Raw genomic sequence first — 56,055 nt, forward strand, 5'->3', positions numbered from 1 at the left:
GGTGGTGCCAGAGATCTTGCGGGACGACCGGATTCTGCCGCCGTCGGGCCGAGCGGCCTCTCAGGCGTCGGCCGGGCGCCCGGAACAGGCAGCGAGGGTCCGGCCCACGTCCCGAATGGCGTGCACCGCGGCCCGCTCGGTGCTCGGGCCCAGCGCCGTGTCCCAATGCGCCACCACCGCGTACGCCAGCCGGCGCCTGCCGATGATGACACCGGCGTCGGCACGGACCCCGGTGTCGGTGCCGGTCTTGTTGGCCACCAGGAGCCCGTCGCGCAGCGGCTCGGGAAAGCCCGGGTCGTACGGGTCGTGGTCGACCAGCGCGGGCACCAGACCGTGATCCGTGTTGGAACGCATCCAGCGCAGCAGCCGGGCCGAGGACGCCGGGCTGCTCATGGTGCCGCGCACCGCGTGTGTGACCAGCCGCGCCAGGTCGTGTGCGGTGCCGGTGGCGAAGACGGGCGGCACGTCCGGGCCACGGACGTCGCGGACCCTGTCGTGCAGCGTGAGGTGATCGAGCCCGAGCTCCCGCGCGAGCCGGGCCGTGGACTCGCGCCCCACGAGACGCAACAGCGCGTTGGTCGCGGTGTTGTCGCTCACCGAGGCGGTCAGCCAGGCCAGGTCCTCGACGGTCCAGCCGCGCCCGCTCAGCCGGCGCAGCAGCCCGGTCCCTTCCGCCAGGTCCTCGTCCAGCACCTCCACGACGTGGCCGGCGGGCAGCTCCCCGGTGTCCAGCCGGCGCGCGACCTCGGCGAGCAGCAGCAGCTTCGAGGCGGACGCCACCGGCAGCACGGTGCGCTCGTCCACCCCCACCGCGCCGCCGCCGTCGATGTCGACGGCGGCGACGGCCAGGGTGAGCGGCAGCGCGGCCGAACGCCGCGCCGCCGCGGCCACTTGGGCCAGACTCATCGGATTCTCACCACTTCTCCCGCCCGCGCCGAGGTCGGGCAGCCATCTCTGGCCGCGACCCGCCCCGACACCACGACGATATCGATGCCCTCGGGAGCCAGCAGGGGGCGGTCGAAGTCGGCGGTGTCGCGCACCGACGCAGGGTCGAGCACGACCAGATCGGCGAGGGCGCCGTCGCGGACCGTGCCGCGGCCGGTGAGTCCGAAGCGCCCGGCAGGCAGTCCGGTCATCTTGTGCACCGCGCTCTCCAGCGGCAGCAGTTGCTCGTCGCGGCTGTATCGCCCGAGCACCCGGGCGAAACTCCCCGCCCAGCGCGGATGCGGGCGACCTGGTTTGGGAACGCCGTCCGAACCGATCATCGACAACGGGCTGGCGATGACCCGGCGGACATCGTCCTCCCGCATGGAATGACTGATGATGGTCACTTCGCCCTGCTCGGCCAGCAGCAGATCGCACGCCTGGTCGACGGGATCGACGCCGCGCTCGGCCGCGAGGTCGGCGATGCTGCGCCCCTCGGCCTCGGGGTGCGTCTGTGCGGCGGCCACCGAGATGAGGTCCCAGCCGCCGTTTCCCACCGTGTTCTCCCACCCTTCGACGCCCCGAGCGATGTCGGTTCTGATCCGGTCGCGCGTCTCGGCCAGACGCAGCCGTTCCAGCAGGGCGCCGACGCCGCCCTCGCTCGCCCACGGGGGCAGCATGGCATGCAGGACGGTGCTTCCCGCCGTGTACGGATACACGTCGCACAGCACGTCCACGCCTTCGGCGCGGGCCCGTTCCAGACGGGGCAGGGTACGCAGTGTGGCGCCCCAGGCGCGCCGGCCCGCGGTCTTGTGGTGGGAGATCTGCAAGGAGGCACCGGAGCGCACCGCGATATCCAGGGCCTCCTCCAGGGCGGACTCCACCTGTGACATCTCGTCGCGCAAGTGAGTGACGTAGGGCTTGCCGTGACGGGCGGCGACCCTGGCCAGCGCGACGATCTCCTCGGTGTCGGCATAGGTACCGGGAGGGTAGATCAGCCCGGTGGACAGACCGGCAGCCCCCTGGGACAGCGCCCGGTCGAGCAGGGCGCACATGGTGTCCAGCTCGTCGGGCCGGGGCGGCCGGGCCTCGAAGCCCATCACTCCGGCGCGCAGTGTGCCATGGCCGACCAGCGAGGCGATATGGGTGCGGCGCAGGGCGGGGTCCTGCCCGGCGGCGAACGCGTCGAAGTCCTCGGCGGGCCGCACCGGTCCGAGCCCGAACGTCACCCTGAGATGCTCGGCGAGGTCCGGCAGCCGCCGGGGGAGCGAGGGGAACAGGCTGGTCCCGCAGTTGCCGGAGATCTCCGTGGTGACGCCCTGGAGCAGCGGAGCGAGACGGAGGTCATCGATCGGCGCCGTGGCACCGCCGGCCCCGTGGGGCGCCGCGAGGGCGTCGGAGTGCGTGTGCACGTCGATGAAGCCGGGGGCGACGACCCGCCCGGTCACATCCAGGGTCTCGGCGGCCGAGGCGGGAGCGCCGGAGGGGAGTACGGCGATCCGTCCGTCCACCACCGCGATGTCCGCCTCCCGGGCGGGTGCGCCGGTTCCGTCCACGAGCGTGCCGCCGCGCAGCAGCAGGTCGAGGGGGCGGCCCATCACAGCACCGTCGACAGGAAGGCCCGCGTGCGGTCGTGCCGCGGGGCGGTGAACAGCAGATCCGGGCTCCCGGCCTCGACGACGGCGCCGCGGTCCATGAACAGGACCCGATCGGCGACCTCGCGGGCGAAGCCCATCTCGTGGGTGACCACGACCATCGTCATCCCGCTGCGGGCCAGATCGCGCATGACGCCGAGCACCTCGCCGACGAGTTCGGGATCGAGGGCGGAGGTGGGTTCGTCGAAGAGCATGAGGGCAGGCTCCATGGCCAGTGCACGGGCGATCGCCACGCGCTGCTGCTGCCCGCCGGACAACTGCTCCGGGTAGTGGTCCGCCCGGTCCGCGAGACCGACCTCGGCCAGCAGCTCGCGTGCCTGCTTCTCTGCCTGCGCACGGGGCCGGCCCTTGACGGCGACCGGACCCTCCATCACGTTCTGCACCGCTGTGCGGTGCGGGAACAGGTGGAACCGCTGGAACACCATGCCGATCCGCTCGCGTTGCCGCCGGACGTCCCGGGCGCGTCGCTCGCGCAGCACCCGGCCGGACGGGCCGTGCTGTTCGTAGCCGACCAGCTCGCCGTCCATCCACACCCGCCCCGCGTCGATCCGCTCAAGGTGGTTGAAGCAGCGCAGCAGTGTGGATTTCCCGGACCCGGAGGGGCCGATGACACAGAGCACCTCACCGCTGCGGACGTCGAGGTCGATGCCCTTCAGCACCTCGGTGTCACCGAACCTCTTACGGACCCCGCGGGCCCTGAGGATCACGTCGTTCATGCCGCTGCTCCCTTCTTGGCGCGTCCGGGCAGGAGATTGGCCAGGACCCTGCTCCGTAGCACGGGAGCGGCTCCGGGGCTGTAGCGGCGCTCGACGGCGTGCTGGCCGATGGTGGCGATCGTGGTGAGCACGAGGTACCAGAGCGAGGCCACCAGGAGCAGCGCGACCACTTCGAAGTTGGCGAGGTAGAGGTGCTGGGACACGGTCATCAGATCGGCTCCGGCGATGACCGAGACCAGCGAGGTCGTCTTGAGCATGGAGATGAACTGGTTGCCGAACGGCGGAATGATGACGCGCATCGCCTGCGGAAGGATGACCCGGGACAGGATCTGACGGTTCGACATCCCGATGGAGGCGCCTGCTTCGCGCTGGCCGGGATCCACGCTCTGAATGCCGGCCCGCACGATCTCGGCCGTGTAGGCGCCCTCGTTGATGGAGAGACCGAGGAGCGCGGCCACGAAACCGGTGATCACCTGGTTGGACTGCCAGCTGATGAGCTTGGGGCCGTCGAACGGGATTCCGATGCTGATCACCGGGAACAGCAGGGCCAGGTTGAACCAGAAGATGAGCTGGACCAGCAGCGGGGTGCCCCGGAAGAACCAGGTGTAGGCACCGGCGGTGAGCCGCAGCACCGGGCTGTCGGACAACTGCATCACCGCGACGACGATTCCGATCGCGATGCCGAGGACCATCGAGACGAGGGTGAGCTGAACGGTCACCCAGAGGCCTTCGAGGATCACGCCGTCGAACTGGTACTTGGCGACGATGTCCCAGTGAAGATTGGGGTTGACGATGACGGTGTAGGCGAGCCACACCGCGAACAGCGTGGCGGCGAGGACCGCGAGCCAGCGACCGGGGCGAGGGCGTCCGGTCACCTGGAGGGAGAGGTCGTCCTCCTGCGGCGCTTCGTCGGCGAGGATGACATCCGGCTCCCCTCCGGGAACCGGGCCGGGTATTTTCTGGTGGTTCATGTCGGTTCTCACTGCCCGTCGTTGACGGTCGCCTCGGATACGGCGCTGTCGCCGACTCCCCAGGTTTCGAGGATCTTCCGGTAGCCGCCGTTGTCGATGAGTTCCTGCAGGGCCTTGCGGACGGCGTCACGCAGTCCGCCCTGGCTCTTCGCGGACGCGATGCCCCAGGGGGCGGTGCCGTACTGCTCCGGCAGGACTTCGTACGCACTGCTCTTCTTCGTGAACATCTTGGCGACGGGATAGTCGACGATGGTCGCGACCGCGCGTCCGCTGTCCAGTTGCAGCAGCCCGGTCGGTGCGTCCTCGCTCTGCGAGATCCGCATCTTCTCCTGGCACTTGGCGTTCTGTTCCTCGCCGATGTGGAGGTTGGAGCTGCCCTTGGCGAGGACCACGGTCTTTCCGCAGAGGTCCGCGAGCGACTTGATGCCCTGCGGGTTGCCCTGCTTCGTCATGATGACTCCGCCGGTGCGGAAGTAGTCGACGAAGTCGACCGCCTGGCGCCGCTGGGCACTGTCGGTCATGGACGACATGACCAGGTCGAACCGTCCGGACTCCAGCCCGGGGATCAGTCCGTCGAAGGCGGCATTGGTGAGTTCGAGCTTCAGCCCGAGCCGCTCGGCAAGGGCCTTGGCCAGATCGGGGTCGACGCCGGTGAGCCGGGTGGTGCCGGACTCGTACATCTCCATCGGCGGATAGCCGACCGCGGTGGCCACCCGGAGCACGCCCTTCTGCCGGTACTGATCCGGCAGCAGCTCGGCCGCGGTCCGGCCGGAGGCGGCCCGGGACTCGGCTCCGGACGGGGCGTCGCCCTGACCGGAACGCCCACAGGCGGTGGCCATGAGGGCCACCACGGCCAAGGCTGCCAGACAGCGCAGAGAACGGGGACGATTCATTGGATTTCTCCCTCACGGGTGGCGGTGCGCCGATGCTGGCAGTCGCACTCCCGTGAATGGAAGATGATGAAGCCATTCACGCCTGACCATCGAAATCTGTACGGGTCCGAGCTGTGTCCGTTGTTGTGCCCGACGGTCCTGGACCGAGGGAGCCGCGGTGACGAGCAGGAACGGATGGGCACCGGCCCTGACGGGGTGCCCCCTGGTCGAGTTCTTGGGAAGGACAGCGCTCCAAGGGTGGGGGTCGGCCGCCGTCGTGTCGGTGCTGCCGTGTACCCGGGTGGCCCCGGTGAGGGCGGCGATCCCTGGGTGTTCACCTCGCGGGACTGGCTCGACTCCGGTGATCCGGTGACCGCGGGTCACGAGCACGAAGCGGAACGGCGTCACCGGATGGGGTCTCCGACCACCTGGCGCGGACCAGCGCGTATCCAGCGCATGAGGAAGCGCCGGCCTTCGACTACGACGGAGCGAGCCTTCTTCGCTCCAGCCGGCCCGGCTGGTGGGACCGCTTCTTCGGCTCCATGTGATCGCTGCGCGCGTGCCACCGATGTCGAGTCGGAATCGCGTGCCGTTCCGGCTCGGCTTCCGGGGCGCTGCCGCCCGTCCGGGCCACGGGCGCGCCGTCAACCCGGGAAGGGGGCGACCGCCTGGCCACCGGCCAGCTCATCGAGCCGTGCGGCCGCTTCGGCGTCGAGGAAGAAGAGCGTCATGGCCTGGCCATTGTGGCGGACATGAAAGCGCCGGTCCCCGTGTTCCAGCTCGTCGATGAGGTAGCCGACCACCATCAGGTCGGCCCAGTCGTCCCTGACTTCGATGGGCCAGTCGACCCGTCTGCCATCGGCCGTGTACTCGATCCACGCCTCCTCCGAGCCGAGGTCGACGTGGTCCCGCAGGCCGGACAGGGCGTCCGGCAGGCCCGCGATTCGGCACAGCTGCCGGGCGATCGTCACGTACGAACCCCGGCCGCGGACGCATTCGGTGTCGAAGTGCCACGCCCGGTCGCAGAACCATCGCTCCCAAGGCTCGTCCTCGACCGCGCAGCCCAGAGCGAACAGCACCAGGTCGAACGGCTTGCGCTCGTAGGCCTCCCGCGGCCACGAGTACAGCAGCTCGTCGACGGTCCGGCCGACCGCGAGCGGCAGTCCCAGCTCAGCCAGTCTGTCCAACTGATCTTCAAGACGCATGCCCGGGATCGTAACCGCCGCTTCGGACATCCCTCGGGCGCGGTGAGGCCGGCCGGGCACCTGGGGTGCCGCACCTCTTGGTCCTGCACGCGCGGCACGGCCCCGGTGATGCCCGGGGCCTCGCGAACATTCAGCGCGCGGGCACGCACGTGCACCGGCCGACTCGCGCCGAGTTCCGCTCCGGCGACCCGGTCTCCGACACGGCGGCCCGACCCCGCCGGTCGGCTGACCGGCACGAACCCGCAGGTCGCATCTTCAACCCGACGCGACCAGCGCCAGCGCCTCGTTCAGGTGGTGCTCGGCGACGCCCAGCATGAACTCCCGGTCGGGGAAATCACCGTCGAGCAGGCGCAGTGGGCCGGCTGTCAGCGACAGGTGCTGGGTGAGCCTGTAGAGCGCGAGGCGGTCCGCGTCGAGGCCGTCCACCGTCAACTGCCGGTACTGGCTGTTGGTATGGCGGAGGCGTAGGAACACATGCTCCCACTCGACGTCGAAGTACAGCAGGTTCTCGATGTCGATCACGACGGGATGGCCGTCCCGGTCGACCATGACATGGTCCAGGCCCAGCTCGCCGTGGACGACGGAGTACTCGGCGCGCGGCCGCACCGCGGCGGTCAGCTGACGCAGCCGCTCCTCCAACTGATCGCGGGCGTCGGCGATCCTGTGATCGCGCGCGGCCGCCTCGGCCAGGCAGCGCAGCGCGAAGACGAGCGCTGCCTGCTCGCACGAGGCCGACCGCGATGTGCCGCCCGCGTCGATCAGGGCGACCTTGCCGAAGGCCGGCGCCCGGTGGCCGCGCATCATTGCCAGGCCCTCGACGAGGCGCGTCATGACCGGCTCCGCGGCGCGCGGGTCGCGGTTGCGCAGGTCCATCAGTTTCTCGCCGGGCACGTCCTCGACGATCGCGAGGTCGGCCGGGCAGTGGGTGCGGTCACGGTCGGTCAGGTGGATCTCAAGGACCCGAAGGCCCAGCGCCTCCAGCCGCGTGTGCGCGGCCTCGAACAGGTCGAGCCCGATGCCGGGCGAGAACGGGTCGGCGAGGTCGCCGTCGTGCTCGGTGGCCGGCCAGTAGTTCTCGGAGTCCTCCCACAGATAGGCGATCGCCGTCGTGGCGTCGTCCATCGTCAGCCGGTACACGCCCTTCGTCGTGCCGCCGGAGAGGCGCTCGACCGCCTCCAGCCGGCGCCCCCCGCCCAACGCGGCCCGTGCCGCACCCGCCAGTTGATCTCGCGTCACTTTCTTGGGTGCCACGCCCACGACCGCCTTCCGCCTCAATGACTGGGGCACCCTACGCGAGCCGGCGTTCAGCGTCGAACGAGTTTGCGCCGGTGGCCACGACAGGGGCGGAGGCCGTGGGGGCTACGAGGCCCGGAGCAAGGTACGCAGCTCGGCGGTGTCGATGATGTGGGCCCGGGAGGGGAAAACACGATGGAGCAGGACGTTGTGGACTTCGGCGTCCGGGTCGGCGACGCCGTCGGACAGGACGTAGAGCTGGTAGTCGCGGTCGGCCGCGTCGATGACCGTGGACAGGACGACACCGCTCGTACTGACGCCGGAGACGACCAGAGTGGTGATGCCACGCTCGCGCAGCTGCTGATCGAGGTCGGTGGTGGACATCGCCCCATAGCGGATCTTGCGCACGACGATGTCGCCGTCCTGGGGAGCAAGGCGCTCGTCGATGGCTGCGGCAGGATCCTCGTGGTGCATGACGCGGTGTTGGGCCAGCGGGGCGAACGACTTGTTGGAGGCCGGGATCGCGTCCCAGTCGGCCTCGGTGAAGCCGAGGCGTACGTGGGCGATGGTGCCGCCCTCGGCACGAACGTCGGCGACGGCCCCTTCCACGCGACCGAGCAGGGCTTCGCGGTCCTCGCCTTCGGGCAGAGCGGCCAGGATCGCGGGCTGGTAGTCCATGAGGAGAAGGGCGGTGTGCTCGGGATCGAGTGCGGGGGCAGTGTTCACGGGAGTGTTCTCCTTGATGGTGGTGTGCCGGGTCGACGCGGACGCGCACCGGCGGACCGCCTGCGGCCTGCGGGCCTCGGCGGTGAGTCGAGCGGCGGGGTGTCATGAGTGGCTGCGGGACGGCTCCGGCTCGTGCTGCGATGTCTGGCCGTGTCGGGGAAGCAGGAGCGGGGTGGCCAGGATGAGCAGTCCCGCGACCGTGAGAGCGGTGCGTGGGCCGGTGACGTCGGCGAGCAGCCCGCCGAGCGCGGTGAAGACGGCGATGGACGCCTGCTGGCCGATCGACCAGGCCGTCAGGGTGCGCGCGACGAGATGCTTGGGCGTGCGTTCGAGCCGGTACGTGGCGAGCACGGGGGTGTAGAGGCTCATGTTGATGATGATCGCCAGCTCGACGGCTATCACGGTGACGAGGCCGACGACCCCGGGACGGACGAAGGCCAGGCCGATCAGCCAGACGGCACGCAGGGTGCCGACGGTCCGGAAGACCCATTGCCGGCCGTACCGGGCCACGACACGGCGGGCCAGCCGGGAGCCGATGAGTCCGCCGACGCAGGGGGCGGCGAAGGCGAGGCCGTACTGCCAGGGCGGGAATCCGAGCTGGCGGAGCAGGAGCACGGCCAGCAGCGGTTCGGTGGCCATGATCAGGCCGGCGACGACCATCTGGTTGAGGTAGAGCGCCCGTAGTCCGGCATCGCCCATGATGTGTCGCCAGCCGTCAAGCACCGCGCCCGCCCGGACCGGGCTCTTGCCGGTCGGTTGCGGTGGTTCCTCCCGGCCGCGGATCGCGGTGATGCCGAGCGCGGAGAACAGGTAGCTGAGTGCGTCGGCCACCACGGTGGTGACCGGCCCGAACAGGCCGATCGCCGCCCCGCCCAGCGGTGGTCCGACCGCGATGGAGCTCCAATTGGTCGACTCGAAACGGGCGTTGGCGACGAGCAGGTCCTCCGGCCGGACGAGGGCCTTGAGGTAGGCGCCACTGGCCGCGTTGAACGCGATCTTGGCCGCGGCGACCACGACCGAGATCACGAGGAGCTGGACGAAACCGAGCAGGCCGAAGGCATAGGCGATCGGGATCGTCGCCATGACCGCGAACCGGGTCAGGTCCATCGTGATCATGACCGGGCGCTTGCGCCGGAACTCCACCCACGGCGCGAGTGGCACCGCGATCAGCGCGCCCATCGCGGGCCCCACCGCAGACAGCGCGGACACCTCGGCGGGGCCGGCATGCAACACCAGCACCGCGATCAGTGGCAATGCCCCGAACCCCAGCCCGGACCCGTACGCGCTCACCGCGTATGCCGCCCACAGCCAGCCGAACTGCCGACCCAATCGTGTTCTGTCCACCATGCTCGGTCCGCTCCCCTCGACGTTCCATCCGAACAAACCAGCGTTGACCGATGAGAGCTAAGCGGGCAGGGCAACAGCAGGTCAAACAACCGCCCTGCCTGTTTTTCACAACTGTCTGTTGTTAACTAAAGTGGCTTGGCATGGATCTCGAAGCTGTACGCACCTTCGTCGCCGTCGCGGAAGCGGGCCAGTTCCAGAAGGCCGCCGACGACCTGTCGATCACCCAGCAAGCTGTCTCCAAGCGCATTGCCGCGCTGGAGCGCGATCTCGGCGTGCGGCTGTTCACCCGCACGCCGCGGCGCGGCTCCGAGCCCACCATCGACGGGCAGGCGTTCCTGCCCCACGCACGCGAGCTGCTGCGCGTCGCGGAGCGTGCGGGCGCGTCCGTGAGCCCCGGTCGCCGTCCGCTGCGCGTCGATGTGATCGCCTCGCGCAGCGCGCAGTCGGGTCTGATGCGCGGCTTCCACCGCGCACACCCCGAGATCGACCTCGACGTGATGATGCTGTTCGACATCGAGACGGCCGTCTCCGCCATCCGCTCCGGTGCGATCGACGCGTCCTTCCGCGCCGTCGTCGCGCCCGGCCGGCCCCTTCCCGAGGACATCGCGTCCGTCCGGGTGGTCGACGAGCCGCTCCAGCTCCTCACCGGCTCCGCCCACGCGCTGGCGGGCGCCCGGTCGGTGACCGTCGCGCAGCTCGTCGGGCACCGGATCTGGATGCCCGGCATCGTCCCCGGTACCGAGTGGGGTGCCTACTACGACGACCTCGTCGCCGAGTTCGGCCTCACTATCGAGGCGACCGGCCCCAACTTCGGCTCCGACGCGCTTCTCGACACCATCGCCGACACCCCGGCCCTGGCCACCTTCATGGGCAAGCACACCCGTCTCATCTGGCCCGCCGGCCACGGCCTGCGGCTCATCCCGGTGACCGACCCGATGCCCGTCTACCCGCACTCGCTCCTCTGGCACCGCGACAACCCCCACCCGGCGCTGGCCACCCTCCGCGCGCACCTGGCCGCCGCAACAGCCGGCCACGGTGCTGCGGGGACCTGGGTGCCGCGCTGGGTGATTCCACACTGAACAATGCGGCCGAGGCCGCCCGCTCGTGTTCCGACGCCGGCTCAGGTGTCGCTGTCCGAGCTCCGTTCGGGTTTGGTGTGGAGGATCTCGCGGGCCTGGTCGGCGGCGCGGGCGATGCTCTCGGAGACGAAGTCGACGAAGCGGGCGATGTTCTCCAGGCGGGCGGCGGCCGGGGTGCCGGAGCCGAGGACGCCGACGCCCTGTCGGGCGACCTCACCGAGCTGGGCGGTGGCGCGGGCGCCGGCGATCGTGGACTGGTACATGACGTCGTCGTCGACAACATAGCGTTCGCGGCGTCGTTCGTCGCGTTCCCGGCGGATGAGGCCCTGGCTTTCGAGGAACGTGACAGCTTTCGAGACGGACGCCGGGCTGACCTGGAGGCGTCCGGCCAGTTCGGAGGCGGTGAGGCTGCCGGCGTCGGTGGTGTAGAGACCGGCCAGCACCCGGGCCGTCATCTTGGGAAGCCCCGACTGCATGAAGACGGTGGTGAACGTCTCCTCGTACTCGCGTACGGCTTCGGCATCGCGTCCGTGGGCCTGCGGAGGGGTGCCGGGGTCCCGGGGCGCGGCCTTCCTGCGGCGGTGGGCGCGGTGTTCGGTGGCACGGTGGGCGAGGTCGGCGCGATAGGCGGTGGGGCCTCCGTTGCGCATGACTTCGCGGGTGACGGTCGAGGTCGGACGGTCGAGGCGCCTGGCGATCTCCGCGTAGGGGAGGCTGTCGGCCAGCCCCAGCGCGATCTGCTGGCGTTCCTGCTGGGTGAGTCTGCCTCCCGGCATCGTGGTCTCCTTCGTGGTCCGTGGAGTCTCCAGAGTAGCGTTCACCGTCGATCCATTGCAACGCGTGGAGTGAGGGTCGTTGCATTGAATCTCTGAATCATTGCAATGAATTCGCTGTGCTGAACTGCGATGATCGGTTTTATCTGCAACGACTTGATTGCCTGATCTGGAAATGCAACGTAGCTTTTCTGTCGTCAGAAACGACAAGCCGAAGGAAGCCATGATGCTGAAGTTCGACACCCCCACCCCGGTGACCGCCGTCCTCGACATCCCCGCCGGCCGTATCTGTTTCATCGCCGCCGACCGGGCCGACACCGCGGTCGAGGTCCTCCCCGCGAATGCCTCCAGGAGCCGCGATGTGAAGGCGGCGGAGCAGACCGAGGTCGTGTACGGCGACGGCATCCTGCGGATCAAGGGCCCGGAGCCGAAGAGTCAGATCCTCGGCCCTTGCGGATCCATCGAGGTGACGGTCCAGCTGCCCGCCGGCTCCCGGATCGAGGTGAAGGCGGCCCTCGCCGAGTTCCGGGGTGTCGGACGGCTCGGTGACGTCTTCTTCGAGGGTGCGCAGGGTGCGGTCAGGCTCGACGAGACCGGACGTGCCCGCCTCACCCTCCAGTCCGGGGACGTCTCGGTCGGCCGCCTGGGCGGCCCTGCCGAGATCAGCACCCAGAAGGGCGACCTCCGCATCACCGAGGCCGTGCGTGGCACGGTCGCACTGCGCACCGAGTACGGCGGGATCTCGGTCGGTGCCGCCCGCGGAGTCTCCGCCTCGCTGGACGCGGACACCTCCTACGGCCGGATCCACAACGCGCTCAAGAACACCGACGGCACCGCCGGCCTGAACATCCACGCGACCACCGCCCACGGCGACATCACCGCCCGCAGCCTGTAGGAGGGGTGCGCCCCGGGCGTGACGATCCCGTCCGGTCGGCGATCGCGTCCCTTCAGTTGAATCGCGAAACAGACCCGAGGGGGGTACACCACCGTGTCCGGCGCTCTTGCCGACCAGGACCGCCCGGAGCCGCAGATGGCCATCGAGGAGATGGTCGAGTCCGGCTGCACCGGGGTGACGATGCGCGTGACGGGGCCTCGCGAGCACCCGTGACACCGGTGATCACGAGGAGCTACGGGGGCGGGCCGCCCCCGCCCGTATCCGCAGCACCCCGAGCACGCGGGCGGGCCGCCGGGTGTGTCTCTGCCGGTCAGCTGCGGCGGCCCGCACCGGTGGCTGTCGCAATCCGCGGCCTCGGAGCCAGGGCCGCGTTCAGTGCCGGGGTGAGGATCCGGCGGATCTCGGACGGGGTGAGGGCGGCGGGGGTGGGGAGCGGGTTGAGGTAGCGGGTGTAGATGAGGCCGCCGAGGACCGTCACCACGGCCGTGGCGCGTGCGGTCGCGTCCCGGCCGCCGAGAAATTCAACAAGCCGGGCCAGCAGTTCATGTTCCAGGTACTCGCGGATCACTTCGGCGGCCTCGTCGCCCCGGGCGGTGAGCTGTCGGAAGTCGGCGTCCTCCCACAGGCCGGTCACCGCGTCGATCAGGCGGTCGGGGAGGGTGGCCGGATCGCCGCCGAGGACATCGTCCACCGCCAGCGCATTGGCGCACTGGAACTGCATCACGTCCGCGAACAGGCCCTTCTTCGAGCCGAAGTGGTACGCGATCAGCGCCGGGTCGACGCCGGCCGCCCCGGCCACCGCGCGCAGAGTGGTACGCCGGTAGCCGCGCTCCAGGAACAGTGCACGGGCCGCCGAGACGATCGACTCGCGGGTCGGCGGCTTGCCGCGTGGGCGGCCTCGGGTGCGGGCGGGGGCAGGGGCGGCGTTATTCATCAGCGTTGAGCCTGCGTTCGGTGACCGGGACAGTCAAGGGCGTTCCGCGAACCACACGAGGGGATGACCCGACATCATGCGAATCTCAGTCCTCGGCGCCAACGGACCGACCGACCGGCCGCCGCCTCACCGGCCTGGCCGTGAGCAAGCTGCGAGAACCGGGGGAGCGGCGGTACATCCGTACGGCCATGGGCGTCAACACCACGGTCGTGAGCCACACCTCGCCGAGTCGACCCGGTACGAGGGCGTGAAGGAGCAGTGAGCCACCCCGTATCCCAGCTCTCTCCCACCGGAAGGGCGTTCCTCACCCGCCCCTGCACGGCAACTCTCACCACCCTGCGCCCCGACGGCTCCCCGCACGTCACCCCCGTCCGATTCACTTTCGACCCGGCCACCGGCCTGGCCCGGGTGACCACCCGGGCGGGAGCGCGCAAAGCCCGGAACGCGGCGGCGGGCAGCCCGTCGGCCCGTGTCGCGCTCTGCCAGGCGGACGGTTTCCGCTGGCTCACCCTCGAAGGCCGGGCCACCGTGACCGACAACCCCGCATGCCTGGCCGAGGCGATCCGCCGCTACACCGCCCGCTACCACGCGGCCCCGCCCGCCCCGCCGGACCTGGCCGTCATCGAGATCGCCGTCGACCGCGTCCTGACCCTCAACCTCTGAATCCCCGTACGGAAAGCGAAGAGACACCACGATGCCCACCCTCCCCGTCCTCGACTCCACCCTCCACTACCGTGAGTCCGGCGACCCCGACGGCCTGCCGTTCGTTTTCCTGCACGGCAACCCCACCTCCTCGCACCTGTGGCGAAACGTCCTGCCAGGGGTGGCCGCGCCCGGCCGGCGTCTGCTCGCCCCCGACCTCATCGGCATGGGCGACTCCGGCAAGCCCGATCTCGCCTACTCCTTCGACGACCACGCCCGCTACCTCGACGCCTGGTTCGACGCCCTCGGCCTTGCCGAGGCCGTCCTCGTCGGCCACGACTGGGGCGGCGCACTCGCCTTCGACCGCGCCGCCCGTCTCCCGGACCGCGTGCGCGGCCTCGCCTTCACCGAGACGATCATCAAGCCGCTGGTCGGCGACGAATTCCCGGCGGCGGGCCGGGAGCTGTTCGCCCTGCTGCGTACCCCCGGGGTGGGGGAGGAGATGATCCTGGAGAAGTCACTGTTCGTCGAGGGACTCCCGGGCACGCTCGCCACACCGCTCGACCCCGCAGACCTGGCGGCCTACCGCCGCCCCTTCCCGACCCCGCACAGTCGCCGCCCGGTACTGGCGTGGACGCGGATGATGCCTCTGGACGGCGAACCCGCCGACGTCGTGGCCCGCGTCGAACACTACGACGCCTGGCTGGCCGCGAGCCCCGAAGTCCCCAAGCTGCTCGCCGCGTTCGAGCCGGGCCCGGGCGCGATGACCGGCCGGGGGACGGTGGCCTGGTGCGAGGAGAACATCGCGGGCCTGGAGGTCTCCCGCCACGGCCTGGCCGGCCACCACTCCCCGGAGGACCGCCCCGAGGAGCTCGCCGCGGCGATCAACGCCTGGGCGGACCGCCATGGACTGGCCCGCGAATAGCGGCCCTTACCCCTCTCGCTGTGCACCGGCACGGCGCACCCATGTGTCCGGCCGGCCGGCAGGGCGGTCACCGCAGGACGAAGCCGGTGCCCAGGTCGTCTCCGGGATCGAGCTCGAAGCGGTGCTCACCGGTCCGGTACGCCCTCCCCGTGACCTCCGCAACGACGGCGGGGTAGGTGCCGACGGACAGCTCCGTGACGATCCGCGCGTGGAAGCGGGTGCCGACGATCGAATCGTGGACGAGTGTCTGGCCCGGCTTCAGGCGACCGGTCGCCGCGAGCACGGCGACGCGGGAACAGGTGCCGGAGCCGCATGGGGAACGATCGACCTGGCCGTCGGCGAAGACGGTGACGTTGCGCTGGTGCGGGTTGCCGTTCTCGTCCATGCCGAGGTCGTCGTACAGGATGGTGCCGTAGATGCCGCTGAGGCGGTCGTCGACGGGGTGCCGGGCATGCTCGCTCTCGTTCAGCGCCCATTTGACCTCGCGTCCGATCGCGATGAGGCCGGAGTAGTGCTCGGGGGTGACGGCCAGTCCCGCGCCGGCGGCGTCCAGGTGTGCGTAGATGGCGCCGCCGTAGGCGACATCGACGACGACGTCCCCGTAGGACGTGGCGACGGTGACGCCTTCGGCGAGCCGGTAGCCGGGAACGTTGACGAAGTCGACCCCGGTGATCTGTTCGCCGGAGGTGTGCACGCGCAGGCTGACCCGGCCGGAGGGAACGTCGATGACGACCGTGGTGATGCCGGAGGGGTCGCGGGCGACGCGTCCGGTCTGCAGGGCCCAGGCGGCGAGCGCGATGGAACCGTGGCCGCAGGCTGTTGAGAAGCCGTCCTTGTGCCAGAACAGCACCCCGAAGTGAGCGCCCTCGTCATCGGGTGGGGTGATGAACCCGCCGTACATGTCGGCGTGTCCGCGGGGCTCGAAGCACAGCAGCTTGCGCAGGTTGTCCACGTCGGGATCGCCGATGGCGAACATACGACGTTCGGCGACTGTGGCCCCTTCGATGGCGACCGGCGGCTCGGGGACGATGCGGAACGGTTCACCGCCGGTGTGGTAGTCGGTGGTGACTACCTGATGGATGGTCATGAGGTCCTCCACGGAGCTGGTGAGGGCAGGGCGTGAGGCCGCCGGAACCGAATCGGTGCCGACGCACTCCGCCGGTTCGGGATCACGTGGGTCGGGAGCCGAGGCGAGCACGGCGGAGAGGACCCGGGGAACCCGGTGCCGGAGAGCGCCTCTTCGAGTTCGGCGTCACAACCCTCCCCTCGGCGGCGACGGAGGCATTCCGGCGCTGCTCGTGCACCCTCTCTGCCGCCGTTCGGCGGCGGCTCCCGGACGGTATCCCGTACTGCGTACGCCAGGTGCCCAGGAGTGTCACTGGCGTAGATCGGCCACAACAGTCATGACCGGAGTCGTCGGCAATGACCCTTTCCCGACCTGATGGTGCGACAGGCCGAGGTGAACGAAGGAGGCTGCACGCGGCGGCGGAGCTCCAGGGGAACGTCAGGGCTGTCATGGCCTGGTGGCTCGCAGCCCCGGCATGAGTTCGGCCAAGGCAGGGGCAGGCAGGGACAGCGGCCGGCCCAGAGCTCATCGCCAGGGCTGTGTGTCAGGCAGGGTCGACCAGGCGGAAGCCGATCCTGCGGACGGTCTGGATCGGGTCCGGGGGACCGAGCCGACGGCGAAGTCGGCCGATCAGCGCGTCGACCGGGTCGGGTTCCGGCTGGTGCCGTTCGGCGGCGCAGTACTCGGCCAGCCGGTCGCGGGTGACCAGTGCGCCGCCGGCCAGCATCAGGGCCCGAAGGACCGCGGCCTCCGGAACGGTCAAGGGCAGTGGTACCCCGGCGTTGGTGAACACATCGTCGTGTCGGCTCCACTCCAGGGCGCCGAAGCATATCCGGGACTTCTGGGCCGGAACCACGGGTGCGCGGCAGAGGCCGCGCATCCGGGCGGCCAGTTCGTCGGTGCTGAAGGGCTTGACCAGATAGTCGTCCGCGCCCTGCTCGATGAGGGCCGCACGTTCGGCGCGCGAATCGAGCGCGGTGAGCATCAGGACCGGGCGGGTCCAGCCGGCCCGGCGGTGGGCGGCGACCAGACGCAGGACGTCTCCGTCGGGCTGCGCCCGGTCGGCAACGAGGCCGTGACACTCGATGCCGCCCAACTTGAGGTCGGCGTCGGTGAGGTCGGCAGCCACCTCGACATCGAAGCCGATCCCGTTCAGGCACTCGGCGATCACTGCCGCAAGCTGTGAGTCGTGCTGCACGACGAGTATGCGCATGCCGTCCGATACTAGGGCTTGCCCGGTCGGCCTGGTCCTACGCCGAGCGCGGCGCGATCCAGCCGAAGTGGTCCCGGGCGCCGGCGCGCGTTCGTTGCTCGGCAGTCACGCCGGCCGCCCCGGCTTCGCCATGCCGGCCCTGGACGACAGCGTCTGGCTCATCGCCGACACGTATGAATCGGGTGCAGGCGTGTACGCGGTACGTGACCCCGCCCTTTCGCCAGGGGTCCTGCGGGATTTGGAGTGGCTCGCCAGGGACGACATCCACAAGGACCGGGAGTTCCGACGTGAAGTGACCGCCTGGCTGGAGCGCAGGCAACAGTCCTGGACAGCGGGTCCGGACGTCGTCGAGCGGAGGAGCCCGCATCGCCGTCCTATTGAACTCGGAGAACGACGCCGAGGTCCTCGACAGGAACGAAGTCCCGGTGCCCCGAGCTCGACAGAGGGCGGCGAGGGCGTTCGCTAACGGGACGCGGTGGCATCGACCCAGTCGTCGACGGTGAGGACATCCGCCCATTGCGGGAACAGGCTCTCGGTGAGGAACCGGTGAACCTCGGCGTCGGTGTCCAGGCAGGCGTCGGCGAGGACGGTGAGGCCGAAGTCCAGGTCGTTGGCCTGGCACAGGGTGTGCAGCACCACGGCGCTGGTGGCGATGCCGGTGAGGACGAGGCTGTCGATGCCCTGCGCCCTGAGCACCACGTCGAGGTCACTGCCCGAGAACGCGCTCGCCCGTCTCTTGGTGACCACCACCTCGCCCGGCCGGGGCGCGACATCGGGATGGATTTCGGTGCCGGGGTCGCCCTCGACATGAAGCCCTGCTCGTGCGACGGCGGTGAGTGCCCTGTTACGCGGCCCGACTTCCGGAAAGCCCGGGCGCAATGCGATGACCACGTAGATGACGGGAATGTCTGCCGCGCGGGCACCATCGATCGCCCTGCGCAGGCGCGGCAGGTATCCGGAGCCGTCGTCGGCGATGTCCACGACGGCTCGCTGGACGTCCATCACGAGAAGGGCGCTGCTCATACGGTCTCCAGGAACGACATCGGTTCGGGCCTGTAGGGGCCGAGTTCGTCATGCTCGGGTGGTGCGCGGCCGCCGGTACCGTGGCAGTGTGCCCGCCGGGGACGAGTTTCGCCAGCCCGGCCCGTCAGGGCGATGCGGTCCCGTGCGTCCGGGGCGCCGTTGATCGCGCACGCGGGGGATGGCGACCCCGGGCGCGCGTTTTCAGGTGGCCCTGACCGGTTCCCGCTGGTCCGCTTCACCGGGGTGCGGGTCGGCGGATCCGGCCGACCGGTGTGGTGCCAGTTCCTGTGCGGGGCAAGGGACTTCGCCGCTTCCCTCGATGCCGTCCGGGTCCCCACTCCACCCGGAGGCCATCGACTTCGAGCGGGAGGAGATGGGCTGCCGCGACGGGCCGGCGGCCGCGGTCACCTGATCCGGGCGGAACCGGCAGTCGCGTCCGTCGAGCCGGACCATCCCGAGTACCTCGGTGCCACCCACGGCATGCTGGGCGGTGCCGCGGTGGGCCCCTGCGTCGCGGACGCCGTCCGGAACACCTCGGTACGCGGATGCAGGTACCCCCCCCGAGCAGGTCGTGGCCGTCGTCCGCCGAATCATCCGGTCAGGAGGTGAGAATGGAGATGCCGTCTCCCAGCAGTTTCAGCCCGAGAACGAAGAACAGGACTGCCATGACGGCGACATTGTGCTGGGCCGCCCAGTCCTTCCAACTGCCGAGCGTCGCTTTCGCTCGCTCCCCTCCGAGCAGGAAGACCCCCAGGGGGGCCAGCAGGCCGAGGGTGGCGATCAGCACGAAGACGGCCAGCGATGCGATCTGCTGCCCGACCGGCAGTCCTGCTGAGCCGATCGTGGCGCCCGCGGCGATGGTCAGCGGGGCGTTCTTGGCGTTGAGCGCGGCCAGGGCCGTTCCGAGCCCGAAGACTTTGACCGGCGTGAGGCGGTCGATCGCGCCCATCCACTTCGGCAGCCGGGCCTGCGAGGGATCCGTGGGGCGCCGGTGCCACTGCCGGGCGCCGAAGAGGACGAGGAGCACGCCCAGAGCAAGCTTGAGAGCTCCTACCCAGACGGCCGGATGGCTGTGGGCGGAGGTGCCCGCGGGGGAGGCGATCGCCAGCATCACCGCGCCCAGTGCCGACAGCCCCAGGATCCAGCCGACGGAGAAGAGCAGTCCGTTGAGACGTCCCCGAGGCGTGGCCAGGACAAGGATGATCGCGATGATCGGGAGCGGGCTGATCGCGACGCCGGCCGCGAAACCCAGCACGTCACCGAGAACCGTGCCCATGATCGCCTCCAGGTGGGGTCAGGGGGGTGACCGAGTCGCGCAAGGCCTGGCGGGAGCGCATGACCCGACCGTCCGCACACGCAGCCACGGAGTTGTCGTGGACGCCTCCGAGACGTGGTGCAAGGCCCCGGAACCGGGCCGCCACCGCTCCGGAGAGTGGCCTTCGGCGGTCGGTCCCGTCCGCAGCGCGGCCCCATGCTCCGGACCCCTGAGTGTTTCGCCGCTCATTCCCGCTCACGGGGCAGCCGGAACGGCGCCGCGGGGTACTCGGCCGGCTCCGTGGCTGCCCCTTCCCGGCCGAGCGGAAGGAGTTGCTGCAGAACGCGACGACGGATTCCTCAGGTCCCCATTCCATGTTCCTGCGCCCATGCGGATCTGTCCTCAGGAGCTTGTCGAAGCGCGAGGCCCTTGGCCTGCTCGTTTCCACGGTGGTGTCCCAACGGGCTCGACAGCAGGCCGATGCCCGGGAACGCCCTCCCTGCACCGTGACGGACGGCGGGCGAGGCGCACCCCGGACGGTATGTGCAGGCACGGACCGTAGTCGGTCGGTATCAGGCGATGCCGGACCGATGGGGCCGGACCTGCGGTGCCGGAGCCCCGCAACCTACCGCCCCCGGGAATTCCCCTCGCCCCGGGCCCCGGGTGCGAGGCGACGCGTGTGCGGTCAGGATGAAGAGGTGAGGGCGACGGCGCCCCATGCCCGGCGCCTGGTGCCCCTCGCACCGACCCGTGGGCAGGAGAATCTCCGATGACTGCGACGACGGGTGCAGCCCAGTCGGCTCAGCCCGGGCGCCCGGGCAGGAAAGACGGGGTCTGCAGTGAGTTCACCGTCTTCACCAGGATCAAGGCGGGTCACGCCGATGCGCTGCGTGAGGACCTTGCCGCGCTCGCCGGGGCGACGGCTGACGAGGAAGCCCGTGCGGCACTGCACCAGATCGGCACCCTGCACGACGCACGGCACGTGATCTTCGACAACGACACCCGGTTCATGTTCGCCAGCGTCTTCGACGGCTCCTGGGACACCTACATCGACGACTTCGCCAAGACCGTGGTCGGGGCACGCTTCGACAAGGTCTTCTCGCACACCGAAGGGTTCCCCGGAGTATCCGATCCCGGGGTGAAGGACTGGTTCGTCTCCCAGCAGGAGCCCGCAGGAGTCTTCGTCAGCTCGTACCCCGACCTGACCGTTCAGCAGATCTGGAAGGACCAGCGCGTGGACGAGGCGTTCCAGGAGGTACTGGACACCCCCGAGTTCCGTGCGGCGCTGGACAACCCGGCGAACGCCGAGTTGCTGGCCACGCCGGCCTTCCAGAAGCTGATGGAGGAAGCCGCGGCCTAGGCCGCGGCCGGCGGATCGGGGCCGGACCGGCCCCGGAACCCGGGCACAGCCGACCCCTGTGGCCGGCACATCACCGTTGGACCCGCGTCGACGCCCGTCGGTCGGCCGCTGTGGAGCTGTTCGGACAGAGACGATGCGGAGGCAGAAGTAAACATGAACACGGCGGACAGCAGCAGCGCAGTCGGCGTGGGCGTCGAGATCGACGATGTCCAGAGCGGGGCACTGCGCCCACGGCCGGTTCCGTACGAGGGAAAGTTCATCTTCCTGCGCGTCGACGACCGCCACGCCGGACGCGCCCTGCTGCGGCGGCTGCTCCCGTCGACCTCGGGCGGCCTGCCCGGCGTGGACCGGAACCAGGATGCCTGGGTGGCTGTGGCGTTCACTTACCAGGGACTGAGAGCCCTGGGGGTGCCGCAGGACTCGCTGGACAGCTTTCCGCAGGCGTTCCGTGAGGGCATGGCCGCCCGGGCGGAGCTGATCGGTGACGTGGGCGAGAGCGCTCCGGCCCACTGGGAGGCACCGTTCGGAACGGGCGACGTCCACATTGCCCTGAGCGCCCTGTCCTCCGATGCCGCACACCTGGACAAGGAACTGGAACGGGCCCGCGTCGCCTACCAGGGCACCCCCGGTGTCCAGGTGATCTGGCAGCAGGACGTCCACCAGCTCCCGACGGGACGTACCACCTTCGGATTCCGCGACGGCATCAGCCACCCGAATATCGAAGGCGTGGGGCTGCCCGGCTCCAATCCGCAGGAAGCCCCCATCAAGGCCGGTGAGTTCATCCTCGGCTACCCCGATGAGACCGGCAGTCTGCCGCCCATGCCCAGCCCTGAGGCGCTGGGGCGCAACGGAACCTACGCTGCCGTACGCAAGATCCACACCAACGTGGCGGCCTGGCGCCGGTACCTGCGCGCGAACACCTCCAGCGCCCAGGAGGAGGCGCTTCTGGCGGCAAAGATGGTCGGACGCTGGCCCAGTGGAGCGCCGCTGACCCTGGCCCCGGAACACGATGACCCGGAGCTGGCGGCCGATCCGCACCGCGTCAACGACTTCCTGTACCGGGAGAGCGACGACCGAGGATTCCGGTGCCCCGCCGGCGCGCACATCCGCCGCACCAACCCCCGCGATGCCACCATCATCGGCGACGCACGGATGCACCGCCTCATCCGCCGCGGTACCACCTACGGCCCACCGCTGCCCGACGGTGTGCTGGAGGACGACGGAGCCGACCGGGGCCTGGTCGGAGTCTTCATCGGAGCCCATCTGGAGCGACAGTTCGAGTTCATCAAGGCCGAGTGGGTCAACGACGGCAACTTCATCGGACACCCCGGCGAGAAGGACCCGGTAGCAGGGCACCACGGCGGAACCGGCAGCTTCACCATCCCGGACAAGCCGATCCGGCGCCGCCTGCAGAACCTGCCCGGCTTCGTGGTCACCCGCGGCGGCGAGTACTGCTTCGTGCCCGGGCTGCGCGCCCTGCGCTGGCTCGCCGAACTGGAGGACTGACGGCGCCTTCCCACGCCCGAGGCCCCACCACGGCCCTTGAGGAGAGGTCGAAGTCATGGCAGCGCATTTCGTCCGCTACACGCCGGACATCGAAGACGACGACCCGCACTTCGACCAGAGTCTGCAGACGGTGATCGAAAAGACCGAGAGCTACATCACCGAGTCGGTCGAGGCCGGTGGCACCGGCCACGCCCTGCGCGATGCCCACGCCAAGGGCTACGGCCTGGTCCGAGGGGAAGTGGAGATCCTGAGCGGACTTCCCCGTGAGTACGCCCAAGGCATCTACGCGACTGCGGGAACCCACGACGCGCTCATCCGCTTCTCCAACGGCTCGCCCCACGCCGGAGCCGACGCACGACTGGGCGCCGCCACCGGACTGGCACTGAAGATCTTCGACGTCCCCGGCCCGACCCTGCTGGAGGACGAGCCGGACACGGGCACATTCGACTACGCCAACATCAACGCACCGATCTTCTTCTGCAACACGGTCGAGCACTACCTGTTCATTCAGGAACTGTTCCTGAACGCGCCGGCGTACTTCTCCCAGGGCCGACCGGGCGCACATCGCTTCTTCACCGAGTTCGTGACCGGAAAGGGAACGCTGGACCAGGACAACTGGGCATGGGACGAGTTCCTGGCCTTCCTGCGCCTGTCCAGGACCCCTCCGGCGAACCTGCTGCTGTCGAGCTACTGGACGATGGGCGCGGTCCGGCACGGAGATTACATCGCCAAGGTGCGCATCACCCCCGACCCGGCCTCCGCCGCCGCGGTGGTCCGGCGCGCCATCGACCCGACCTCCGCGCAGGAGGTCTTCCGGCCGGCTCTCCAAGCCGAACTGCAGGAGCGGCCCTACGCCTTCGACATCCAGATCCAGCTCTGCACCGACCTGGAACGCATGCCGGTGGAGGACACCACCGTGGAGTGGCCCGAGCAACTCTCGCCACCCGTCACCGTGGCGAAGCTGCGGCTGCCGCAGCAGGACATCTCCGGCCCGCAGAACCTGGAGGAGATGGACTCACTGTCCTTCACTCCATGGCGGGTCACCGCCGAGCACGCGCCCCTGGGCAACATCATGCGGGCCCGCAAGGAGGTCTACCGGCGCTCCTCCATCGCGCGCCACAAGCTCAACCGGCAACAGCGCGAAGAGCCCGGCAGCGCCGACGAGGTGCTTGGCGCCTGACCGGGCAGAGTGGGGAGCCGGCCGAGGCGGGGCTCTCACCGGCGCCGACGAACACATCGACCGGCGATACGGACGTTTCGAATCCTGATCCATGAGAGGGACCTGCGGCCGAGCACGTTTCCGTGCCTACGAGCCGGTCCTGCCGTCCTGCCCCGCCCACGAGCGAATCCTCCCTCCTCCGCTCCTCCCCCTCGAAGTTGATTTGGACGACCGTCCAGGTCTATCGTCCAAACGGACGGCCGATTCCGGCCCGGTATTCGGAGGGCGTAATGAATCAACCCCTGCTGGCAACGGTGACGGCGGCACTCCTGGTCTGGGAAGCGCTCCTGCTGATTCCCATGGTCCCGGGGAAGCTGATCGACACGCGGGACTTCTCCCCGCTTCCCCGGTGGCAGTTCAACACCTTCAACGTGTATCTGACCTCGCTCGGGCTCGCCAGCTTCGTGGTGGCCGGGTTCGCCATGACGAACCATCACTGGGCGTTCGTGGCGGCGCTGGTACTGAGCCTCGGCTACATCGCGGTCTTCGCGGCCGACCTCGGTGCGGTCTTCCCCGTCGTGCCCGACCGTCTGCCGGTACAGTTGCTTGTCCTCGAAGCGATCGCACTGGCCTCGGCCGGCGTGAACGTGGTGATCTCGATCCAGGGAATGCGACTGTGAACAGCGAGCCCACGAAACCCTCACGCCGCACGGACACACGCGAAAAGATCATCGAGGCCGCTGCCTCACTCATTCCCGAGTTGGGCTGGGGCGATGTGAGCAGCCGACGCGTCGCGGAGCGCGCGGGCGTGAACACCGGCGTGATCCACTACCACGTGGAGAGCATCGGCGAACTCCGGCGCATCGCCGCCGTGCGGAAGATCCGGACGTTCTTCCTGGACCGGGCCGGCGAAGCCCTGGCGCAGGCGGACCCGGCCGCGGCCGTCGAAACCATGCTCCGTGCGCTGTCGGCCAACGACCCGCGCGACCCGGAACTGCTGCTGCTGTACGAGTCCCTCGTCGCAGCGAGCCGCGACGACCAACTGCGTGCCGAGATCGCCGCCTCGCTGGCCGAGTTCCGGCAGTGGTTGTGCGACTGGTTCGCCGCCCGGGGAGTCGCGCAGCCGCTCGTCGTCGCGGTCACCCTCACAGCGGCGCTCGACGGCTACCTGCTCCAGCGTTCGCTCGACCCGTCCATCGACCCCGGCCCCCTCATCGACGGCATGGTCGGCCTGGTCCGGCAACACCTCGCATAGATCGGGGGCGGACCTGAGGGCCGCCGCCCCTGCGAGCGGCGCTCGGCCATCGGGCCGAGCCGTTTCACGCGCTCGACAGTGATTCCGGACGGCTTCACGTACGGCGGCGGTGTCGTCGGTCATCGATGTGTCTTTGCCGTCCGGGAGTCGCAACGAGTGTTTTTGGCTCCCGATGGCGGAACAGCGCGCGCCGGAACTGTTCACGATGTACTTACCTTGAGGTATTTCCGTAGAGGCAAAGGACAGCGGGATGGGCGCATCCACTGATGACGCTTGGGGCCGGTCGTTCTCGTTCGACGACATCGCGACTGCGGTGCTCGACGATCAGGGCGTCGTACTGCGCTGGTCCCGGGCGGCAGCGGACCTGCTGGGGTACACGGCCGAGGAAGCCTGCGGCTCCCCGGTGCGGAACCTTCTCGCCGGCCTCTCCCACAGGCGGTGCCAGGACAGCCCCCAACGGTCCGGGATCCCGTCGGCGGGCCGCGCGGTGCTCCGCAGCTCCTCCGGTGACCAGGTCGAGGTCGCATTTCGCGTGGTGCGGCTGGAAGGCTCGTCGCAGAGCCTTGTCCTGGCCCTCCCGTCCCAGCACCTGGACATGTGGAACCAGAACACCGCCCTCGCGCGGGCACTGTTCGCCCAGAACCAGATCGAGATCGGCATCCGCGGCCTGGACCTGGGCACAGTGCGCACCAATGCCGCCGTCCCCGGGCCGTCCGGCGGTTCCGCCGCGCTCGTGGGCGGACTCCTGGGGGAGGCGCTGTCCCCCCAGGACGCGGAGGAGGTCGAATCGGTGCTGCGCCGGGTCCTGGACACGGGCGTGCCGCTGATCGCGTGGGAGCAGCGGGTGGCGCCTCCGCAGATTCCCGCCCGGCAGTGGTCCCTGTCCGCCTTCCGGCTGGAGGACGGTCAGGGGCAACCGACGGGTGTCGCCACCATGCTCATGCCCTCCGCTGCCCAGCAGCGGGACCTCCACCTGGATCTGCTCCACGAGGCATCCGAGCGGATCGGTACTTCTCTGAACGTCCTGCGCACCTCCCAGGATCTGGCCGAAGTCCTCGTCCCGGCTCTCGGCGACATGGCCTGGGTGGAACTCGCGGAAGCCGTGTTCCAGGGCGACGAGCCCCCCAAGCTGGTCGGCGCCGGACTCTGGCACCTGCGCCGCGCCGTAGTGGTCTCGGCCACCGGATCCGTCCCCAGCGAACTCCTCCAACCGGGCAAGTCGGTTCCCCCGCTGCCCGACCCACCCGTGCTGCGGAGGCTTCGGTGCGGAGAGACCGTTCTCGCCTCCGTACAGGAGGCGAGCGAGCAATTGGGACCTGAACTGGCTCCCCTGTTCGTCCCCGAGCACGGTCACTCGGTCCTCTACGCTCCTCTGTTCGCCCGTGGCCTGTTGCTCGGTGCCGTCGTGGTCTGGCGGACCGACCGGCCCGAACCCTTCGTCGAGGAGGACCGGAAACTCCTGGCGGAGATCGCCTCCCGCGCCGCGACGAGCGTGGACAACGCCCGCCGGTACACCCGCGAGCACCGTGCCTCCGTGGCACTGCAACGGCGCCTGCTGCCCCGTACGGACAGCGACATCCCTGCGGTCGAGGCAGCGGGCAGCTATGTGCCCGCCGGAGGCGGGGCCGACATCGGCGGTGACTGGTTCGACGTGATCCCGCTGCCGTCGTTCCGCGTTGCACTTGTTGTGGGGGACGTCGTCGGACACGGTCTGCACGCCGCGGCGACCATGGGGCGGTTGCGTACGGCGGTGCAGACCCTCGCGGACCTCGAACTGGAGCCCGACGAGCTGCTCACCCACGTCGATGACCTGGTCCAGCAACTCGCCGAGGAAGGCGGCCCCGCCCAGCCGAGTGTCATGGGCGCGACCTGCCTGTACGCGCTGTACGACCCGGTCAGCCGCCAGTGCGCGCTGGCCAGTGCCGGTCATCCGCCACCCGTTCTGGTCCACCCCGACGGCACGGCCCACCTGATCGAGATCGCGCCCGGCCCACCCCTCGGGGTGGGCGGCATGCCGTTCGAGGTCACGAACCTCCGACTGGAGCCGGGCAGCATCCTCGCCCTGTACACGGACGGGCTCGTCACCCTCGACGGGCAGGACATCGAAGACGGGATGTCGCAGCTGGTCGACAGTCTGGAAACGCTATGTGCCGGCGACGGGACTCCGTCCCTGGACGGAGTCGGCCGGTCCCTGCTCTCCCGGGCAACCGAGGTGCCGTCCCGGGACGACGTGGCCCTGCTGCTCGCACGAACCAGGGCGCTGCCGGACGACTGGACCGCCGCCTGGCGGTTTCCCGCCGACCCGGCCATCGTGGCCGAGGCCCGGGAAGCCGCCACAGGGCAACTGGCCGCCTGGGGCCTGGACCACCTGGCATTCACCACGGAACTCATCGTCAGCGAACTCGTCACCAACGCCATCCGCTACGCAGGCGGCCCGATCGTCCTACGGCTCATCCGCGGCAACGTGCTGATCTGCGAGGTGTCCGATCCCAGCAACACCCAGCCGCGGCTGTGCCGGGCCCGCTGGACCGATGAGGGAGGACGCGGCCTGTACCTCGTGGCTCAGCTCACCACCCGCTGGGGCAGTCGCTACGGCCAGCGGGGCAAGACGATCTGGAGCGAGCAACCCCTCGCCCCGGCCGTGGAGTAGCCTGCGCGACGCATACGCGGACGCGAGGCTTCTCCGTACTCGGCCTGAACGACGTGGAGTTCGTACACACGGAGCCGGTGCCGTCCGCCGGGGTGCCGATGATCCTCCGGAACCGGCCGTCCGCTTCGAGGACGTGCCGCTCAGCGGGCCGAGCGCTGCGGGGCACTCGCCACCCCTGTCTCCCGGCCGCTGAGCGCCGCGTCCAGAGTCTCCTGGGCCATGGACATCGCCTCGGCGTACTTCGGTTCGGACATGCGCTGCCAGGCAACGTCCGGTGCGACGTCCTCGACCCGGCTCATCACCCACCAAATGTTGCCGAACGGGTCCCGCACCCTGCCGCCGCGATCCCCCCACGCACTGTCGGCAGTCTCGGTGATCACTTGCGCCCCGTGCGCAACAGCAGCTGCCATGGCGGCGTCGGCGTCCGGGACGTAGACCCGCAACAGCGAGGGCATCACCGGCCAGTCGGGCCGTCGGTCGAAGGCCAGCACGACCGTGTCCCCGACTCGGATCTCGCCGTGGCCGATGGTGCCGTCCTCGACCGGCACCCGCGCAATCTCTTCACCACCCAACGCGAGAGTGATGAAGTCGAGCAGCGCGCCGGTGTCATCGGTGACCACCCACGGCGCGACGCTGGTGTAGCCCTCGGGTGCAGTGTGACTCATCGGTGTAGGCCCTTCCTGTCCTGTGGTTCTGCGCGATGCGACGACACTGGGGCTCGTCTAGGACAGTTCTCGTCCTGGAGGAAGCATGCGCAGCCGCTCTTTCATTCGAACCTCGCGCCGAGGGTGCAGACAGCTCACTGTCCTTTCGGCCACCGTCCGGAGCTGCGGCCGGAAAACACCGGTAGCTCCCAGGAGGACGAGCGGAGGGCGGTACGCACCGTGCCGAATGCCGACACCGGATGCCACGCGGAGCACGGATACCGTGGCGAAGCCGACCGCACCGATGAGCAGGAAACGCCGGTATCCGACCCGGTTCGGGGATCCTGGCCAGTAGGTTGGTACGCATGTTCGCTCTGCATCCGCGCGTACTCGCCGGGGACTACCCGGCCGTCTTCGCGTTCTACGCGGCCGTACTGCCCGAGCTGACGGGATATGTGCTCGCGCGCGGTGACGCGGCGTCCGGGTACGCCAGTTGGGACGCCCCCGAGGGGTCGACCGCGTTCGCCGTGATCCGGCGGGAAGTGTTCGTCGGCGAGGTTCCGTCGGCTCCTGCCGCGGGCGGTGCGACCCTCGTGGTGACCGTTGCGGACGCGGCGGCGCTGGACGCGGCGGTCGCGCTGTGCCGGCGGCATGGCGGGGTCCTGGTGGTGCCGGCCCGGGAGCTGCCGGGTTGGGGGCTACGGGCGGCACACCTGCGTGACCCGGACGGGAATCTCCTGGAGATCCAGACGTACTGAGCGCCGCCCACCGGTGGCTCTCCACACGGGTGCCGGGGCCGGCCCGGCACGTACGGAACGTGCCCCGCTCCGTGCCCTTGCCCACGCTGCCGCGTACGGCGCGACCGAGTCCGCTCCGGCAGTACTGTCGCAGAGCTGGAGACGGCTGAATACAGACGCCGTGGCGTCCGCTTCAGCATCGTTGCCCCGGCCCGGCCCACACCTGGGGCGCGGCCCGCGAGCTGTTCGACGCGATCACCGAAACCACGGCGATGGAGCGCGCAGTCGAGCCTGCCGAGACAGCCCAGACAGTCGCTTCTCCGAATGACTGTGGCAGCTTCGCCGGGCCAGGTGCCGGCCCAGGCGGTTCCGAGGCTGCCCGACGGGCCGGGCAGGCGGTACGAGCCCGAGTTCGGTGGTGCTCCGGACGCTTCGGATGTGCCCCGGAGAGCCTGCGGAGCAGGTCGAGGCGTACATCGACCCCAGCGACCGCTGTTCGAACGGTGGTCGTCCTCCGGCCCGGCCACTCTGCCCGACCGGCGACTCCGTCACTTCGAGCCGTAGTACAGCCGGAGGAACTCCTCCATCGCCGCGTCGACACCGGCGTGGTCACCGGTGGCGAGCAGGTCGAGCAGCAGACCGCGGACGGTGGCGAGTCCCAGCCTGGCGCGGTTCCGGGCCGCGGCAGGGGCCGCACCTGCGGCGACCTCGGCGGCCATGAGTGGCTCCAGCCAGTCGTTCACGAGCCCTTCGAGGAACACGGCGACCTCGGGGCGGCCCCGCAGCGCCTGCCCGCAGATCTCGAAGAAGAGCCGCTCCTGACCGGCCAGCCGAGGGTCCGTCAGATGTCGCCAGAGAAGCCTCGCAGCATCGGAGGGCGAGAGACCGGGTTCCAGGCGGAGCCGGGACAGCAGATCACGCTGGCGCTGCTCCGAGGCCCGGACGATCTCGACGAGCAGTTGTTCCTTGGAGCCGAAATAGTGGATCAGCATGCGGTGACTGACGCCGATCGCGGCGCCCAGACCGCGCAGGCTCAGGTCCGCGAAACCATGTGCCGTGACGTGGTCGACGGCCGCGTTCACCAGTTGAGAACGCCGGTCTCCGCCGGAACCGGGCGCGGTCCTGCCGTCAGGATGCGAGTCTTCCGTACTCACCACGTCATGAGTGTACCAATCGGTACATGCTCTGTGTACCGTGTGGTACATGAAGTCTGTCACCGTGTCGATCGACGTACCGCAGACGCCCGAGCAGGTCTACGACTTCCTCGATGTCATGGCTCACCATGAGCGATTCACCGACCACTACCTGACCGACTGGCGCTACAGCGGCCCCGACCGCGGCATCGGATCGTGCGCCACGGTCACGGCCGCGCTGGGCGGCGCGAAGTCCGACGTCACCATCGAGGTCGTCAAGGCCGATCCGCCGCGGCGCATTGTCGAGCGGAACGTCAGTGCGGCCGGCCGACGCCTGGCCCACGGCACCTACAGCATCGAACCGCTGCGGACCGGCGGAACCCACCTGTCGTTCACGTACGCCTGGGCACGCGCCCCGCTCGCCGACCGCCTGCTGGCGCCCGTCGTCCGGGCCACGATGCGGCGCGCCAACCGTACGGTCATGCGGCGCCTGGCCACGGAGTTGGTCCGACACGTGTCCACCGCCGGATCCTGACGTCGGCACACTTCGGTTCCTCTGCCCGGCACAGGGCGCGAGACCCTGGGGATTCCTGCCCGCGCCCGATCGCCACCCGCTACGAGAAGACAGCGACCATCCGTCTGGCCGGTCTCCACATCGCTGGCATGCTCCTCCGGTCCGCCCAGTGATCCGTCAGCTCAAGTGATGCTGTGCCCAATCGGAGACGTCGCTCAGCCGGACGGCGGCCCTGGCGGGGTCACCGGTTCGGATGGGCTGATCCACCTCGAAGTCGTGACCAGTCAGGTCGCTTTCGTCCTCGACGATGCGAGCGATGCGATAGGCCAGTTCCATCACCTCCAACGCCGCCGGACCCGAGTGGCGGTAAGCGACCTCGATCTGGGCTGTGTCCCCGCAGTGGTCGAGCTGCACGCGTCCCGGCGGACCAACCGTCTCAAGGGTCAGGCTGTACAGGTACTCCTCGGACCCCGCCTCCACATCGACACGACCCCGGCACCGACGATTTGTTGTCCGTGGTGGGCGACGTCGGCCACGAAAGCCGTCCCGGCACCATCGACAGCCGTCTCATCCGGCTGATCCGACTTCTCGACGGTCGGATGGCCGAGATGAGGACCCACCGAGTCCACGGAGCCTGACGAGGAGACGGCGGAGCCAGGTCCGACGGACCCGATGGTGCGCCGGCCCACCACGATCGGCTTCGCCGAGTTCGGCCCGGCGACCGGCTGGATGACCGCGCCCACCGTGCTGGGCGCGTACCTCTGGGCAGATGGCCCTGGCGGATGGATCGGAAACAGTCCGTCCGGTATATTTCCTTCGGCTGATGGTCCTAAGCCAGGGGAGGCGTCGCTGTGCAGGGGGAGAGCCCGATACGGGTACAGGTCGTGGTGGTCGGTGGGGGGCCGGTCGGCATGCTGCTTGCCGCCGAACTGGCCGGGTACGGAGTCGACACCGTGCTCCTGGAAGCACGGGCCGATGTGTCCGAGCAGCCCAAGGCGACCACGCTGCACGCCCGGGCGGTGCAGACCCTGGCACGTCGCGGTCACCTGCCGGGGCAGGGGTACCCGTACACCGAAGGCGCGTCGGAGAGCCCGTTCCACTTCGCGGGCCTGCCCGGACTGACCATCACTGCTCCCGCACGTGAACCCGAGCCGATCCTCAAGTGCCCCCAGGCGGAGCTGGAGCGGCACTTCGAGGCGCGGGCACGGGCGGCCGGGGCCCGGATCCTGCGCGAGCACCAGGTGCTTGAGATCGTTCAGAAGGGCGACGGGGTACGGGTCGTGGCCGAGGGGCCGCAGGGGGCCACGGTCTGCTTCGCCGAGTACGTGGTAGGGGCGGACGGGGCCCGCAGCACGGTCCGTGACCAGGTGGGCATTGCCTCCGAAACCCACCCGGCGACGGTGTCCGCGCTCATGGGGGCCGTCACGCTCGCGCGGCCGGACGAGCTTCCCAAGGGCTGGCACCGCACCGAGCGCGGCTGGATCGTGGCCAAGCTCGATGCGGAGGGCAGGACGCACATCCGCACCCTGAACTGCGACGGTGCGCACCCGGACCGGCAACTGCCGCCCACCTTGGAGGAGTTGCGCCACGAGGTGTCCTGGATCGCCGGCCGCGAGATCGCGATGGACGGGCCGCGCTGGCTCAGCAGGTTCAGCGACTTCGCGCGGCTGGCCCGAGCCTTCCGCGCGGGGCGGGTCTTCCTGGTGGGTGACGCGGCACACGTCCACTTCCCGATCGGGGGGCAGGGCCTCAGCACCGGTGTGCTCGATGCCCTGAACCTGGGCTGGAAGCTCGCGCTGACAGTGCACGGATCGGCGGACGCGGGTCTGCTCGACACCTACGACCTCGAGCGCCGTCCCGTCGCCCGGCGGGTCATCGACCAGACGCAGGCCCAGCTCGCGCTGATGCGTCCCGGTCCTGAACTCGACGCGCTGCGCGGCGTGTTCACCGGAGTTCTGTCAGCAGGCAGTGAACACGGGTATCTCGCCGGTCTGATCAGCGCACAGGACACGGTGCTCCCGGACCGGATCGGTGGGCCCTCCGGCGGGGCGACGGGAACGTTTCTGCGCAATGCGGTGCTCAGCACGGCGGACGGCGAGACGGATGTGATCGGGCTGTTGTGCGAGGGCAGGCCGCTGCTGCTGCTTATCGGCGAGGAGGGCGACCGCCACCGGGAGGCGGCCCGGGGGTGGGAGGGGATCCTGAACGTGGTCCGCGCCCGGCCCACCGCCGAGGTGCCGTACGACGCGCTGCTGGTGCGGCCCGACGGCTACATCGCCTGGGTGTCGGGCGGCCATGACCTGAGGGAGGCACTGTCGGCGTACTTCGTCGAGGGCGCTGTGCCTGCGGGGCACTCTTGACACTGCCCCGCAGACACGAGCGGCGCTCAGCCGGCCGATTCGACGAGGTCCCGCATCTCGGCCGCCCTCAGTGCCTCTTCGTAGACCGCGGCTCCCCGGCCCTCGGAGAGGTCGAGCGAGGCGAGCACGGAGGGCACCACCGCGCTGGGCAGCACGTGACGCGTCAGTGCGGAGACCCGGCGGACCAGGTCGCGATACTCGCAGACGGCCTGCGACATGGACTGGATGCCGGCGAAGGAGCCCACGATGACATCGGCCGTCTCCGACGGCGAGATGTGGGGCAGCAACTCCCCCTGAGCCTGCGCTTTTTGGAGCAGGTCGAGGCCGACCTCGGCCCAGCGAAGGAACGGGCCGCTGCGGTCGAGGCTCTGCGCCAGCTGGTCCATGGTCAGCCGCACGCCGGCGCGGACCATGGGGTCGGTCTGCAGCTGGTGGGCCTGGAGCATCACGACGTCCACGATCTCCTGAACCTTGGAGGCGCGGGAAGGGACGATGATCCGCTGGTCCTGCTCGGCGAGAACGCCCTGAGCCAGGTCTTCCTTGGAGTGGAAGTGAAAATACAGGGCGCCCTTGGTGACGCCTGCCTCGGTGAGGATCTGGGAGATCGTGGCCGCTTGGTACCCGTGTTCCTCGAAGATCTTGGCCGCTGCCGAAAGAATCGTCTGACGGGTACGGATGGCTCGTAGCTGCTCAGCCACTCTGCCTCCTCCCTCCTCAGGGTGGTGAACGTCGGGACGTCGGTAAAGAAACCGTCCAGTTCGTATCTTACAGGCCGCGTCCTCGTCCGTACCGGCCGGGGAATTGTCGGACAAGAGAGGTGAATCCATGATTCTTGTCACCGGTGCCACGGGGACCATCGGGCGGGAAGTGGTTCGAAGGATCCCGTCTGACCTGGAAGTTCGCATCATGGCCAGGGATCCGGGGAGGGTCACGGGAGCGGGTGCGGCGGCCGAGATCGTCCATGGAGATTTCTTGGATCCGGCCTCGCTGGAGGGTGTTCTGCGTGGGGTTCGCACCGTTTTTCTGGTGACCAACCCCGGCGGGGACGACGACGCGGGCTTCATCCGGGCCGCCGGGGCGGCGGGGGTGCGGCGGGTGGTGAAGCTGTCCGCCGCGGCCGTCGCGGACAGCCGGGCCGAGGATCTGATCACCCGGTGGCAGCGCCGCAACGAGGACCTGCTGCGTGACTCCGGGATGGAGTGGACCCTGCTGCGGCCCCGCGCGTTCATGTCCAACACGCTCTCCTGGGCGGGATCCATCCGCTCGAACGACGTCGTACGGGCCCTGTACGGGGCGTCGGCCAACGCCTGCGTCGATCCGCGTGACGTGGCGGAGGTGGCGGTACGCGCCCTCACCGAGAACGGCCATGAGGGCAGGGTCCACACGCTGACCGGGCCGGAGGCGATTTCCGCGGCCGAGCAGACGGCCCAGCTCGCCGAACTGCTGCACCGTCCCCTCCGTTTCGAGGAACTGGGCCTGGAGCAGGCGCGTGCCGCGCTGGGCGCGCGCTATCCGGCGGACATCGTGGAGGCGCTGCTGGAGAGCGCGGAGCGCGGCCGTGAGGGCGCGAAGGCGGGGGTGGACGGCACGGTCGCCGGTCTGCTCGGCCGGCCGGCCCGGACCTTCCGTGGGTGGGCGGGCGATCATCTGAGCGTCTTCGGGGACGCGGATCGTTGAGGGTGCGCCGGTGAAGGCGGAAGACGGCGGCTGCCCGGCGGACAGCCGCCGTTCGGCATGGCTGAGTCGCTGTTCGCCACGGTCAGATCCCGTGCGACCCGGCGGTCACCGTGGAGTTGAACACCAGCGAGCCGCCTTGGTGGGCAGTCACCAGCACGCTCCGTTCACCTTCGGAGGAGGTGCCGGGCAGCGGGGACGCCTCGATCATGCACGGGGAGTCCAGCTCGACGTACCGCTTGAACTCATTCGCGATGGCGAGCGGTAGATAGGAGGGCCGGCCGAGGGCTGCCGCGGTGGCCTGGCGGGCGGCTTCGACCAGCACCATGCCCGGCACATGGTCGACCGCATGCTCGAAGAGCACGGGGTGGCGAGTGTCGGGCAGCAACTGCCATCGATTCTGCTCGTTCGTGGGGGAGAGCACGACGTCCATGGGGGAGGTGCGCCCCACGCTTTGCGGGGCCGCAGGGCTGATCAGTGGCAGCTGGTCCCGGTTGCCGCCGGGAATGTGCTCGCCGCGAACCCGCCGGTAGACCGCGGGTGCCATGCAGGAGAAGGATCCGCCACCGGTCGCTACGATGTTCCCGTCGCGGTGGAAGACCGCCTCGAAGCGCAGCCCCGACAGGTTCCTGCCCCGCCGGTTGATCTCCGTGCAGTGGACGTCGATGCTGAGGGAAGCGGGCCCGCACCCCACCCGCAGGTGCTGTGGACGTACGGCGAGGTCGAGGTCCCAGACGAGGAACTGGTGGCCGAAGGGGACACCGAACTCCGCGTGCCCCAGGAGTATGCCGATCTGGCGGACCGTCTCGCAGCCTATGAGCGGGTCGTGGTAGCCGTCCGCGACCGGGGTGAAGAAGCTGTGGCCGCGCGGCCATTCGGCGGACATGACGAAGTGGGTGTCGTCGACGCGGTTCCAGTCGGTGAGCATGACCTCTGCGACGGTGGACCGGTGTACGAGTTCTTTGGGAACGGTCATAGTCAGAGTGTTGGGGTAGAAGCCGCCGGGCTTGGTGGTGGAAGCCTTAGTTCCTCTTGTCATTTCTCTGTCGAACGTTGTTTGTTCGACCTGGAACGTGCTCGCAGGCATTGCTCCCCCTGGGCCGGTGTGAAAGGTGTGTTCAGGGCTGTTTCTTGGCCTGAAAATACATACCAACCGGTTTAATTTCTAGTACTACTGACTCCTTGTCGTCCCGAAAATAGCGGAGTCGTTCATTTCGAACCGCCTGCCCCTGAGGGAAGGCGCGGGTCGGTCCCGGGTCTGGTGGGCGAGTAGAGAGTTTTTTCGAAAACCGCACGGGCGGTTTGTTATAGTCGGTGTCTGCCCGTCGGTAGGCGCGGCAATCTCTGCCAGTGACGGAGCAGTTGATGGTCAAACAGGAACGTGCGGCGCGTACGCGTGACACCCTGATCCGTTCTGCGGCCGAGGTCTTCGACCGTGACGGCTTCTCGGCGGCGTCGCTCACCGCGATCAGTTCGCGGGCAGGGGTGAGCAACGGGGCGCTGCACTTTCACTTCGCAAGCAAGGCCGCCCTGGTGGACGTTGTCGAGGAGGAGGCGCTCACCAGGCTGCTGGCCGTCACGAACAGTGCGATGCCACTCGGGACCAGCCATGTGCAGCTCCTCGTCGATGTCACCCATGCACTCGCCGACGCACTGCGCGACGATGTGGTGCTGCGGGTCGGCTTCGCGTTGAGTGGCAAGGCCTCCCGCCAGTGCCGGTTGGATCTGCGCGATCGCTGGCGGTGCTGGGCCGAGGAGACCCTGAAGCAGGCCGAGTTCGCAGGTGAACTGCGACGGGGGGCTTTTGGGGTCCAGGACGTGGTGACCGCCGTGGTGGCCGCGACCGTCGGGTTCGAGGTGCTCGGGGTGCGGGACTCGGCTTGGCTCTCGACGTCGACGGTGGCGCGGTTCTGGCGGCTGCTGCTGCCGACGCTGGTGCCGGCGGCGCAACTCGCCGGAATCGAGGCCGGGGGAACCCGGCGCCCGTAGGCGATGGGGCGACGGAGCCCCGTCCTTCGCGCAGAGGTGACGCTCCGCTGCATCGGTGTACGCGGCGCCAGTGCCGCGTATAGCGGACGGATCCCGGGGCCTGTCGCTCTGCGGGGACCGGCATGCGGGGGCCGGGCTCCGTACGAGGTGTCAGTACCTCCGACTGTCCTTGGGCTGCCGGTCGGTGCTACCGATGCGTCACGGGGTTCCTGCGAAGACCGCCGTCCGCGCATGGTCAGACGCCGTTGTCCAAGGGTCCCAGGTCCGTCGACCGCAGGAGGAAGAGCTCGTCGTGCAGAGCGAAGGCCACCTGGCTCCGGCCGAGCAGCATGCTTTTGCTCATCACAGTGCGCTTCTCGTCTTCCGGCGCGAACAGCTCACTCATGTGGAGGTCGGCGTCGACAGCGAGCAGGCGGCCGTCCCGCCAGAACACCGCGCGGCGCCACAGGACTTCTCCGGCGATGTCCACGGCGGTGGACAGGTTCTTTCCGTCGTAGCTGGTGACGAAGCCGGCCCGTCGGCATCCGGTGCCGCCAGGCCCCGGACCTGGCCGGGCATCGGCACGCGCCGCGGTTCGGTCATGGCTCAGCCCCCTTCCTGTGGCGCCGGTCCGGAGCCTCCGGTGGCCGCGTCTTCGACAGCAAGAGCGCACAGTTCGTCGATGAACCGGCTTGGCGGCGAGGGCCTGTACTGGGCCTCGCTCCACTGGTGCCAGAGGCCGCCGGAAGCCAGGAAACGGGCGGCGTATTCGCTTCCGCTACGACTGTCGATGTGGAGGAGCGCGCTGATGGCCCAGTGCTGGTCGTACTGGCAGTCAGGCCGTCGGAGGTAGCGGTCCAGGTATGCCGTCAGGTGCTGGGCGTCCTCAGCCGCGCCGAAGTGCGCGAGGGCAAAGCAGTAGCCCTGGCCGGCGAAGCAGAGTCGGCTGTCCAGGAGCAGGTCGCCGAGGACGTCGCGGAAGTGCTCGCGGTGGTCGAAGCCGATGAGCCAGGCGGCCGTGAGCCGGGAGCGCCATTCGCTCTCCAGCAGGATCTCGAGTTCTTCGTCGGTGATCTCCCGGGCGGCAGTACTCAGGGACCGGAGAAAGGGGGTGCGCTCACTCACGTCGTCGCGCGCGAAGTTGCCGTGCAGCAGGTGCAGATAACGCCCGACACCCTGCGTCGCCGGTTTGACGTAGCGGTCGATGACGTGGAGAAGCTCGGGGGCGGAGGCACGAGGAAGGCGCATGAAGGCATCCTCACGCGATCAGCCGGCCGCCGGCCAGCAGGTTTGACGGTCACGCCTGCTCCGGGTGGTGGGTCGCAGGGTTCCCCGAGATCGTCGAGGAGCCCTCGAGCCCTGCCGGTGGCTGCGGAACTCCGTCGGGGGCGGGGCGAGGTCGCTCCCGTGCCGGTCGACCTCGGCCAGCAGCTCGGCCTGAGCCCCGCCCGGGTGCGAGGCATACCCAGCTGTTGTGGTCGCGACAATATGGTTCAGGATCTCGGAGGCCAGGAAGCCGCCGGGACGGTGGGCAATTTCCGGGGCCGATGTCCTGCGTGACCTCCCGCTGCACCGGAAGGTCTACGTTCGGGGCAGGACGATGAACTGGGAGGATGAGCAGGATGCGGATCACAGTGCTGACGGTGCCGGAATGCCCGAACGCCCCGCTGGCCATGGAGCGGGTCACTGCCGCGTTGGCGGGCCGGGCGGCAGAGGTGGAGCTGGTGGAGATCCACGATCAGACACGGGCCGCCGAACTGGGGATGACCGGCTCGCCGACGATCCTGCTGGACGGCGTGGATCCGTTCGCGCCGGCCGGTGCGGTGGCCAGTGTGTCGTGTCGGCTGTACCGGGACGCGGACGGCACGGTGGCCGGGGCTCCGAGCGTGACCGCGCTGCGCGAGGCACTCAGCGGCACGTACCAGGCCCAGGCCGTCGCACCGGGGGAGTGCTGCGAGCCGGTCCCTCTCGACGTCGTCGGCCGGGCCGGGCGGGGGCGCCGCGCGCCGGCAGAGCGGGGACTGCGTGCGGTGCATCAGGCGGTGCTGCGTCACTTCGCCACCGTCGGTACGGCTCCTGGGCCGGACGTGCTGGAGCCGGTCGCCGCGGCGGCGGGCCGTACGTCCGGTCAGGTGCTGGCCGAGCTTGCCGCCGAGGACTTCCTGACCCTGGACGAGGCCGGACGGATCAGCGCGGCCTACCCCTTCTCCGCCGTGCCCACCCGTCACCGCGTACGCATCGGCGGCGGCGCCGAAGTGTGGTCGATGTGCGCGGTCGACGCGCTCGGCATCCCCGCGATGCTGAACGCGGACGTGGTCATTTCCTCCACCGACCCGGTGACCGGCGAGCCGGTCACCGTCACCACCCACGACGGAGTGACCGTCTGGGAGCCGCAGCAGGCAGTGGTGTTCGTCGGGCAGCGCCCCGGCGGCGGGCCCGCGGCCACGGCGTGCTGCGACGCGCTGAACTTCTTCGCCTCTGCCTCCTCCGCCCGCGTCTGGGCGAACGACCACCCCGGTGTGTCCGGCAGGGTCGTCGACCAAGCGGGCGCCGAGGCCATCGCACGGCAGACCTTTGGCCCGCTTCTGGCCCCGTGACCGCGGCCGGAAGGGACTCACTCCCGCCCGTCGGGTTGCCCGGGGCTTCCGTGCAACCGGTGGTCGGCCGTATGAGCAATGCTCGGATCCTGTGGATCGGCTCGGGAGGGCGTGGCTTCCCGAGAGGAGGCCGATGGCGGCTCTTGCGCAAGGCCGCTCTCGCGGGCCGGACCGCGAGACATCGTTTCCGCTGATTGTCAGAGGTGCCGCGTAGATTCCGGTCCTGCCCGAGCCTTTGAGTGAAGTCCTCGGACAACTGCTGGACGACTTGCCACCTGGCAAGCTGATAGGGCCCTGTCATCACCCGCATCCGGTGGTGTGGATGAGCGACGGGCCGGTCTCGCGACGCCGGCCGTGGCGGTGACGGACGCTGACGTGTGGGCGGGGGAAGTGGCGACTGCTGTCGTCCACGACGGCCGGGCCCGGTGTCTCGCACTCGTCCAGGTCGCGCGGGGCGCTGACGCACCCGCTGCCCCCGGCTGGCTGGGCATGACGAATCACTGCGCAGGAACTGTCGGCAGTGCTGCGCTCCTGGGAGCACCGGTTCGGTGTCCGTGTCGTGGGCCTTGGACACGGAAGCCTGTATCTCTCGGTCGCTGCTCAGCCGACGGGCGCCCGCCAGGCCCGTGTCCTGGCCGCGGAGCACCACCTCGCCTGCCCGGACATCTTCCATGAGCTCCCCGAGCTGGACTGGTCCACGTATCACGAGGAGCTCATGCAGCTTCGCGAGTGGCAGTTCTGGTGGGATTGCGAGTGGTCTTCTTGGCGAGGCGGCAGCGGCCGTCCGCCCCGGTCGGTGACCAGATGGATTTTCGATCCCCACGTGCCACGGCCGGTCGGATTCGGTCCCGGCAGAAGCCCCCTTCTTCCGCCCGGATTGTGACGGAGTCGATCGCGTACCACGACCAGTCCGGATCCAGGCAAACGAGAGGACCTAGGTGAGGTCGAAGGGGGCCGGGCCGTGGCGCTCCCAGATCTGGCGAGAGGCCTCTTCCGGGTAGGGCAAGGTCTTCGACTCGATATCCAGGACACGCGTCAACTGTCGCTCGGGCCGGTGGGCGGGCCACCCGGGGGCGCCGGTCGTGGCGAAGCTGACCCATCCCCGCTGCAGTTCCTGGGACACTGCCGAGACCTCCGGCGTTGGCCGGTCGCCGAAGAGCTGTCGGCCGGCGGGGCTGTCCAATGTGCCGAACGCCAGGGGAACGTCGATGCTGTGGCAGGCGCCCAGGACTCCGCCGGACGCCGGAGCCGCCAGTTGCAGCTCGAAGAGAAACGATGTGCCTCCCGCCGCTTGGTTCGCCCGGGCCAGCTGCAGTGACGGCATCCGGAAGAGGGCATCGGAGTAGACCAGTTCGAGCAGTTCTTCGGGGGTGGCTCGCGGGTAGGCGGCGCGGTAGGCGGCGGCGCCGTCCGGTGCCGGGGCGAACAGATCCAGGGCCGTACGGGCCTCGTCCTCGGTGAAGGTGCCCAGCCGCCCCATCATGACGCTGAACAGCCGGAATTCATCGCGGGTGTGGCCGACGAGGAGCTCGATTCCCCCTGTACGGCCGCCGGCCAGCGCCTTCCAGGGCGTTTCGGTGAGCACCACTTCGTCGAGGACCGGGCACACGGCGACACCGATGTGCGAGAGCCGGCCCCAACTCTCGTGGTGGCGGGGAAGGTCGACACCAAGGGCGGTGAGCTCGCCGGCAAGGCGCAAGGGGTCGATGGCGGACAGGGCTTCAGCGTCAGGCGCCGCGCCGACCCGGCCCGCGAGCGTGGCGGCGACTTCCTCCGCCAGCGCGCGGGTGCACAGCGATCCCGGCACCGAGTGCACGATGGCCCTGCGGAACAACCCGCGCGCCTTCTTCATCGTCAGAAGGGCCGCGATCGACCCCGCCCCGGCGGACTGTCCCGCTACGGTGACCCGGTCCGGATCCCCGCCGAAAGCGGCGATGTTGCGCTGGACCCATTCCAGGGCCGCGATCTGGTCGAGAAACCCGCGATTGGCCGGGGCGCCCTCGACAAGTGCGAAACCCTCGGCTGCCACCCGGTAGTTGATGCTCACCACGACCAGGCCCGCGCCGGTCAGGGCCGCAGGGTCGTACATCGGATCGCTGGAGGCCCCCGCGATGTAGGCACCACCGTGGATCCACACCAGCACGGGCAGCCCTGCCGGCCCCAGGGCCGGGGTGCTGACGTTGAGGGTGAGCCAGTCGTTCCCGACCGAGCTCTCGGCCGTCGGTCCCGCCTGCGGGACCACGGGGCCGAACTCGGTCGCCTGCCTCGTACCGTCCCACTTCTTGACCGGGACGGGCGCCCGGAAGCGCAGCGGTCCGACCGGCGGCTGAGCATAGGGGATGCCACGGAACACCGCATGCTCCCCCCTCCAGCGCCCTTCGACGAGGCCCTCCGCAGTCCGTGCTCCTGGCTGTCCGGACATGCCACACCCTTCCTTCGCGAGCGGACTCCCAGCTTTTACCTGTCAGCTGTAATATGTCAACTGTATTGAAACAAGGGAGGCGACGATGCCCAAGCAGGTGGATCACCGCGAACGCCGCGAGACGATCGCCCGAGCGCTGTGGCGCGTAGTGGAACAACGCGGCATCGCGCATGCGAGCGTCCGCGAAGTGGCCCAGGAAGCGGGCATCTCCCACGGCGCGGTGCAGCACTACTTCGCCACCCGGGAAGAGATGTTGGTCTTCGCCATGGACTTCGCGTCCGAACAGACATCGCTGCGCGTCGCCGAAGGCGTCAGGGAACTCGGCAACCTGCCGCACCCCCGTGACATGCTCCGGGTGATGCTTACGGAGATGCTCCCGCTGCATCCCGACGCGCGCGCGACGAGCCGGATGAGCGCCGCCTACGTCCTGGAGGCGCTGCACGACGCGAACATCCATGCACGCGCACGTGACGGGCTGGCTCACGGCCGCGACCTCGTCGAGCGGATCGTCCGCCAGTCGATCACCGATGGTCGCATCGGCCCCGATCGCGACCCGGCGACAGAGGCCAACCTGCTCCTGACGCTCACCGGCTTGACCCCGCTCATCGAACTGGGCGTGATCGAGCCCCAAGAGGCCTTGACCGCTGTCGACCAGCACCTCGATCGACTGTTCACGAACAAGACCTGACCGTACCCAATCGTCGGCGGTCGCCTTCCGGTACGGACGGCTGCTGTCACGAGTTGCTTGGAGAGTGGTCTCCAAGCAACTCGTACTCGCACTGCCGGAACCTCCGCACTCGGCAGTCGCACCCCTGGCTCGCGGGCAGCGTGTGGGCCTCCGTGACGGCCATCAATGGCGGCACGCGCTCGACCCAACCGGTCTGACCCACCTACGGGAGGCCGGGAGAACCGGTCGATACCGATGGGGAAGTCGCGGCGCGGGAGGCCTGAGAGCGTTCGCGGGTACTTCGAGTCGCCCCCGGAGGTGATCACCGGGCTCACCGGCGTGCTTGCCCCCGGGTGCGGCGGATGCTGAACACGGGCGGCGGTACCCGCCTGTCGCTATTCGCCTGTTGCTTCTTCGCCTCGCTCGGTCCGGTCCTCATGGGAGCGAGGAGGCCGGGCCGGTTGCTCCCGGAGGAGGGCCAGATGCGCGTGAAGGACGTCGTAGGCCTCTTGCGGGGTGAGGTGGCCGATGAGGACGTGTGTGGTGAGGCCGTCCGCGAGGGCCAGGAGGGTGCGGGCCTCCCGTTGTGGGTCGAGGGACGCGGTGCCGGCTTCCGAGATGAGGCGGGTGAACGCCTCCTGCAGGGCTGCGTAGTTCGTCTGCAGCACCTTGGCGAGCGCCTTGCTGACAGCCGCCTGTGCGACGAAGGCGAGCCAGACCCTCGCCTCGGCGCGGTGCTCTTCCCTGAGCAGTGAGACCTCGGCGGCGGCATGGCCCAGGGTGGTGTCGGCCGACTGGGCAGGGCTCCTGACGAGGTGGGCCCGTACGCGCCCGCTGATTCGCTCGCCGATGTGCCCGAGAGCGAATACGAGCATCTCCTCCTTGGTGCGGAATCACCGTTGAACGGCGCCCATGGACACCTGCGCGCGGGCGGCGACGTCGCGCAGGGTCACGCCCTCGAGGCCGCGTTCGTCGAAGCGCTGGGGCCGCTCACGGGCGTGCCGTTCACCGTGAAGGAGACCACCGCCGTCGAAGGCGTGCCGACCACGTTCGGCTGCGAACGCTTCCGCGATCTGGTGGCGCCGGCCGACGCTCCTCCGGTGGCGCGGCTGCGCGCGGCCGGGGCCATCCCCATCGGGCACAGCAACATGCCCACCCTGATCCCGGCGGGGATGCACACACGCAGCGAACTGTTCGGCGACACGGTCAATCCGTGGGACAGCAGCCGAACCCCCGGCGGCAGCAGCGGAGGTGACGCGGTGGCCGTGGCCACGGGCATGGCGGCGCTCGGGCTCGGCAACGACTCCGGGGGATCGGTGCGCGTCCCGGCGCAGTTCTGCGGTGTGGCCGGGCTGAAGCCGTCCATGGGACGATTTCCGGCGGACCACCGCATTCTGGGCCTGGACGACCCCGGCCCGGCGTCCCAGATGCTGGTCACCGACGGCCTGCTGGCCCGGAGCGTGGGCGACCTGCGGCTGGCTTACGAGGTGTTGGCCGGGACCGATCCACGAGACCCGCGGGCCGTACCGGTGCCCGCGTACGGCGAAGCGCTCCCCGGGCCGGTGAAGGTCGCGGTCGTGGCGGACCCCGGCGGACACGGCGTCCACCCCGCGGTTCGCGCAGCCGTCGAGACCGCGGCCGACGCACTCCACGACGCCGGTTACGACGTGCGCGAGGTACAGGACGTACCGCGGATGGACGAGATTCTTGAGGCGTACGGCCGGATCACCGTGACCGAGTTCGCCCCGGCCTGGCCGGTGGTGCGCAAGTTGCTCGGCGAAGGCGGGGACCGCTTCATCGAGATGGCGATGGAGCAGACCCCGCCCGCGAGCGCGGACGAGTTCATGAAGCTGATGGGCACCTGGATGACCGTCCGCCGCGCGTGGGCCGAATTCCTCGACGCGTACCCGCTGTTGCTCGGACCGTCGTTCACCGAGCCACCGGTCGAGCCGGGACTGGAGCCGCGCGACCGAGCGGGCCGGGACCGGGTCGCGGCCCCCGCACCCCTCACCCTCGGCACGCCGCGCCGTCCCGGCAGCCTGGCTGAAGCATCCCCGTTCGCCACGGACCGTCGCGTGGGCCGGTTCGATACGGATGACGCAGCCAGGGGCAGGCGTTACCCGGCCGTGTGCGCGAGGACTGCGGCGGCCAGTTCCTCGTGCACCTCCGGCGGCAGTGTGTGCCCCATGCCCGCCACGATCAACAGCCGCGCCCCGGGGATCTGCTCGGCGATGATCGCGCTGTGGCCCGGCTTGGCCGGCTCGTGGCTGCCCTCGATGACCAGCGTGGGCGCCTTCACCTGGTGCAGCACACCCACCGGCTCGAAGTCCGGCCTGGCCATTGCGGCCAGCCGGTGGTTGGCCACCGCCGACAGGTCGCGGGCCCGGTCGTGGATCCGTTCCTGCAGCCGACGCGCCGCATCCTCGTCGAACGGCAGCCCGGCGCCGTGCAGCACGCGCTGTTCGGCGATCATGCCGTTGATCCGGGCGCGCCGGTCCTCCGGCGCCGGGGCGGCCATGAGCGCACGGTAGAACGCCGTGAACTCCGGCTCCGGCTCCGGCAGGCTCGCCTCGGGCTGCGGCTGCCCCATCAGAGCCCGCATGATCACCTGACCTTCGCCGCCGCCCAGCGGCGAGGAGCCGATGACGGTCAGCGAGCGCACCCGCTCCGGCCGTTCCACCGCGACGAACTGCCCCAGCAGCCCGCCCGCCGAGTGGCCGACCAGGTGCGCGCTCTCCAGGCCGTGGGCGTCCATCACGCGGTACACATCGTTCTTGATGTCGTCCCACGTGTACGGCTCCGCCGTGAAGTCGACGGTGCCCGACATACCGGTGTCACGGTGGTCGTACCGGATGACCCGGCGGCCACCGGAGACAAGGCGGCCGACGAACTCGTCCGGCCACAGGACGCCCTGCGACATCGAACCCATGATCAACAGGATCGGCGCGTCCGTCACGGCGCCGAACTCTTCACTCCAGATGTTCACTTCATTCATGTCTCAGAGCATGTCCGAATCCGTTACGGGCGCCTTCTGTAGAACTACTAGTCGCGCCAGTTCCGTGCGGGAGCCGATGCCGAGCTTCGGATAGATCTTGTACAGGTGGTACTCGACCGTGCGCGGACTCAGGAACAGCTGGGCAGCGATCTGCTTGCTCGACAATCCGTCGGCGACCAGGCCCGCGATACGCAGCTCCTGCGGGGTCAGCGCGTCGAGCACGGCCGGGGGTGAGACCTGCCCGCTCCCGCCCGCCGCCCGCAGCTCACCCTGCGCACGTCTCGCCCACGGTCCTGCGCCCGCCCGTTCGAACGTCTCCCATGCCATCCGCAGATGCGCCCGCGCCTCGCCCGGCCGCTGCGCGCGGCGCAGGCGCTCACCCAGCAGCAGAGCCGTCCTGGCCGCCTCGAACGGGTTGGTGTGCAGCCGCAAGGCCTCGCCGAAGGCGTCCTCGGACGACTCGGCCAGGCCCCGGCAACGGGCCAGCAGAGCGCGGGACTCGGGCGTCGCAGCGTGCGCGGACCACCGCTCGTACGCCTCCAACACCGCCCGCGCCCCCACCTCGTCGCCCGCGCCCACGGCGGCCTCCACGCGATCCGGCGCCGTTCGCCACACCACGGCGGGATGCCCGACACCCGGTCCCGCCGCGGCGAGGGCCATGAAGCGGTCATGCGCCGTCACATAGCGTCCCAGGCACAGGTCGAGCAGGGCCAGCGCGTAGGCGGCGACCCCCACCCGCAAACCCACCCGATGCGGCACGGCGATCGCCAGCGCCTCGCGGGCCTGCCGTTCGCAGGTCTCCTCCTCGCCGCGCAGCGCCGCCAGCACCGCCAGGTTGGCCAGATGCGCGGCCACCGTGTTCTCGTATCCGGCCTCGCGGGCCAGTTCCAGGGCCTCCTCGGAGATGGCCCGGCTGATGTCCAGCCGCCCCGCCATGCGCTCGGCCGTCGCGACGAACTCCAGCACGACCGGCAACTGCCCGGTCATCCCCGACACCCTGGCCACCCGTCCGGCCCGCTCGGCCATCTCGGCCGCCAGATCCGACTCGCCCAGCTGGCTGGCCGCGGCCGCCGCCCACAGGTACTCCGCAGCCTCCCCCAGCTCACCGACCCGCATCAGCGCCCGCCGCAACAGGCCCGGCCCGGCATCGTCGCCGTCCAGTGTCAGACCGATCCCGGCCACCGTGTCGCGCAAGAACCCCTCGGGGTGCGCTGCCGCTCTCCGCCCCAGCTCGACGACGGCCGCCGTGTCACCGACGTACGAGGCGGCTTCCACAGCATCGGCCAGCATGTCCAGGCTGTCGCCCGCCGCAAGGATCCGTACGGCCTCGGCGGCGTTGCCCGAGTTCAGCTCGAACCGGCCGCGCAGCCGGGCGATCTCCATGATGAGGTGGGCGTCGGCGCCGGCCAGGTCGCGTGCCTCGGCCAGCAGCGACTCCGCCTGCCCCGGGCGGCCACCGAGCCAGGCCATGACGGCGGCGTCCTTCAGACGGACGGCACGGGCGTGCGGCTCGGGCGTCAGCTCGGCGGCCCTGGCCAGGGCGGTAGCGGCGGTGCCGTACCCACCGCGGTCACGCGCCCGCTCCGCGGCCGCCACCAGCTCGGCAGCGACCCGCTCGTCCTGGCCCATCGCGGCTCCGGCCAGGTGCCAGGCGCGACGGTCACCCTCGGCCAGCCCCGCCAGCATGCCGTGCACCCGGCGGATCTCGGCGGCGGTGGCCGCCTCATACACCGCCGACCGGACGAGCGGATGGCGGAAGTGGACACGCACGCCCGAGAGTTCCGCAAGCCCGGACTCCTCCAGCTCGGCCATCGCCATCCGCCCGGTCCAGGCCCCGGTGTTCTCCCCGGGCCGTACCGTTCCATCGGCGGACAGCCGGCCGGCGGCGCGCAGAACCAGGCCGAGGTCGGCCTCCACCGCGGCGACCAGGGCGAGCAGCCGGGCAGAGGCGGACAACGCGGTCACCTGATCACCGAACAGCCGGACGCCACCGGGCAGCGGGTCGGGCAGCGGTTCGCGCCCCGTGAGCTGTGCCGGCGTCAGGCGGGCGGCGATCTCTCCGAGGGCGAGCGGGTTCGCGCCGGTCAGTGTGACGAGTTCGCGCGCCACACCGGGCGGCACATCCCAGCGGGACGCCAGCATCTCGGTCGCTGCGGCTCCGGGCAGGCCACGCACCTCCACCGTCAAGGGCACACCCTTGACCGGAGCGTCCCCGCGCACGGCGAACAACATCGCGATCTTCTCTGTCCCCAGCCGTCTTGCGGCAAACAGCAGTGCGTCGGCCGAGGCCCGGTCGGCCCACTGGAAGTCGTCGACCACACAGAGCAGCCCGTCCGGAGCGGCGGCCTCGGCCAGCAACGACAGCACGCCCGCGCCCAGCAAGTACCGATCGCCGTCACCTCCGGCGGCAAGCCCCAGCGCGGCGCGCACAGCGTCGCGCTGCGGTACGGGAAGCGCGTCCAGCGAGCCGGTCACCGGCGACAGCACCTGGTGCAGCGCGGCGAACGCCAGGTCGGACTCGGCCTCGACGCCGGTGGTCCGCAGCACGCGCATCGCGCTGCCTCGCACGGCCGCCGTGTCGAGAAGAGCCGTCTTGCCGACGCCTGCACCACCCCGCAACACCACCGCTCCGCCGACGCCGGCGCGAGCCCGCGCGATCACCTCGTCCAGCGCGCCGATTTCCGCAGATCTGCCATAGAGCACGATCACACACTGTAGGAGACCGCCACGCCGCCCCGTCCTCGGGGAGCGGTCTCTCACGGGCGACTCCTACCGCAGTGAACGCCGCAGCGGAAGACAGTGCGGCATGTACGGACCACGCGTTCATCGGAGGATCGGCGTGGCGCCGGTCGCGGCGACGGACAGGTCCCAGAGCCGGGCGGCCTCGTCGGGGTCGATGGCGTACGCGCGGACGCCGCCGTCGTCCATGGGCTGGTCCGGGGCGGAGACGCGGGCGACGTCGCAGTCCTCCAGATAGAGCCCGCCGCGGCCGTCGAGGAGCAGGGACGTGGCGGCCCACAGGCCGGTGGCGGCGCCCTGGGAGGGGGACTTGAAGTCGGCGCCGATCACGTTGCCGTGCTCGTCCACCCAGCCCCGGTCGATCTGCTCCTGAAGCGGCATCTCGCGCTGGAGACCGGTGATGATCTTGCCTGGGTGGAGTGCGAACGCGCGGACGCCGTCGTTGTGCCCGAGGGCGTCGAGGTGTACGGCGAACAGGGCGTTCGCGGTCTTGGACTGACCGTAGGCCAGCCACTTGTCGTAGCCGGTGCGGAAGTGCGGGTCGTGCCGGCGGATGGCGGTCAGGGTGTGTCCGGCGGAGCTGTTGACGATCACGCGCGCGCCGCCTGCGGCGGCCAGGAGCGGGTAGAGCTCGCAGGCGAGTGTGAAATGCCCGAAGTGGTTGATGGTGAGCTGGCTTTCCCAGCCGGGTCCGACACGCCGATCCGGGGTGGCCATGACTCCCGCGACGGCCATCAGGAGGTCGAGCCGGTCGAGACAGTCGCTGATGTGCGCGGCGGCCGAGCGGACGCTGCCGAGGTCGGCCAGGTCCATGGGGATGACCTCGCAGTCCTTCACCTCCTGGAGAGCGGCGCGGGCGATGTGGGGACGGCGGGCCGGAACGATGACCCGGGCCCCGGCGGCCGTCAGAGCCCGGGTGGTCTCCAGACCGAGCCCGGAGTAGCCCCCGGTCACCACAGCGGTCATGCCGGAAAGGTCGCGGTCGGCCACGATGTCCTCGGCGGGGGAGGCAGCGGAGAAAGGTGAGCCGAGCGGCTGCTGATCAGTAATGGTCATGCCTCCGACGCTACGATCTGGAGCAAGGTCTAGATCAAGTCCAGGAGTGAGCGGCATGACGACCACCGAGGCTGCCGCGCTGTCGCTGAGCATCGGCGAGGTGGCCGAACGAACCGGACTGAGCGTGCACGCCCTGCGCTTCTACGAGCGCGAAGGTCTGCTGGTCGGGCCGGTCCGACGCACGTCGGGCGGCAGGCGGCGCTACACGTCCTTCGACGTCGACTGGCTGCTGATCTGCGTCAAGCTCCGCGAATCCGGTATGCCGCTCGCTGACCTCAAGCACTTCGCCGAACTGGTACGGCAAGGTCCGGGCAACGAGGCAGAGCGCCTGCGACTGCTCGATGCCCATCGACAACGTGTCGACGCACAGATCCAGGCGCTGGAGGAGTGCCGGTCCGTCATCACCTGGAAGGTCGGCGTCTACGCCGAGCATCTCGCCCGCGGCAAGGCCGGTGGGCTCTGGGACCCGACAGTCTGAGGCACAGCCCGGACCATCCCCGGCATCGTGAAGAAGCTGGTCATCGAGTCCGGAGGAACGCGGGCGAGACCCCCTCGGCCGCTTCGCTCTGCCGGGCAGCACGGCCGGGTGTTGCAATCGTGGTCCCAGCACCCGTTCCGGTGAGGGACGGATCTGGGTCATGCGATATCCGGTCCTGCAGCCCAATACTCCGGTTGTCGTTCGAGACCTGCTTTCTCGGCATGATGGGTTGCCCAGCCCGTTGCGGTGATGATGTCGCGGGCGATGTCGACGGTGTTGCGTCCGTCGGTGGGGATGCGATGGACCCACGCCGGTGCGGTGTTCTCCAGATGGACGGCCATTCTCGCGCTGCGGGTCAGGTGGGCGTCGAGTTGGCTGCCGATCTCGCGGCCGCTCAGACGCTGCCGGGCGGTGGCGTCGTTCGCGGTCAGCAGCACTGCGACGATGCGCGCGGTGCCGCCCAAGGCCCGGGCGATCAGGTCGGGTTCGAGGACGGAGACCGTGTTCGTGTAGATCAGCCTTCGGCACCCGAGGGCGGAGTAGTTGCGCCACACGGCGGCCAGGTTCGACTCTGTGATCCGGGAGCGGGACGGGTCTTCCGGGGGTGCGGGGAAGATCTGGTCCAGGTTGTCGCCTTCGACCAGGGCATGGGCGATCTGTGCGGCTTGGAGTTGCACCGAGACCTCCCACCCGGCGGTGGTCTTTCCGACTCCGGCTCGTCCTCCGATCAAGAGTGCTTCCGGTCGCTCGTCATCGGGCATGAGCCGGACTCCTTCGTCGTGGTACGCCGCGTGGCCGAGCGGGAAGTCGGCCCTTTCCATCCGCTTCGGGTCAGTGAACCAGTACCACCAAAACAGAGTTGACGGTTGATCAAGGTGCGCCTCGACGAGGCGGCGTACGTGGTGTCGACGGCCACGATCGGAGTTTCGCCAGACGGCCGCAACGCGTGGGCCGATCCCGTTGAGGACGGTTCCCTCCTCGGGGACGCGCGTGTGGTAGCCGCGGCCGTAGAAGCCGGTGACGCCGACCCGAGCGAGTTCCTGCCCGACGGGAGTGGCGGGGACAGCGGTACGGAAGAGCAGTTCGTGGAATTCGACCCCCTCCCAGATGGGATGCGGCGTCACGGACGTGATCCGCAGATCCTCCGGGCCGTGGTGGTCGATGGCGCGCCACGGGGCGAGCCCCGGCAGGAAGGGGAGGCGTGCGTGCCCGTTGACGAGGATCCGGCCCCCGCGGCGCACGAAGTCCTCCAGCAGCTCGCGCCGCCGCTCCAGATGGAGCGGGTCGCAGTCGAGGGAGAGCATCAGCCCCGTGACGCCGTCGTCGAGCACTTGGTCCAGGTCGTACAGGTCGACCGTGGGCACGGGCCGTCCGGTGACGGAATCCACCACGGGGGAGGGGCCCATGGTCACGTATCGCACCGTGTTTTCGGCCGGGCAGGGGCGGCAGGGGCGGTGTCGCGCGTGACGGGTCCACGTCCCCAGTGGGTCGCCGCGCTCCTTGCGGCCACTGGCGTCTGCCGCCGCGTCTCGGCCATGGGGGCAGGAGCGGGGAATGGCTTCTCGGCATCGGCCTCACCTGGCGGATTCCACGGTTGTCCCGAGCCCCCTGGTCCATCCTGGTTGGTAGCCTCCCGGGATGACTGCGCCTTTCGATGAAGCCGTCCGCGCCCGACTGCAAGCCCCCAACATCTGGTACGTCGGCACCGTGTTCGCCGACGGGGCACCGCAGGTCAGCCCGATGTGGGTGGATCTGGAGGGGGAGGGGGAGCTGACGTTCAACACCTCGGTGGGTCGGGTGAAGGAGGAGAACCTGCGCCGCGACCCTCGCGTCTATCTCTCGCACGCGGACGTCACCGACCCCTTCGACCGAGTGCAGATCAGTGGTGTGGTGGCCCGCTTCATCGAGGGTGAGGAGGCGCACGACCGAATGGACCGGCTGGCCCGCAAGTACTTGGGCGTCGAGCGTTTCGAATGGACCATGCCAGGGGAACAGCGGGTCGCGGTGATCGTGCGCCCGGTCAAGGTGCGGCACATCGTCGGGGTGGAGCGGTTCCGGCCCGGCGGCCCCGTCCCCGCCCCCTGACCGCCGCACCCGTCGTGACGCAGCGGCTCGAACCTCGGCCGTCCCGAAGGGATCTCCGCTGAGCAGGAGGCGGTGCGGGGCCGGAGTGCCGCCCGTTCTCGTCGGCACCGGCGGGCTCGCGGCTCGCCGACCGCCTCCGGGACCGCTGAACGAACGCCGCTTTCACGCGTTGTGGAGCGAAGGAGGCCATACAGGCGACGACCGGGCCCCAGGCCGAGCACGGCTGTCTCGGCCTCCCCGGCGAGACCGATTGCGTGGGCCGGCAGGAGTTCACGCAGAGGCCTTTGGAAGCTGCTCAAGGTCGGAAACGCGACAGCGTTTGCAACCCATCGGTCATCCGGTTGATTGCGTCTCTGGCTTCGACTCGTCGGTGTGATGTCCACCGAACTGCCTGACACGGCAAGACGATGGCTGTATTCCGTGGTATGTGAGAAATGCGGATGGGGCGGGCCGGTGCCCGCGGCACGCCGACGGCGTGAGGCGGTACGCATGGGGAGGGAAGCGGTCGAGGACGCTCAGCCCGGACACGTTGCCGGTCCTGGCCTCGACCGCCGTACCGACCACCGGCGTCCCGGCCGGCGCCACAGGTCCCTCGCCGCCCTGTCCCGCGCCCTCCCCACCCCGCTGAAGGAGCCCTCACCGTGACCGAGCAGCAGCCATTCGTCCTCGACCCCACCGGCTCCAATCACCATGCCGAGCACCACGCATTACGTGCCCGCGGAGCGGCCGCACTCGTGGACATCCTCGGGGTGACCGCGTGGTCCGTATCCGATCCCGGCGTCCTGAAGCAGCTCCTGATGCGCGCGGACGTCTCCAAGGATGCTCGGGCGCACTGGCCGGCCTTCGCCGACACGGTCACCACCTGGCCACTCGCGCTCTGGGTGGCGGTCGACAACATGTTCACCGCCTACGGCAGCGATCACCGCCGCCTGCGTCGACTGATCGCCCCTGCCCTGTCGGCCCGCCGCATCGCCGACCTGACGCCCGTCGTCGAGGACCTCGTCACTGGCATCCTCGACGACCTGGACGTCCTCCCGGCCGGCGAAGTGGTCGACCTGCGCGAGCACTTGGCCTATCCGCTGCCGATCGCGGTCATCGGTCGAATGATGGGCCTCTCCTCCGCCCGGCGGAACGGTCTCCGTGCAGTGGTGGACCGGGTCTTCGCCACTACCCTCTCCGCCGACGAAGCCGCTGCCAACACGGCGGCGCTCTACCGGCTTCTCGACGATCTGATCGCCGCGAAGCGGTGCGAGCCCGGAGACGACATGACCTCCCTCCTGATCGCCACGCGGGACGAGGACGGCGACGGCGGTTCCCTTACCGACGCCGAACTACGCGGCACCCTCGTGCTGATGATCAGCGCCGGCTACGAGACGACCGTCAACGTCATCGACCAGGCGATCACAGCCCTGCTGACCGACCCGGAGCAGCTGAGCCACGTCCGTGCCGGCCGGTGCGGCTGGAGTGACGTCGTCGAGGAGACGTTGCGCCACGAGCCGGCCATCAAGCACCTGCCTCTGCGCTACGCGCTCAAGGACATCCCTCTGCCCGGCGGGCAGATCATCCGGACCGGGGACGCGATCCTCGCCTCCTACGCCGCCGCCAACCGCCACCCGGACTGGCACGGTGGGAACGCCGACCTCTTCGACGCCACCCGAACCACCAAGGATCACCTGGCTTTCGGACACGGCGTCCACTTCTGTCTCGGTGCGCCCCTCGCCCGCCTCGAAGTCGTCGCAGTCCTGCGTCAGCTGTTCGCGCGCTTTCCCGACGCCCAACTCGCGGTACCCGCTGAGGAACTCCAGCCTGTCCCCACCTTGATCAGCAACGGACACGTCGCACTGCCCGTCCGCCTGCGGCCGGTAGCCGACTGAGACCACACCAATGGGATGGACGACTGGCTGGAGCGGGGCGACGGTCCTGCAACGGCCCGGAACTCGTTCCGCGTAAAGGGAGTTGACGGGCCGCTCTGCGATCTGCTGACGGACCCGGGGCACCGGTGCGCTCGACAGGCCCCTGGGCATCCGCCGTGTGCTGCTGTGCTGCCTCTCCTCCTGCCTCCGCGGCCTCGGCCCATCGCCGGGAGCGGTGGGCGGCACGCCCACGTCCCGCGTGCGTGCCGCCCAGGAAAGCCGTGGTGGCATGCGCCCGTGGGGGGGGGCTGCTCCTGTCCACGGCATACTGGGCCGCTGCGGGAGAAGAGAGGCTCACCTATGACCCGGCAGCACACGGAGTACGACGTCCTGGTGGTCGGAGGCAGCGGGGTGGACACCATCGTGCGGGTCGACGCCCTGCCAGTCCCGCTCGCCGACTCGGTCCATGTCGGGCCGATCGAGGAATGGCCGGGCCACACCGGAGGGAACGTGGCCCTCGGCTCCCGGGCGCTCGGACTGAAAGTCGCACTCCTCGACTGCATCGGCGACGACTGGATCGGTGCTCAGGTGCGCGAGCGACTGGCGGCGGGGGACGTGGAGTTCGTCCCGCTGATCTCCCCGGCGGGCACCCGCCGCGCCGTGAACCTGGTGGATGCGACCGGACGCCGGATGTCGTTCTACGACGCCCGCGACCCGGCCGAGCTGAGGATGCCACAGGACTTCTATCTGCCGAGGCTGCGCCGCACCCGACACGTCCACCTGTCCATCATGAATTTCGCCCGATTCCTGTATGACGACATCGAGAAACTCGGTGTCCCCGTCTCCACGGACCTGCATGACTGGGACGGACTGGCAGACCACCACCGGGAATTCGCACTCCGCTCCGACCTGGTCTTCCTCAGTGCAGCGGGCGCGGGCGAAGGCACCTTCGCCCTCATGAGGGAGATCCTCCGCGAGGGCCGCGCCGACACCGTGGTCGCCACGGCGGGCTCGGGCGGCTCCCACGTACTCACCCGGGGCGGCGGCTCCACTCCGCACCACATCCAGGCGACCACCCCACCCGCACCGGTGGTGGACTCCAACGGCGCGGGGGACGCGTACGTCTGCGGCTTCCTGTACGGAAGACTTGCCGGCCGGGATCCACTGGAATGCGGTCGCCTCGGAGCCGTGGCAGGGGCGTACGCCTGTACCGCGCCGGGTTCCACCGCGCTCGTCCCGCAGGAAGCCCTGCTGGCATCGGACGACATCCGGAACGGGAGTCAGTAGTCCGTGCCACCCCGGGGTGCCGTCCTTTCGACCACCGAGGATCGCGGCGCCCCGCTCAGTCCCCCAGAATCCGAGCGGTGAACCCCGCACGGCCGGCGAGCTCCGTCAACTCCTCGGCCCGCGGGGCGCGCAGACACACCACCGGGTAGCAGTCCGATTCGATGTCGAGGACGGCGAGCGCAGCACCGACATCGCGGCAGTGCCGACCGCAGGCCGCCAGGAACTCGTATGTCGGCAGCGACATCTCGTCGGCGTCGAACAGCACCCAGGGGGCCACGGACGGCCAGGAGACGAGCATCCTCAACTGGGCCCGGATCTCCTGTGGATCCACCTTCCAGTCCAACTCCGCGAGCAGCCGGTGATCGCAGAGCGCATCCACGAGCGCTATCCACGCGAGGTTCACGACGGGCTCGTCGATGCCGCGCTCCGCGAGCTGGTCCGCATGCGTCCGCACATAGCCCTCGGGATCGTCGTGGGCGCGCAACACCCGCTCGACGACATTCGGATGAGCTGGGGCGAGTAGCGATGCCATGGCTTCGAGAGACGTACGGACGGGGTCGGTGCCGGACATGGTGTGTGCTCCTTGGGCGATTGTGCGACCGAGGTCGTCGCCGAGGCGAGGGCGTTCTCCCGGGCGTTCATGAAGAAGCGTGGCACGCGGGTATGACAGCGGGCGCCGCGTCGGGCCGACCCGCCAGGGCGTGCGTCCGAAGCGCACGAGCCGCAGTTCGGTGCGGCGGAATCCGTCCAGGAGGCGTCGGCTGCGCGCTGACGACCAACGGCGGGGGCGGTGGGAGCACGGCCATCTACCGGGAAGGGAACGCGGGGCGATGGAACGGCGACCGGGCGAGGACCCGGTCGGCAGGCGGCGTGGTGGGAGTGCCCGGCGAAAGTCGTACGGCGTAGGCATCCGTTGTGGACTATCGGAGCCCGGCGGGAAAAAGGGCGGCTCAGGAAGGTGACTTGATCCAGGGCGCGTCGGTTGCGGACAGCCGGTGCGTCACCACGGAGATCACCGCAAGCAGCAACGCCGAAAGGGCCAGGGCGAGGACAAGACGGCCGTTCAGGACCAGCGCGGCTCCGCCGAGAGCGCCCAGGAGCATGGCCAGAACCGACAGGATCCGGCGGCCCGCTCGCGGCGCCGCGCCGCCCGCAGCGGAGGAGTCCGCGGCGAGTCCCGTGAGAGTCAGGGTCAGCACGGTCGTGGTGAGATCGGGGACGCCGAGACGCCGGGCAACTGCGTTCTGCATCCCCATCGCGACCCCCAGGGACACGACCAGCGTGTATTGGACGCCGGTGGTGACCCGCCCGCCGGTGACCGACGCGGCCACCACGGCGACGACGAACAGGAGCGTCTGCACCGCCGCGGCCGTCTTCAACAGCCTGCCGCGGTGCCCGGCGAACCGGTTGCCCAGTCCGCCGCCCGCCAGCGCGCCCGTCAAAAACGCGACCAGCGCCACGA

Annotated in this window: 49 protein-coding genes and 5 pseudogenes (1 of these 54 only partly in view); 23 read left to right on the top strand and 31 right to left on the bottom strand. The window is 69.9% G+C overall.

What is annotated here, in order from left to right; genetic code table 11:
• Positions 1–60 precede the first annotated feature (60 nt).
• The 9 genes from ACWCPY_RS23275 to ACWCPY_RS23315 all read right to left on the bottom strand — a co-directional run bounded on the left by ACWCPY_RS23275 (position 61) and on the right by ACWCPY_RS23315 (position 9,649).
• Positions 61–906 (bottom strand): serine hydrolase, encoded by an 846-nt coding sequence (locus tag ACWCPY_RS23275; protein ID WP_451267852.1) that lies wholly within the window; start codon positions 904–906, stop codon positions 61–63.
• Positions 903–2,522, bottom strand: coding sequence for an N-acyl-D-amino-acid deacylase family protein (locus tag ACWCPY_RS23280; RefSeq protein WP_451267854.1), 1,620 nt, complete (start codon positions 2,520–2,522; stop codon positions 903–905). The genes ACWCPY_RS23275 and ACWCPY_RS23280 overlap by 4 nt, the downstream gene beginning before the upstream one ends.
• Positions 2,522–3,295, bottom strand: coding sequence for an amino acid ABC transporter ATP-binding protein (locus ACWCPY_RS23285; RefSeq protein WP_451267856.1), 774 nt, complete (start codon positions 3,293–3,295; stop codon positions 2,522–2,524). Before ACWCPY_RS23285 ends, ACWCPY_RS23280 begins: the two co-directional genes overlap by 1 nt.
• Positions 3,292–4,266, bottom strand: a complete 975-nt coding sequence (locus ACWCPY_RS23290; RefSeq protein ID WP_451267858.1) for an amino acid ABC transporter permease — start codon at positions 4,264–4,266, stop codon at positions 3,292–3,294. The genes ACWCPY_RS23285 and ACWCPY_RS23290 overlap by 4 nt, the downstream gene beginning before the upstream one ends.
• Positions 4,267–4,274: 8 nt before the next feature.
• The gene (locus ACWCPY_RS23295; RefSeq protein ID WP_451267860.1) at positions 4,275–5,159 is read right to left on the bottom strand and encodes an ABC transporter substrate-binding protein; all 885 of its coding nucleotides are present in this window, start codon (positions 5,157–5,159) and stop codon (positions 4,275–4,277) included.
• Between the two features lie 623 nt (positions 5,160–5,782).
• Complete coding sequence (locus ACWCPY_RS23300) at positions 5,783–6,343, bottom strand: hypothetical protein (protein ID WP_451267862.1); 561 nt, start codon at positions 6,341–6,343, stop codon at positions 5,783–5,785.
• A 255-nt stretch (positions 6,344–6,598) separates the two neighbouring features.
• The gene (locus tag ACWCPY_RS23305; RefSeq protein ID WP_451268015.1) at positions 6,599–7,579 is read right to left on the bottom strand and encodes a phosphotransferase family protein; all 981 of its coding nucleotides are present in this window, start codon (positions 7,577–7,579) and stop codon (positions 6,599–6,601) included.
• A gap of 123 nt (positions 7,580–7,702) precedes the next feature.
• The gene (locus ACWCPY_RS23310) at positions 7,703–8,302 is read right to left on the bottom strand and encodes a cysteine hydrolase family protein (protein WP_451267864.1); all 600 of its coding nucleotides are present in this window, start codon (positions 8,300–8,302) and stop codon (positions 7,703–7,705) included.
• A gap of 102 nt (positions 8,303–8,404) precedes the next feature.
• The gene (locus ACWCPY_RS23315) at positions 8,405–9,649 is read right to left on the bottom strand and encodes an MFS transporter (RefSeq protein ID WP_451267866.1); all 1,245 of its coding nucleotides are present in this window, start codon (positions 9,647–9,649) and stop codon (positions 8,405–8,407) included.
• Between the two features lie 140 nt (positions 9,650–9,789).
• Between ACWCPY_RS23315 and ACWCPY_RS23320 the strand changes: the two genes are divergently transcribed.
• Positions 9,790–10,728, top strand: coding sequence for a LysR family transcriptional regulator (locus ACWCPY_RS23320; protein WP_451267868.1), 939 nt, complete (start codon positions 9,790–9,792; stop codon positions 10,726–10,728).
• Between the two features lie 41 nt (positions 10,729–10,769).
• Here ACWCPY_RS23320 and ACWCPY_RS23325 read toward each other — a convergent pair whose 3' ends face one another.
• Positions 10,770–11,504 carry a helix-turn-helix domain-containing protein gene (locus ACWCPY_RS23325; RefSeq protein WP_451267870.1) on the bottom strand — a complete coding sequence of 245 codons (735 nt, stop codon included), beginning with the start codon at positions 11,502–11,504 and terminating at the stop codon, positions 10,770–10,772.
• Between the two features lie 223 nt (positions 11,505–11,727).
• Here ACWCPY_RS23325 and ACWCPY_RS23330 point away from each other — a divergent pair, with 223 nt between their 5' ends.
• Positions 11,728–12,396 carry a DUF4097 family beta strand repeat-containing protein gene (locus ACWCPY_RS23330; RefSeq protein ID WP_451268017.1) on the top strand — a complete coding sequence of 223 codons (669 nt, stop codon included), beginning with the start codon at positions 11,728–11,730 and terminating at the stop codon, positions 12,394–12,396.
• Between the two features lie 310 nt (positions 12,397–12,706).
• Here the strand turns inward: ACWCPY_RS23330 and ACWCPY_RS23335 are convergent, their stop codons facing one another.
• A complete protein-coding gene (locus ACWCPY_RS23335; RefSeq protein ID WP_451267872.1) occupies positions 12,707–13,330 on the bottom strand; it encodes a TetR/AcrR family transcriptional regulator in 624 nt (207 codons plus the stop codon).
• Positions 13,331–13,588: 258 nt separating this feature from the next.
• Between ACWCPY_RS23335 and ACWCPY_RS23340 the strand changes: the two genes are divergently transcribed.
• Together ACWCPY_RS23340 and ACWCPY_RS23345 are read left to right on the top strand one after the other, a co-directional pair.
• Positions 13,589–13,993, top strand: a complete 405-nt coding sequence (locus ACWCPY_RS23340; protein ID WP_451267874.1) for a pyridoxamine 5'-phosphate oxidase family protein — start codon at positions 13,589–13,591, stop codon at positions 13,991–13,993.
• Positions 13,994–14,018: 25 nt separating this feature from the next.
• Positions 14,019–14,897 (top strand): annotated as a pseudogene (locus ACWCPY_RS23345) (haloalkane dehalogenase); the annotation flags it as partial.
• A 67-nt stretch (positions 14,898–14,964) separates the two neighbouring features.
• Here the strand turns inward: ACWCPY_RS23345 and ACWCPY_RS23350 are convergent.
• The 4 genes from ACWCPY_RS23350 to ACWCPY_RS23365 all read right to left on the bottom strand — a co-directional run bounded on the left by ACWCPY_RS23350 (position 14,965) and on the right by ACWCPY_RS23365 (position 19,475).
• Positions 14,965–15,984 (bottom strand): proline racemase family protein, encoded by a 1,020-nt coding sequence (locus tag ACWCPY_RS23350; protein WP_451267876.1) that lies wholly within the window; start codon positions 15,982–15,984, stop codon positions 14,965–14,967.
• A 523-nt stretch (positions 15,985–16,507) separates the two neighbouring features.
• Positions 16,508–17,176: a response regulator transcription factor gene (locus ACWCPY_RS23355; protein WP_451267878.1), complete on the bottom strand. Its 669-nt coding sequence runs from the start codon at positions 17,174–17,176 to the stop codon at positions 16,508–16,510.
• A 462-nt stretch (positions 17,177–17,638) separates the two neighbouring features.
• The gene (locus tag ACWCPY_RS23360; protein ID WP_451267880.1) at positions 17,639–18,199 is read right to left on the bottom strand and encodes a cysteine hydrolase family protein; all 561 of its coding nucleotides are present in this window, start codon (positions 18,197–18,199) and stop codon (positions 17,639–17,641) included.
• Between the two features lie 598 nt (positions 18,200–18,797).
• Positions 18,798–19,475: a GAP family protein gene (locus ACWCPY_RS23365; RefSeq protein ID WP_451267882.1), complete on the bottom strand. Its 678-nt coding sequence runs from the start codon at positions 19,473–19,475 to the stop codon at positions 18,798–18,800.
• A gap of 748 nt (positions 19,476–20,223) precedes the next feature.
• Here ACWCPY_RS23365 and ACWCPY_RS23370 point away from each other — a divergent pair.
• The 6 genes from ACWCPY_RS23370 to ACWCPY_RS23395 all read left to right on the top strand — a co-directional run bounded on the left by ACWCPY_RS23370 (position 20,224) and on the right by ACWCPY_RS23395 (position 27,384).
• The gene (locus ACWCPY_RS23370) at positions 20,224–20,814 is read left to right on the top strand and encodes a hypothetical protein (RefSeq protein WP_451267884.1); all 591 of its coding nucleotides are present in this window, start codon (positions 20,224–20,226) and stop codon (positions 20,812–20,814) included.
• A gap of 153 nt (positions 20,815–20,967) precedes the next feature.
• Positions 20,968–22,320, top strand: a complete 1,353-nt coding sequence (locus ACWCPY_RS23375; RefSeq protein ID WP_451267886.1) for a Dyp-type peroxidase — start codon at positions 20,968–20,970, stop codon at positions 22,318–22,320.
• Between the two features lie 55 nt (positions 22,321–22,375).
• Positions 22,376–23,500 (top strand): catalase family protein, encoded by a 1,125-nt coding sequence (locus ACWCPY_RS23380; RefSeq protein ID WP_451267888.1) that lies wholly within the window; start codon positions 22,376–22,378, stop codon positions 23,498–23,500.
• A gap of 269 nt (positions 23,501–23,769) precedes the next feature.
• On the top strand, positions 23,770–24,159 hold the full coding sequence (locus ACWCPY_RS23385; RefSeq protein WP_451267890.1) for a hypothetical protein: 390 nt from the start codon (positions 23,770–23,772) through the stop codon (positions 24,157–24,159).
• On the top strand, positions 24,156–24,734 hold the full coding sequence (locus ACWCPY_RS23390; RefSeq protein WP_451267892.1) for a TetR/AcrR family transcriptional regulator: 579 nt from the start codon (positions 24,156–24,158) through the stop codon (positions 24,732–24,734). Before ACWCPY_RS23385 ends, ACWCPY_RS23390 begins: the two co-directional genes overlap by 4 nt.
• Before the next feature lie 250 nt (positions 24,735–24,984).
• Positions 24,985–27,384, top strand: a complete 2,400-nt coding sequence (locus ACWCPY_RS23395) for a SpoIIE family protein phosphatase (protein ID WP_451267894.1) — start codon at positions 24,985–24,987, stop codon at positions 27,382–27,384.
• A 140-nt stretch (positions 27,385–27,524) separates the two neighbouring features.
• Here ACWCPY_RS23395 and ACWCPY_RS23400 read toward each other — a convergent pair whose 3' ends face one another.
• Positions 27,525–28,049 (bottom strand): VOC family protein, encoded by a 525-nt coding sequence (locus ACWCPY_RS23400; protein WP_451267896.1) that lies wholly within the window; start codon positions 28,047–28,049, stop codon positions 27,525–27,527.
• Positions 28,050–28,393: 344 nt separating this feature from the next.
• Between ACWCPY_RS23400 and ACWCPY_RS23405 the strand changes: the two genes are divergently transcribed.
• A complete protein-coding gene (locus ACWCPY_RS23405; RefSeq protein ID WP_451267898.1) occupies positions 28,394–28,786 on the top strand; it encodes a VOC family protein in 393 nt (130 codons plus the stop codon).
• 527 nt (positions 28,787–29,313) lie between these two features.
• Here ACWCPY_RS23405 and ACWCPY_RS23410 read toward each other — a convergent pair.
• Complete coding sequence (locus ACWCPY_RS23410; protein WP_451267900.1) at positions 29,314–29,922, bottom strand: TetR/AcrR family transcriptional regulator; 609 nt, start codon at positions 29,920–29,922, stop codon at positions 29,314–29,316.
• A 46-nt stretch (positions 29,923–29,968) separates the two neighbouring features.
• Between ACWCPY_RS23410 and ACWCPY_RS23415 the strand changes: the two genes are divergently transcribed.
• Positions 29,969–30,433: an SRPBCC family protein gene (locus tag ACWCPY_RS23415; protein WP_451267902.1), complete on the top strand. Its 465-nt coding sequence runs from the start codon at positions 29,969–29,971 to the stop codon at positions 30,431–30,433.
• A gap of 156 nt (positions 30,434–30,589) precedes the next feature.
• Here the strand turns inward: ACWCPY_RS23415 and ACWCPY_RS23420 are convergent, their stop codons facing one another.
• The gene (locus tag ACWCPY_RS23420; RefSeq protein ID WP_451267904.1) at positions 30,590–30,826 is read right to left on the bottom strand and encodes a hypothetical protein; all 237 of its coding nucleotides are present in this window, start codon (positions 30,824–30,826) and stop codon (positions 30,590–30,592) included.
• A gap of 437 nt (positions 30,827–31,263) precedes the next feature.
• Between ACWCPY_RS23420 and ACWCPY_RS23425 the strand changes: the two genes are divergently transcribed.
• A complete protein-coding gene (locus ACWCPY_RS23425; protein ID WP_451267906.1) occupies positions 31,264–32,772 on the top strand; it encodes an FAD-dependent monooxygenase in 1,509 nt (502 codons plus the stop codon).
• Positions 32,773–32,798: 26 nt separating this feature from the next.
• Here the strand turns inward: ACWCPY_RS23425 and ACWCPY_RS23430 are convergent, their stop codons facing one another.
• Positions 32,799–33,470 carry a ScbR family autoregulator-binding transcription factor gene (locus ACWCPY_RS23430; RefSeq protein WP_451267908.1) on the bottom strand — a complete coding sequence of 224 codons (672 nt, stop codon included), beginning with the start codon at positions 33,468–33,470 and terminating at the stop codon, positions 32,799–32,801.
• A 127-nt stretch (positions 33,471–33,597) separates the two neighbouring features.
• Here ACWCPY_RS23430 and ACWCPY_RS23435 point away from each other — a divergent pair, with 127 nt between their 5' ends.
• Positions 33,598–34,449, top strand: coding sequence for an SDR family oxidoreductase (locus tag ACWCPY_RS23435; RefSeq protein WP_451267909.1), 852 nt, complete (start codon positions 33,598–33,600; stop codon positions 34,447–34,449).
• 82 nt (positions 34,450–34,531) lie between these two features.
• Here the strand turns inward: ACWCPY_RS23435 and ACWCPY_RS23440 are convergent, their stop codons facing one another.
• Positions 34,532–35,422, bottom strand: coding sequence for a ScbA/BarX family gamma-butyrolactone biosynthesis protein (locus ACWCPY_RS23440; RefSeq protein ID WP_451267911.1), 891 nt, complete (start codon positions 35,420–35,422; stop codon positions 34,532–34,534).
• Positions 35,423–35,796: 374 nt separating this feature from the next.
• Between ACWCPY_RS23440 and ACWCPY_RS23445 the strand changes: the two genes are divergently transcribed.
• The gene (locus ACWCPY_RS23445; protein ID WP_451267913.1) at positions 35,797–36,435 is read left to right on the top strand and encodes a ScbR family autoregulator-binding transcription factor; all 639 of its coding nucleotides are present in this window, start codon (positions 35,797–35,799) and stop codon (positions 36,433–36,435) included.
• Between the two features lie 235 nt (positions 36,436–36,670).
• Here ACWCPY_RS23445 and ACWCPY_RS23450 read toward each other — a convergent pair whose 3' ends face one another.
• Positions 36,671–36,904 (bottom strand): hypothetical protein, encoded by a 234-nt coding sequence (locus tag ACWCPY_RS23450; RefSeq protein ID WP_451267915.1) that lies wholly within the window; start codon positions 36,902–36,904, stop codon positions 36,671–36,673.
• Between the two features lie 116 nt (positions 36,905–37,020).
• Positions 37,021–37,662, bottom strand: a complete 642-nt coding sequence (locus tag ACWCPY_RS23455; protein WP_451267917.1) for a DUF6000 family protein — start codon at positions 37,660–37,662, stop codon at positions 37,021–37,023.
• A 374-nt stretch (positions 37,663–38,036) separates the two neighbouring features.
• On the opposite strand from ACWCPY_RS23455, the gene merB reads away from it, so the two are divergent.
• On the top strand, positions 38,037–39,011 hold the full coding sequence (merB, locus tag ACWCPY_RS23460) for an organomercurial lyase (RefSeq protein ID WP_451267919.1): 975 nt from the start codon (positions 38,037–38,039) through the stop codon (positions 39,009–39,011).
• 559 nt (positions 39,012–39,570) lie between these two features.
• A pseudogene (locus ACWCPY_RS23465) lies at positions 39,571–39,699 on the top strand (DUF4253 domain-containing protein); the annotation flags it as partial.
• 86 nt (positions 39,700–39,785) lie between these two features.
• Here ACWCPY_RS23465 and ACWCPY_RS23470 read toward each other — a convergent pair.
• Positions 39,786–39,922, bottom strand: a pseudogene (locus ACWCPY_RS23470) (IS5/IS1182 family transposase); the annotation flags it as partial.
• Between the two features lie 23 nt (positions 39,923–39,945).
• Positions 39,946–41,433 (bottom strand): carboxylesterase/lipase family protein, encoded by a 1,488-nt coding sequence (locus ACWCPY_RS23475; protein WP_451267921.1) that lies wholly within the window; start codon positions 41,431–41,433, stop codon positions 39,946–39,948.
• 85 nt (positions 41,434–41,518) lie between these two features.
• On the opposite strand from ACWCPY_RS23475, the gene ACWCPY_RS23480 reads away from it, so the two are divergent.
• Positions 41,519–42,121 carry a TetR/AcrR family transcriptional regulator gene (locus ACWCPY_RS23480; protein WP_451267923.1) on the top strand — a complete coding sequence of 201 codons (603 nt, stop codon included), beginning with the start codon at positions 41,519–41,521 and terminating at the stop codon, positions 42,119–42,121.
• Positions 42,122–42,495: 374 nt separating this feature from the next.
• Here the strand turns inward: ACWCPY_RS23480 and ACWCPY_RS23485 are convergent.
• A pseudogene (locus ACWCPY_RS23485) lies at positions 42,496–43,074 on the bottom strand (TetR/AcrR family transcriptional regulator); the annotation flags it as partial.
• Here ACWCPY_RS23485 and ACWCPY_RS23490 point away from each other — a divergent pair.
• Positions 43,075–44,097, top strand: a pseudogene (locus ACWCPY_RS23490) (amidase); the annotation flags it as partial. It lies immediately after the preceding pseudogene.
• Positions 44,098–44,216: 119 nt separating this feature from the next.
• Here ACWCPY_RS23490 and ACWCPY_RS23495 read toward each other — a convergent pair.
• From ACWCPY_RS23495 to ACWCPY_RS23505, 3 genes are all read right to left on the bottom strand, one after another.
• Entirely contained in the window at positions 44,217–45,095 is an 879-nt protein-coding gene (locus tag ACWCPY_RS23495) for an alpha/beta hydrolase (protein ID WP_451267925.1), read from the bottom strand.
• A gap of 3 nt (positions 45,096–45,098) precedes the next feature.
• Positions 45,099–47,798 carry a LuxR C-terminal-related transcriptional regulator gene (locus ACWCPY_RS23500; RefSeq protein ID WP_451267927.1) on the bottom strand — a complete coding sequence of 900 codons (2,700 nt, stop codon included), beginning with the start codon at positions 47,796–47,798 and terminating at the stop codon, positions 45,099–45,101.
• Positions 47,799–47,918: 120 nt separating this feature from the next.
• Positions 47,919–48,890 (bottom strand): SDR family NAD(P)-dependent oxidoreductase, encoded by a 972-nt coding sequence (locus ACWCPY_RS23505; RefSeq protein WP_451267929.1) that lies wholly within the window; start codon positions 48,888–48,890, stop codon positions 47,919–47,921.
• Positions 48,891–48,945: 55 nt separating this feature from the next.
• On the opposite strand from ACWCPY_RS23505, the gene ACWCPY_RS23510 reads away from it, so the two are divergent.
• A complete protein-coding gene (locus ACWCPY_RS23510) occupies positions 48,946–49,368 on the top strand; it encodes a MerR family transcriptional regulator (RefSeq protein WP_451267931.1) in 423 nt (140 codons plus the stop codon).
• A gap of 158 nt (positions 49,369–49,526) precedes the next feature.
• On the opposite strand, the gene ACWCPY_RS23515 is transcribed toward ACWCPY_RS23510, so the two are convergent.
• Positions 49,527–50,129, bottom strand: a complete 603-nt coding sequence (locus ACWCPY_RS23515) for a hypothetical protein (protein ID WP_451268019.1) — start codon at positions 50,127–50,129, stop codon at positions 49,527–49,529.
• A gap of 877 nt (positions 50,130–51,006) precedes the next feature.
• Between ACWCPY_RS23515 and ACWCPY_RS23520 the strand changes: the two genes are divergently transcribed.
• The 3 genes from ACWCPY_RS23520 to ACWCPY_RS23530 all read left to right on the top strand — a co-directional run bounded on the left by ACWCPY_RS23520 (position 51,007) and on the right by ACWCPY_RS23530 (position 54,593).
• Positions 51,007–51,453: a TIGR03618 family F420-dependent PPOX class oxidoreductase gene (locus ACWCPY_RS23520; protein WP_451267933.1), complete on the top strand. Its 447-nt coding sequence runs from the start codon at positions 51,007–51,009 to the stop codon at positions 51,451–51,453.
• A 641-nt stretch (positions 51,454–52,094) separates the two neighbouring features.
• Positions 52,095–53,327 (top strand): cytochrome P450 family protein, encoded by a 1,233-nt coding sequence (locus tag ACWCPY_RS23525; RefSeq protein ID WP_451267935.1) that lies wholly within the window; start codon positions 52,095–52,097, stop codon positions 53,325–53,327.
• A 339-nt stretch (positions 53,328–53,666) separates the two neighbouring features.
• The gene (locus ACWCPY_RS23530) at positions 53,667–54,593 is read left to right on the top strand and encodes a carbohydrate kinase family protein (RefSeq protein ID WP_451267937.1); all 927 of its coding nucleotides are present in this window, start codon (positions 53,667–53,669) and stop codon (positions 54,591–54,593) included.
• A gap of 55 nt (positions 54,594–54,648) precedes the next feature.
• Here the strand turns inward: ACWCPY_RS23530 and ACWCPY_RS23535 are convergent, their stop codons facing one another.
• Positions 54,649–55,164, bottom strand: a complete 516-nt coding sequence (locus ACWCPY_RS23535) for a DUF6630 family protein (RefSeq protein WP_451267939.1) — start codon at positions 55,162–55,164, stop codon at positions 54,649–54,651.
• 379 nt (positions 55,165–55,543) lie between these two features.
• Positions 55,544–56,055, bottom strand: the 3' portion of a protein-coding gene (locus ACWCPY_RS23540; RefSeq protein ID WP_451267941.1) for a DUF1275 family protein. Its footprint extends 226 nt past the window's final position; the window shows 512 of its 738 coding nt (coding positions 227–738); its start codon lies beyond the right edge, outside the window; it ends in the stop codon at positions 55,544–55,546.

The sequence above is a fragment of the Streptomyces sp. NPDC002403 genome, assembly GCF_053593015.1.

Excerpts from the sequence above, each read along its gene's own strand:
- ACWCPY_RS23275 (WP_451267852.1), bottom strand. The coding sequence starts at position 906 with ATGAGTCTGGCCCAAGTGGCCGCGGCGGCGCGGCGTTCGGCCGCGCTG.
- ACWCPY_RS23280 (WP_451267854.1), bottom strand. The coding sequence starts at position 2,522 with ATGGGCCGCCCCCTCGACCTGCTGCTGCGCGGCGGCACGCTCGTGGAC.
- ACWCPY_RS23285 (WP_451267856.1), bottom strand. The coding sequence starts at position 3,295 with ATGAACGACGTGATCCTCAGGGCCCGCGGGGTCCGTAAGAGGTTCGGT.
- ACWCPY_RS23290 (WP_451267858.1), bottom strand. The coding sequence starts at position 4,266 with ATGAACCACCAGAAAATACCCGGCCCGGTTCCCGGAGGGGAGCCGGAT.
- ACWCPY_RS23295 (WP_451267860.1), bottom strand. The coding sequence starts at position 5,159 with ATGAATCGTCCCCGTTCTCTGCGCTGTCTGGCAGCCTTGGCCGTGGTG.
- ACWCPY_RS23300 (WP_451267862.1), bottom strand. The coding sequence starts at position 6,343 with ATGCGTCTTGAAGATCAGTTGGACAGACTGGCTGAGCTGGGACTGCCG.
- ACWCPY_RS23315 (WP_451267866.1), bottom strand. The coding sequence starts at position 9,649 with ATGGTGGACAGAACACGATTGGGTCGGCAGTTCGGCTGGCTGTGGGCG.
- ACWCPY_RS23320 (WP_451267868.1), top strand. The coding sequence starts at position 9,790 with ATGGATCTCGAAGCTGTACGCACCTTCGTCGCCGTCGCGGAAGCGGGC.
- ACWCPY_RS23325 (WP_451267870.1), bottom strand. The coding sequence starts at position 11,504 with ATGCCGGGAGGCAGACTCACCCAGCAGGAACGCCAGCAGATCGCGCTG.
- ACWCPY_RS23330 (WP_451268017.1), top strand. The coding sequence starts at position 11,728 with ATGCTGAAGTTCGACACCCCCACCCCGGTGACCGCCGTCCTCGACATC.
- ACWCPY_RS23335 (WP_451267872.1), bottom strand. The coding sequence starts at position 13,330 with ATGAATAACGCCGCCCCTGCCCCCGCCCGCACCCGAGGCCGCCCACGC.
- ACWCPY_RS23350 (WP_451267876.1), bottom strand. The coding sequence starts at position 15,984 with ATGACCATCCATCAGGTAGTCACCACCGACTACCACACCGGCGGTGAA.
- ACWCPY_RS23355 (WP_451267878.1), bottom strand. The coding sequence starts at position 17,176 with ATGCGCATACTCGTCGTGCAGCACGACTCACAGCTTGCGGCAGTGATC.
- ACWCPY_RS23360 (WP_451267880.1), bottom strand. The coding sequence starts at position 18,199 with ATGAGCAGCGCCCTTCTCGTGATGGACGTCCAGCGAGCCGTCGTGGAC.
- ACWCPY_RS23365 (WP_451267882.1), bottom strand. The coding sequence starts at position 19,475 with ATGGGCACGGTTCTCGGTGACGTGCTGGGTTTCGCGGCCGGCGTCGCG.
- ACWCPY_RS23370 (WP_451267884.1), top strand. The coding sequence starts at position 20,224 with ATGACTGCGACGACGGGTGCAGCCCAGTCGGCTCAGCCCGGGCGCCCG.
- ACWCPY_RS23375 (WP_451267886.1), top strand. The coding sequence starts at position 20,968 with ATGAACACGGCGGACAGCAGCAGCGCAGTCGGCGTGGGCGTCGAGATC.
- ACWCPY_RS23380 (WP_451267888.1), top strand. The coding sequence starts at position 22,376 with ATGGCAGCGCATTTCGTCCGCTACACGCCGGACATCGAAGACGACGAC.
- ACWCPY_RS23385 (WP_451267890.1), top strand. The coding sequence starts at position 23,770 with ATGAATCAACCCCTGCTGGCAACGGTGACGGCGGCACTCCTGGTCTGG.
- ACWCPY_RS23395 (WP_451267894.1), top strand. The coding sequence starts at position 24,985 with ATGGGCGCATCCACTGATGACGCTTGGGGCCGGTCGTTCTCGTTCGAC.
- ACWCPY_RS23400 (WP_451267896.1), bottom strand. The coding sequence starts at position 28,049 with ATGAGTCACACTGCACCCGAGGGCTACACCAGCGTCGCGCCGTGGGTG.
- ACWCPY_RS23405 (WP_451267898.1), top strand. The coding sequence starts at position 28,394 with ATGTTCGCTCTGCATCCGCGCGTACTCGCCGGGGACTACCCGGCCGTC.
- ACWCPY_RS23415 (WP_451267902.1), top strand. The coding sequence starts at position 29,969 with ATGAAGTCTGTCACCGTGTCGATCGACGTACCGCAGACGCCCGAGCAG.
- ACWCPY_RS23435 (WP_451267909.1), top strand. The coding sequence starts at position 33,598 with ATGATTCTTGTCACCGGTGCCACGGGGACCATCGGGCGGGAAGTGGTT.
- ACWCPY_RS23440 (WP_451267911.1), bottom strand. The coding sequence starts at position 35,422 with ATGACCGTTCCCAAAGAACTCGTACACCGGTCCACCGTCGCAGAGGTC.
- ACWCPY_RS23455 (WP_451267917.1), bottom strand. The coding sequence starts at position 37,662 with ATGCGCCTTCCTCGTGCCTCCGCCCCCGAGCTTCTCCACGTCATCGAC.
- merB (WP_451267919.1), top strand. The coding sequence starts at position 38,037 with ATGCGGATCACAGTGCTGACGGTGCCGGAATGCCCGAACGCCCCGCTG.
- ACWCPY_RS23475 (WP_451267921.1), bottom strand. The coding sequence starts at position 41,433 with ATGTCCGGACAGCCAGGAGCACGGACTGCGGAGGGCCTCGTCGAAGGG.
- ACWCPY_RS23480 (WP_451267923.1), top strand. The coding sequence starts at position 41,519 with ATGCCCAAGCAGGTGGATCACCGCGAACGCCGCGAGACGATCGCCCGA.
- ACWCPY_RS23495 (WP_451267925.1), bottom strand. The coding sequence starts at position 45,095 with ATGAATGAAGTGAACATCTGGAGTGAAGAGTTCGGCGCCGTGACGGAC.
- ACWCPY_RS23505 (WP_451267929.1), bottom strand. The coding sequence starts at position 48,890 with ATGACCATTACTGATCAGCAGCCGCTCGGCTCACCTTTCTCCGCTGCC.
- ACWCPY_RS23510 (WP_451267931.1), top strand. The coding sequence starts at position 48,946 with ATGACGACCACCGAGGCTGCCGCGCTGTCGCTGAGCATCGGCGAGGTG.
- ACWCPY_RS23515 (WP_451268019.1), bottom strand. The coding sequence starts at position 50,129 with ATGCCCGATGACGAGCGACCGGAAGCACTCTTGATCGGAGGACGAGCC.
- ACWCPY_RS23520 (WP_451267933.1), top strand. The coding sequence starts at position 51,007 with ATGACTGCGCCTTTCGATGAAGCCGTCCGCGCCCGACTGCAAGCCCCC.
- ACWCPY_RS23530 (WP_451267937.1), top strand. The coding sequence starts at position 53,667 with ATGACCCGGCAGCACACGGAGTACGACGTCCTGGTGGTCGGAGGCAGC.
- ACWCPY_RS23535 (WP_451267939.1), bottom strand. The coding sequence starts at position 55,164 with ATGTCCGGCACCGACCCCGTCCGTACGTCTCTCGAAGCCATGGCATCG.